General features: G+C 68.6%; 44 protein-coding genes, 1 tRNA gene and 2 pseudogenes. 22 read left to right on the top strand and 25 right to left on the bottom strand.

The window, feature by feature from the left end; translation table 11 throughout:
• Positions 1-413, top strand: a pseudogene (locus E3O23_RS17985) (hypothetical protein); the annotation flags it as partial.
• Here E3O23_RS17985 and E3O23_RS03180 read toward each other — a convergent pair.
• Together E3O23_RS03180 and E3O23_RS03175 are read right to left on the bottom strand one after the other, a co-directional pair.
• Positions 410-1,333, bottom strand: a complete 924-nt coding sequence (locus E3O23_RS03180; protein WP_134488105.1) for a DMT family transporter — start codon at positions 1,331-1,333, stop codon at positions 410-412. The pseudogene E3O23_RS17985 and the gene E3O23_RS03180 sit on opposite strands and share 4 nt — an antisense overlap.
• Positions 1,334-1,565: 232 nt before the next feature.
• Positions 1,566-2,591 carry a LacI family DNA-binding transcriptional regulator gene (locus E3O23_RS03175; RefSeq protein WP_134488103.1) on the bottom strand — a complete coding sequence of 342 codons (1,026 nt, stop codon included), beginning with the start codon at positions 2,589-2,591 and terminating at the stop codon, positions 1,566-1,568.
• Between the two features lie 274 nt (positions 2,592-2,865).
• Between E3O23_RS03175 and E3O23_RS03170 the strand changes: the two genes are divergently transcribed.
• From E3O23_RS03170 to E3O23_RS03145, 6 genes are all read left to right on the top strand, one after another.
• Positions 2,866-3,903, top strand: a complete 1,038-nt coding sequence (locus E3O23_RS03170; protein WP_134488101.1) for an asparaginase — start codon at positions 2,866-2,868, stop codon at positions 3,901-3,903.
• Between the two features lie 11 nt (positions 3,904-3,914).
• Entirely contained in the window at positions 3,915-4,805 is an 891-nt protein-coding gene (locus E3O23_RS03165) for a polysaccharide deacetylase family protein (protein ID WP_092322877.1), read from the top strand.
• The gene (locus E3O23_RS03160) at positions 4,802-6,208 is read left to right on the top strand and encodes an MFS transporter (RefSeq protein WP_134488099.1); all 1,407 of its coding nucleotides are present in this window, start codon (positions 4,802-4,804) and stop codon (positions 6,206-6,208) included. The genes E3O23_RS03165 and E3O23_RS03160 overlap by 4 nt, the downstream gene beginning before the upstream one ends.
• The gene (locus E3O23_RS03155; protein WP_134488098.1) at positions 6,201-6,965 is read left to right on the top strand and encodes an SDR family NAD(P)-dependent oxidoreductase; all 765 of its coding nucleotides are present in this window, start codon (positions 6,201-6,203) and stop codon (positions 6,963-6,965) included. Before E3O23_RS03160 ends, E3O23_RS03155 begins: the two co-directional genes overlap by 8 nt.
• A 15-nt stretch (positions 6,966-6,980) precedes the next feature.
• Positions 6,981-7,703 (top strand): SDR family NAD(P)-dependent oxidoreductase, encoded by a 723-nt coding sequence (locus tag E3O23_RS03150; protein ID WP_198414496.1) that lies wholly within the window; start codon positions 6,981-6,983, stop codon positions 7,701-7,703.
• A 75-nt stretch (positions 7,704-7,778) separates the two neighbouring features.
• Entirely contained in the window at positions 7,779-8,105 is a 327-nt protein-coding gene (locus E3O23_RS03145; protein WP_134488096.1) for a hypothetical protein, read from the top strand.
• Between the two features lie 84 nt (positions 8,106-8,189).
• Here E3O23_RS03145 and E3O23_RS03140 read toward each other — a convergent pair whose 3' ends face one another.
• Both E3O23_RS03140 and E3O23_RS03135 read right to left on the bottom strand, forming a co-directional pair.
• Positions 8,190-10,790, bottom strand: coding sequence for an outer membrane protein assembly factor BamB family protein (locus E3O23_RS03140; protein ID WP_134488094.1), 2,601 nt, complete (start codon positions 10,788-10,790; stop codon positions 8,190-8,192).
• Entirely contained in the window at positions 10,787-11,800 is a 1,014-nt protein-coding gene (locus E3O23_RS03135) for a HupE/UreJ family protein (RefSeq protein WP_134488092.1), read from the bottom strand. The genes E3O23_RS03140 and E3O23_RS03135 overlap by 4 nt, the downstream gene beginning before the upstream one ends.
• Before the next feature lie 310 nt (positions 11,801-12,110).
• Here E3O23_RS03135 and E3O23_RS03130 point away from each other — a divergent pair, with 310 nt between their 5' ends.
• The 3 genes from E3O23_RS03130 (at position 12,111) to E3O23_RS03120 (ending at position 15,147) form a co-directional block, all read left to right on the top strand.
• On the top strand, positions 12,111-12,896 hold the full coding sequence (locus tag E3O23_RS03130; RefSeq protein ID WP_134488090.1) for a glucosamine-6-phosphate deaminase: 786 nt from the start codon (positions 12,111-12,113) through the stop codon (positions 12,894-12,896).
• Positions 12,897-13,117: 221 nt separating this feature from the next.
• The gene (locus E3O23_RS03125; RefSeq protein WP_134488088.1) at positions 13,118-13,837 is read left to right on the top strand and encodes a hypothetical protein; all 720 of its coding nucleotides are present in this window, start codon (positions 13,118-13,120) and stop codon (positions 13,835-13,837) included.
• Between the two features lie 59 nt (positions 13,838-13,896).
• Positions 13,897-15,147, top strand: coding sequence for a hypothetical protein (locus E3O23_RS03120; protein ID WP_134488086.1), 1,251 nt, complete (start codon positions 13,897-13,899; stop codon positions 15,145-15,147).
• A 143-nt stretch (positions 15,148-15,290) separates the two neighbouring features.
• Here E3O23_RS03120 and E3O23_RS03115 read toward each other — a convergent pair whose 3' ends face one another.
• The 10 genes from E3O23_RS03115 to E3O23_RS03070 form a co-directional block, all read right to left on the bottom strand.
• On the bottom strand, positions 15,291-16,094 hold the full coding sequence (locus E3O23_RS03115) for a sulfite exporter TauE/SafE family protein (protein ID WP_134488084.1): 804 nt from the start codon (positions 16,092-16,094) through the stop codon (positions 15,291-15,293).
• The gene (gene mmsB, locus E3O23_RS03110; RefSeq protein ID WP_134488082.1) at positions 16,091-17,059 is read right to left on the bottom strand and encodes a 3-hydroxyisobutyrate dehydrogenase; all 969 of its coding nucleotides are present in this window, start codon (positions 17,057-17,059) and stop codon (positions 16,091-16,093) included. Before mmsB ends, E3O23_RS03115 begins: the two co-directional genes overlap by 4 nt.
• Positions 17,060-17,186: 127 nt before the next feature.
• On the bottom strand, positions 17,187-17,501 hold the full coding sequence (locus tag E3O23_RS03105) for a hypothetical protein (RefSeq protein ID WP_134488080.1): 315 nt from the start codon (positions 17,499-17,501) through the stop codon (positions 17,187-17,189).
• A 107-nt stretch (positions 17,502-17,608) separates the two neighbouring features.
• Positions 17,609-18,328, bottom strand: a complete 720-nt coding sequence (locus tag E3O23_RS03100; protein ID WP_134488078.1) for a copper homeostasis protein CutC — start codon at positions 18,326-18,328, stop codon at positions 17,609-17,611.
• 17 nt (positions 18,329-18,345) lie between these two features.
• Complete coding sequence (nagA, locus tag E3O23_RS03095; RefSeq protein WP_134488076.1) at positions 18,346-19,497, bottom strand: N-acetylglucosamine-6-phosphate deacetylase; 1,152 nt, start codon at positions 19,495-19,497, stop codon at positions 18,346-18,348.
• Complete coding sequence (locus tag E3O23_RS03090) at positions 19,494-20,279, bottom strand: DeoR/GlpR family DNA-binding transcription regulator (protein ID WP_134488074.1); 786 nt, start codon at positions 20,277-20,279, stop codon at positions 19,494-19,496. Before E3O23_RS03090 ends, nagA begins: the two co-directional genes overlap by 4 nt.
• 16 nt (positions 20,280-20,295) lie before the next feature.
• On the bottom strand, positions 20,296-21,156 hold the full coding sequence (locus E3O23_RS03085) for a class II fructose-bisphosphate aldolase (RefSeq protein WP_134488072.1): 861 nt from the start codon (positions 21,154-21,156) through the stop codon (positions 20,296-20,298).
• Positions 21,153-22,124 (bottom strand): 1-phosphofructokinase family hexose kinase, encoded by a 972-nt coding sequence (locus tag E3O23_RS03080; protein ID WP_134488070.1) that lies wholly within the window; start codon positions 22,122-22,124, stop codon positions 21,153-21,155. Before E3O23_RS03080 ends, E3O23_RS03085 begins: the two co-directional genes overlap by 4 nt.
• The gene (locus E3O23_RS18445) at positions 22,121-23,110 is read right to left on the bottom strand and encodes an ROK family protein (RefSeq protein WP_241983294.1); all 990 of its coding nucleotides are present in this window, start codon (positions 23,108-23,110) and stop codon (positions 22,121-22,123) included. Before E3O23_RS18445 ends, E3O23_RS03080 begins: the two co-directional genes overlap by 4 nt.
• Positions 23,107-23,997, bottom strand: coding sequence for an SIS domain-containing protein (locus E3O23_RS03070; protein ID WP_134488068.1), 891 nt, complete (start codon positions 23,995-23,997; stop codon positions 23,107-23,109). The genes E3O23_RS18445 and E3O23_RS03070 overlap by 4 nt, the downstream gene beginning before the upstream one ends.
• Positions 23,998-24,230: 233 nt before the next feature.
• Here E3O23_RS03070 and E3O23_RS03065 point away from each other — a divergent pair, with 233 nt between their 5' ends.
• From E3O23_RS03065 to E3O23_RS03050, 4 genes are all read left to right on the top strand, one after another.
• The gene (locus E3O23_RS03065) at positions 24,231-25,484 is read left to right on the top strand and encodes an extracellular solute-binding protein (protein ID WP_134488066.1); all 1,254 of its coding nucleotides are present in this window, start codon (positions 24,231-24,233) and stop codon (positions 25,482-25,484) included.
• Between the two features lie 83 nt (positions 25,485-25,567).
• Complete coding sequence (locus E3O23_RS03060; protein WP_134488064.1) at positions 25,568-26,536, top strand: carbohydrate ABC transporter permease; 969 nt, start codon at positions 25,568-25,570, stop codon at positions 26,534-26,536.
• A 2-nt stretch (positions 26,537-26,538) separates the two neighbouring features.
• The gene (locus E3O23_RS03055) at positions 26,539-27,426 is read left to right on the top strand and encodes a carbohydrate ABC transporter permease (RefSeq protein WP_241983293.1); all 888 of its coding nucleotides are present in this window, start codon (positions 26,539-26,541) and stop codon (positions 27,424-27,426) included.
• 43 nt (positions 27,427-27,469) lie between these two features.
• On the top strand, positions 27,470-28,000 hold the full coding sequence (locus E3O23_RS03050; protein ID WP_134488062.1) for a DUF2510 domain-containing protein: 531 nt from the start codon (positions 27,470-27,472) through the stop codon (positions 27,998-28,000).
• Between the two features lie 35 nt (positions 28,001-28,035).
• Here the strand turns inward: E3O23_RS03050 and E3O23_RS03045 are convergent, their stop codons facing one another.
• The 4 genes from E3O23_RS03045 to E3O23_RS03030 form a co-directional block, all read right to left on the bottom strand.
• On the bottom strand, positions 28,036-28,329 hold the full coding sequence (locus E3O23_RS03045) for a hypothetical protein (protein ID WP_134488060.1): 294 nt from the start codon (positions 28,327-28,329) through the stop codon (positions 28,036-28,038).
• A 386-nt stretch (positions 28,330-28,715) separates the two neighbouring features.
• Positions 28,716-29,462, bottom strand: coding sequence for an SGNH/GDSL hydrolase family protein (locus E3O23_RS03040; RefSeq protein ID WP_134488058.1), 747 nt, complete (start codon positions 29,460-29,462; stop codon positions 28,716-28,718).
• 211 nt (positions 29,463-29,673) lie between these two features.
• Entirely contained in the window at positions 29,674-30,576 is a 903-nt protein-coding gene (locus E3O23_RS03035) for an oxygenase MpaB family protein (protein WP_134488056.1), read from the bottom strand.
• A gap of 45 nt (positions 30,577-30,621) precedes the next feature.
• Complete coding sequence (locus E3O23_RS03030; protein WP_134488054.1) at positions 30,622-31,353, bottom strand: SGNH/GDSL hydrolase family protein; 732 nt, start codon at positions 31,351-31,353, stop codon at positions 30,622-30,624.
• 154 nt (positions 31,354-31,507) lie between these two features.
• Between E3O23_RS03030 and E3O23_RS03025 the strand changes: the two genes are divergently transcribed.
• Both E3O23_RS03025 and E3O23_RS03020 read left to right on the top strand, forming a co-directional pair.
• On the top strand, positions 31,508-32,530 hold the full coding sequence (locus E3O23_RS03025; protein ID WP_166790388.1) for an LCP family protein: 1,023 nt from the start codon (positions 31,508-31,510) through the stop codon (positions 32,528-32,530).
• Positions 32,531-32,641: 111 nt separating this feature from the next.
• On the top strand, positions 32,642-33,214 hold the full coding sequence (locus tag E3O23_RS03020; RefSeq protein ID WP_134488050.1) for a hypothetical protein: 573 nt from the start codon (positions 32,642-32,644) through the stop codon (positions 33,212-33,214).
• 85 nt (positions 33,215-33,299) lie between these two features.
• Here the strand turns inward: E3O23_RS03020 and E3O23_RS03015 are convergent, their stop codons facing one another.
• The 3 genes from E3O23_RS03015 to E3O23_RS03005 form a co-directional block, all read right to left on the bottom strand.
• Entirely contained in the window at positions 33,300-33,956 is a 657-nt protein-coding gene (locus E3O23_RS03015; RefSeq protein ID WP_134488048.1) for a response regulator transcription factor, read from the bottom strand.
• A 10-nt stretch (positions 33,957-33,966) separates the two neighbouring features.
• On the bottom strand, positions 33,967-35,559 hold the full coding sequence (locus tag E3O23_RS03010; RefSeq protein WP_134488046.1) for a sensor histidine kinase: 1,593 nt from the start codon (positions 35,557-35,559) through the stop codon (positions 33,967-33,969).
• An 83-nt stretch (positions 35,560-35,642) separates the two neighbouring features.
• On the bottom strand, positions 35,643-36,101 hold the full coding sequence (locus tag E3O23_RS03005) for a VanZ family protein (protein WP_134488044.1): 459 nt from the start codon (positions 36,099-36,101) through the stop codon (positions 35,643-35,645).
• Positions 36,102-36,265: 164 nt separating this feature from the next.
• On the opposite strand from E3O23_RS03005, the gene E3O23_RS03000 reads away from it, so the two are divergent.
• Positions 36,266-37,297, top strand: coding sequence for an LLM class flavin-dependent oxidoreductase (locus E3O23_RS03000; protein WP_134488042.1), 1,032 nt, complete (start codon positions 36,266-36,268; stop codon positions 37,295-37,297).
• Positions 37,298-37,439: 142 nt separating this feature from the next.
• Positions 37,440-38,354 carry a hypothetical protein gene (locus tag E3O23_RS02995; RefSeq protein WP_134488040.1) on the top strand — a complete coding sequence of 305 codons (915 nt, stop codon included), beginning with the start codon at positions 37,440-37,442 and terminating at the stop codon, positions 38,352-38,354.
• A gap of 132 nt (positions 38,355-38,486) precedes the next feature.
• On the opposite strand, the gene E3O23_RS02990 is transcribed toward E3O23_RS02995, so the two are convergent.
• The 3 genes from E3O23_RS02990 to E3O23_RS02980 form a co-directional block, all read right to left on the bottom strand.
• A tRNA-Pro gene (locus E3O23_RS02990) sits at positions 38,487-38,560 on the bottom strand.
• 78 nt (positions 38,561-38,638) lie between these two features.
• Complete coding sequence (locus tag E3O23_RS02985; protein ID WP_134488038.1) at positions 38,639-39,610, bottom strand: metallophosphoesterase; 972 nt, start codon at positions 39,608-39,610, stop codon at positions 38,639-38,641.
• Positions 39,607-42,162, bottom strand: coding sequence for a transglycosylase domain-containing protein (locus E3O23_RS02980; RefSeq protein WP_134488036.1), 2,556 nt, complete (start codon positions 42,160-42,162; stop codon positions 39,607-39,609). The genes E3O23_RS02985 and E3O23_RS02980 overlap by 4 nt, the downstream gene beginning before the upstream one ends.
• A gap of 50 nt (positions 42,163-42,212) precedes the next feature.
• Here E3O23_RS02980 and E3O23_RS17980 point away from each other — a divergent pair, with 50 nt between their 5' ends.
• A complete protein-coding gene (locus E3O23_RS17980) occupies positions 42,213-42,380 on the top strand; it encodes a Sp36 family protein (protein WP_166790387.1) in 168 nt (55 codons plus the stop codon).
• Between the two features lie 2 nt (positions 42,381-42,382).
• Complete coding sequence (locus E3O23_RS02975) at positions 42,383-42,853, top strand: RidA family protein (RefSeq protein WP_134488034.1); 471 nt, start codon at positions 42,383-42,385, stop codon at positions 42,851-42,853.
• 114 nt (positions 42,854-42,967) lie between these two features.
• Here the strand turns inward: E3O23_RS02975 and acs are convergent, their stop codons facing one another.
• Positions 42,968-44,920, bottom strand: a complete 1,953-nt coding sequence (acs, locus tag E3O23_RS02970) for an acetate--CoA ligase (protein ID WP_134488032.1) — start codon at positions 44,918-44,920, stop codon at positions 42,968-42,970.
• Between the two features lie 529 nt (positions 44,921-45,449).
• Between acs and E3O23_RS02965 the strand changes: the two genes are divergently transcribed.
• Together E3O23_RS02965 and E3O23_RS02960 are read left to right on the top strand one after the other, a co-directional pair.
• Entirely contained in the window at positions 45,450-46,547 is a 1,098-nt protein-coding gene (locus E3O23_RS02965; protein ID WP_134488030.1) for a TadA family conjugal transfer-associated ATPase, read from the top strand.
• Positions 46,544-46,775: pseudogene (locus E3O23_RS02960) on the top strand (hypothetical protein); the annotation flags it as partial. The gene E3O23_RS02965 and the pseudogene E3O23_RS02960, both read left to right, overlap by 4 nt.

Genomic DNA, 46,775 nt, shown 5'->3' with positions numbered 1-46,775 from the left:
CGGAGGCTGCTCGTGCGGCGGCCGCGCGTGCCCCCGCGCGAGCGTGGCAGGCGCCGACCGCGGCGGGGCGGCCGCCCGCCGGCACGGCCCGGTTCAACAAGTACGTCTGGACGGCGGGCTGGCAGGCCCAGATCGATGCCTGCAACGGTGCGGTCGACCTCACCGGGCGTTACGGCGTGCGCGTGATCGGCGAGCACTGGAGCTGCGGCGGATCCCGCTTCCCGAGCTCGGGCCTGATCACGCTGTCGGGCGTGCTGTCCGGAACCTACCGGGTGGGCGGGGTCGCCGCGGTGCTCAACGCGAACACGCAGGGCACCGGCAACATCCCGCGGGGGTACGACCTGCTCTACCAAACCTGCATCAACGGCTCGAACAAGACGATGTCGTTCACGGTGCTGACGCGGGTGGGTTAGGGCTCCACCGACCGGCGTTCCGCGGGCGCGGCCGGCGCGTCCCGCGGCGCCGGCGCATCCGGGCGGGCCGGGCGCAGCGAACTCAGCGCGACGCCCGCGAACACGATCAGGCCGCCGAGCAGCTGGGGCACGGTGAGCACCGCGCCCAGGGCGACGGCGATGACCACGGTGAAGACGGTGATCAGGTTGAGGTAGAGGCCGGCGCGGCCCGCCGGCATGCCGTGCGCCCCGATGTTCCACAGCAGGTAGGAGCCGATCGACGGGAAGACCACGATGTACACGAGCGCCCAGGCGATGGGCGCCTCGGCCGGCCAGGACACGCCGCCGGCCACCGCCACCGGCGCCATCAGCACCGCCACCATCACGGCCTGCACGGCCGTCGCGGTGATCGGCGGCACCTTCAGGCCGCGGCCGAAGATCGTGTACAGACTCCAGACCACGATCGCGCCGAGCATGAGCAGGTCGCCCAGGTTGAATTTCAGCGAGAGAACGGATGCCAGCGCCCCGTCGGTGATCACCAGCAGCACCCCGAACAGGCTGACCAGCAGGCCGAGGATGCCGCGCCAGCCCATCCGCTCGTGCAGCAGCAGGGCGGCGAGCACGACCATCACCGCGGGGTTGGCCGCATTGACCAGCGACGCGGACTGCGGCGTCGTGAACTGAAGCGCCCCATAGAGCAGGAGGGTATACCCGGTGAGCCCGAGCGCCGCGAGCAGGAGCAGCCGCGGCCAGTGCCGCAGCACGGCCCGCCAGTCGGGCTTCTCGATCAGCTGGGCGAGCACGAGGAGCGGCACGGAGGCGAGCGTCCAGCGCCACCAGTTGAGGTCGAGGGGTGAGATGGACTGCACGGCGACGGCGCCGACGACGTAATTGCCGGCCCAGAAGAGGGCGGCGAACACGAGGGCGAGGGAAGACTTCACTGGCCTCACGATACAAGGCCGGCGCATCCGTGCCTGGCCGCGGCCGTCGCCCGGCGCCGCGGGGCGGGGGTTTCCCGGTTGGACAGTCGCACCTTGGCCGGTCGACCGAGTGTGTTTGCCGGTTCCGGTCGACTTTGCCTGGTGCGCCGGGCAAACTCGACCGGAACCGGTAACCTCGGCGGCGGAGTCGGCGGCGCTCGCCCGTCTGGCCGGTCGTGTGCTCGAGTTCGCCTTATGCGCTGCTCTCACGCACGCAGAGCGTCGGCTCCAGCCGGATCGACTCAGCCTGCTCGCCATTGAGAACACGAAGAAGCAACTGCACCGCGGAGCGTCCGATCTCGAGCATGGGGGAGTATACCGAAGACAAAGAGATCGGAAGTTGAGCCGCGAGAGAGGTGTCGTTGTATCCGACAACGGCCATGTCCTGGCCAACCTGCAAACCCTGGGAGCGCACAGCGCCCATAGCGCCGATGGCAGCGAAGTCATTGACTGCGAACAACGCGGTGGGTCGACGCGCATCATTCTGAAGTATCTTCTCCGCCGCGATCCTGCCTCCGACTGTATCGAAGCCAGACCACACGACCGCGCTGTCCGGGATATCGCCGCCTAGCTCCCGCCAGCGGCGGACAAAACCCGCCACCCGGTCGACGGCGGTGCTTGCGTAGGGTTCCCCTGCGATCACGGAGACAGTGCGGTGCCCCGAACTCCACAGGTGGTCAGCGACGAGCTCGCCTCCCCGAACATCGTCGCAGGTGGCCGATGGATAACCGGGAACCCGCCGATTCATGAGAACAAACGGAACCCCCCGGTCGGACAGCTCCGCCAGGAGACTGCCGTCGAGATGGGCGTCCCCGAAGATCATGCCATCCACCCGCCGGGCCAACATGATCTCCGTCTTACGGCGCTGCAGTTCCTGGTCATCTCGGGAATTCATGACAAAAGTGGAGTAGTTGGCCTCGGCGGCCGCTTCTTCGATCCCCTCGTACATTATCGCCAGCACCAGGTCGGAGAGCCTGGGGACGATCACTCCCAGAAGGTGCGTGCGTCGGGTTCGCAGGCTCGTCGCTTGCGGGTCCGGCGAATAGCCCATCTCGCGGGCCAGTGCTCGCACGCGCTCGGCCGTCCCCGGAGAGGCTGCGCTCCGCGCGACGTCCGTGCCCGAGTGCAATATGCGGGACACCGTCGAGGAGTGCAGGCCGAGCTCGCTGGCCAGATCCTTCAACGTGACGGCGCGTTCGGGCGGTCTGTTGTCGTTCATCTGGACCCCTTCATCTCGCGCGTGCTCGCATGCGATCGACACCAATGTTCAGCAGCTGCTTGACGTGCCCCTTCAACAGATTCTATAGTTTCCTCTACCGCAACCCAATCGATTGGGTGACATCGGCCACAAGGCCTGCGGAACCCGCTCTTGCAGACACCCGTGTCGTCCACCCGCAGCTCTCCAGATATCCGCGGACTGGCCTGGCGCGATTACCCAATCGATTGCGTTGCCTCACATCGGAGTGAACATGAAAGACCCAGGAGGCGCCCACGTGGTGCTACTGGCAACGGGCGGCACGATATCTTCTCGAGTGCAGCCGGCGTTCGGTGGCGCGACAGTCGCGATTGATCGCGGCGAGCAGATTCTGGGGAGCCTGCGCTCGCAGCCTCCCTATCCGGTGCGGGTCGTCGATCTCTTCCATGAGGGTTCCTACCTTCTGACCTTCGGTGACATGGCCGACATTTGCGCGAAGATCACAGACGCTCTCTCCGATCCCCTGGTCATGGGTGTCGTCGTCACCCACGGCACCGACACCATGGAGGAAACCGCATTCCTCGCGGACCTCACCCATGATGATCCGCGCCCGGTCGTATTCACGGGGGCGCAAAGGCCCGCCGATTCGGCCGAACCGGACGGGCCAGACAACCTTTCCAGAGCGATCGCCCTCGCCGGCTCGGCCGCAGCGCGCGAACGCGGGGTGCTCCTCTGCTTTGCCGGCGAGATCTTCCCAGCCAGAGGTGTCCGGAAGGCCCAGACCTTCGATCTCCACGCGTTCACGAATCCTGACTTCGGGCAGGCCGGATTCATTTCGGCGGCGGGCGACATACAGATGGACGACGTGCTGCCCAGGCTGGACCCGTTGCCTTTGCCGTCCGCCGGCGACGGAGACGACCCGCGCGTTGATCTCGTGGCGGCCTATCCTGGCGCGGATTCCCTGCTGTTGCTGGCGTCCTGCGGCGCTGGCGCGTCGGGCGTGGTGTTGCAGGCGACGGGCAGTGGTAACGCCAACCGGGTGATGTGCCAGGCCATTGCAGATGCCACTGCCGCCGGCGTTGTGATCGTGACGAGCACCCGCGTGCAGGCCGGCCCCGTTCTGCCGGTGTACGGCCACGGTGGGGGCAAGGATCTAGCCACCGCCGGCGCCATCCCGTCAGGGCTGCTCAAGCCATCCCAAGCCCTGGTTCTGCTCGGCCTCCTGCTCCGGCTGGGGATGGATCGCGAACAGATCGCCCAGACGTTCGCCCGGCACGGAGCGCATCCCCAGCCCGGTTCGAAATCCCCACGTACCCAGTCAATACACCAATACTGAAAGGCTGATTCATGAAAAAGGACATACAGGTCGCCTTCGGCGTCGACGTCGATGCCGTCGCCGGAATGCTCGGCTCTTACGGCGGAGAAGACTCGCCCTGTGACATCTCACGCGGACTCTTCAGCGGCGAGGTGGGCGGGCCCAGGCTCCTTCGTCTCTTCGAGAAGTATGAGTTGCCCTCAACCTGGTTTGTCCCCGGGCATTCCATCGAGACCTTCCCTGACCTCACGCGGATGATCGTCGATGCGGGCCATGAGATCGGGGTCCACGGCTACTCCCACGAAAACCCCATCGCCATGTCCCGGGAGCAGGAGACTGCCATCCTGGACCGATCCATCGAGCTGATTGAAAAGGTATCGGGGCGTCGCCCGACCGGCTACGTCGCCCCCTGGTGGGAGTTTTCGCCTGTCACGAACGAGATTTTGCTCGAGCGCGGCATCAAGTACGACCACTCACTCATGCACCGTGATTTCGAGCCGTACTACGTCCGTGTCGGAGACAGCTGGAAGAAGATCGATTACAGCAAGGCGGCGGAAACCTGGATGGAACCGCTGGTTCGCGGCCGCGAAACCGACCTCGTGGAGATTCCAGCCAACTGGTACCTGGATGACCTTCCGCCCATGATGTTCATCAAGGCCGCCCCGAACTCGCACGGCTTCGTCAATCCCCGCGACATTGAACAGATGTGGCGTGACCAGTTCGACTGGGTCTACCGCGAAATGGACCAGGCGGTGTTCACCATGACCATCCACCCGGATGTCTCCGGCCGCCCGCAGGTGCTCCTCATGCTCGAGCGACTCATCGAGCACATCAACTCGCACGACGGCGTGAACTGGCTCACCTTCGACCAGATCGCCGACTCCTTCATCAGCCGCGCACCACGAAAGGGAATCAACTCATGAGCACACAGTCCTCGGCCGTCGATCTGACGGCACCGAAGCTGAACGAGAAGCGCAGGTTCCCCGCCTTCTCGAAGAGGGACACCAACATTGCCACCATCCTGGCTTTGCTGGCCTGGACAATCGCCGTCTTCGACTACGGGCTCTTCGGCACGCTGCTGCCGGCCATGCAGGAATCCTTCGGCTGGACAGCGACGGAATCCTATGCCATCAACACGTGGATCGCTGTTGGCACGGCAATCGTAGCCTTCGGAATCGGACCGGTGATCGACCGTCTGGGCCGCCGGAAGGGCATGATGGTCACGGTCGGGGGCACGGCGATCGTCTCGGGACTGACCGCAATCATTCCCACAGGGATCGCGTTCCTCAGCAGCGGACTCGTCGTACTGATCCGCTCCTTCGGAGGACTGGGATTCTCGGAACAGGCCGTCAACGCGACCTACATGAACGAGATCTACCAGGTCACAGAGGACGCGAAGAAGCGCAAGCGCCCCGGCTTCTACTACTCCTTCATCCAGGGAGGCTGGCCGCTGGGCTTCCTGCTGGCCAGCGCCCTGGCCCTTGCGTTCCTGCCCACGCTGGGCTGGCGAGCACTGTACCTGATGGCAACAGTCCCCGCAGTGATCATCGTTTGGGTCATTGCAAAGAAGCTCAAGGAGACGCCACAGTTTGAACTCCACCACGAACTCACCCGGCTGGAGAAGCACGGGCGCTCAGACGATGCACACGCACTGGCTCGTTCCTACGGCGTTGAGCACTCGTCGGTGGCTCCGCTGAAGCGCATCTGGGAACCTCACCTGCGCCGGAACACGATTGTCTTCTCTCTCGCCTGGATATTCAACTTCTTCGGGATCATGATCTTCAGCATTCTTGGCAGTTCCGTCCTCAAGAACGCCAAGGGTGTGGAGCTGTCCGATGCCTTCTGGATGTTGATCGTCATCAACCTCCTGGCCTACTTCGGATACATCTTCCACGGCTGGCTCGGCGACAAGATCGGGCGCAAGAGGACCATCATCGGAGGCTGGATTTTGTCCGGAATTTCCTTCGCCATCATGCTCAGCCCCCTGGCAGTCAGCCCGGCAATGATCATCCTCACCTACGGCGCCGGTCTGTTCTTCCTCGTCGGCCCCTACGCTGCCATCCAGTACTTCATGGCGGAGTGCTACCCGGTCAGTTGCCGCGCAACCGGAACAACGTTCATCGGCGCCATGAGCCAGCCCGGCATCATCATCGGCGGGGCACTGTTCACCGCCGTCGCCGCCGGAGCAGACACCGGCACCGCGGCCCTCTGGGTGGGCGCGTTGGGAACCCTCTTCTCGGGCTTGCTGATGATCGCGGCCAAGCCACCGGTCGAAGCGCTCCTCGAAAGCCCGCCCGAGGCACTTCCTCAGGTCGCGAATGCCTGAAGCCAAAGTAGCGATCATCACGGGGGCGGCCAGCGGCATCGGCCGCTCCCTAGCGATCCACTATGCGCGGCAGGGCGTAACCACGATCATCGGTACTTTCCCTGCAGATCCCCACGACCCGGAGGAGACCCTGCGCCTCGTCATCGAAGCAGGTGGCCGGGCCGTAATCCACGAGGTGGATGTTCGCAGGACGGAATCGGTGGAAGCGTTCGCCCAAAGGGCGGTGGCGGAATTCGGGCGACTCGATTATGTAGTCGCGAACGCCGGCATCCTCCGCAACTCCGCCCTCGAGGATCTCTCCGACGATCGATGGAATGAGATGCTCGACGTCGACCTCACGGGAGTGCTGCGGACCCTACGCGCCGGGGCCGGAAGAATGCCGGACGGCGGGGCGATGGTCGCCGTCTCTTCGATTGCCGGCGCGGTCTACGGGTGGGAGGGACATGCCCATTACGCCGCAGCGAAAGCAGGGGTACTCGGACTCGTTCGCAGCTTGGCCGTGGAACTCGGCCCGCGCCAGATCCGCGTCAACGCCATCGTTCCCGGACTCATCAAGACGCCCCAATCGCTTGACCCGGTCAACTCGCTCGGCCCCGACGGCCTCCAGCAAGCAGGGAACGACATCCCCTGGGGTCGCGTCGGGGAACCGGAGGAGGTTGCCAGCGTCATCGCATTCCTCACCTCGAACGATGCCCGATACGTGACCGGGCAGTCGCTCACCGTCGACGGCGGACTGACCGTCAAAATGCGTGCCTGAGAACAGGAGGACCTGATGAGCATGCAAAGCGAACCTCACGCGGGGCACGGGCGGGCCGTGGTCGTCACCGGCGGCAGCAGCGGAATCGGCCTGGCAATCGTTGAAGCCTTCAGGGCGAACGGTGACCGGGTGGCCGTCCTGGACCGGGTCGGCGGAGGCGACGTCATCCGGGTAGACGTCTCGGACGAAGACAGCGTACGCCGCGCCTTCGACCTCGCCAGGGAGCGCCTCGGACCAATCCAGATCCTCGTCAACAGCGCCGGGTTGCTTACGGAGTCACCGTTGGAGGAAATGACCCTCGCAATGTGGAGCGAAACGATAGCGGTCGACCTGACCGGTGTCTTCCTCTGCTGCCGGGAGGTGGTGGGGGAGATGCGCAGCCAGAAGTGGGGCCGCATCATCAACATTGCCTCCCAGCTGGCGATAAAAGGGGGGAAGGGGCTCAGCCACTACAGCGCGGCGAAAGCCGGCGTGGTGGGACTGACCAAGGCACTCGCCCTGGAGCTTGCCCCTGACAATGTGCTGGTCAACAGCATCGCACCCGGCCCGATCGAGACCCCGCTGGTCGAAGGCATCTCGGAGAGCTGGAAGGCTGCTAAACGCGCCGAACTGCCCCTGGGGCGATTCGGTGTTCCGGCGGAAGTGGCCCCCACCGCACTGCTGCTTGCCAGCGAACCCGGCGGGAACCTGTACGTGGGCCAGACGCTCGGACCCAACTCCGGCGACGTGATGCCATAAGAAGGGGAACATCATATGTGCGGTGCGTGCGGCAGGAGGACTGTCCAGGACCCAATCCTCGGCAACGTGCGAACGATGCGCCAGCAGATCATCGTGGCCCAGGCCATCAATGCCGTGTGCCGACATGTTCCCGGTGTCCCCCGGGTCACCGCCCTAGTTGACAACTGGCTCATGGCCGGCCCCACTGGTGCGACGAAGCTCTGCGACACGGTCGAGGAACTGTGGACGGCCATCATCGACGGCAGCGTGGACCCAAACGTCCCCGCCCTCTCTGAGGCGCTGAAAGCCTATTCAGCAGACCCCCTCAACACTGGACTCGCGGCACAGGTCACCGAACTGGGGCTGGCGCTGGCCGAGGGACACGCGCATCGTCACCGCGCTGGGCATCCGCCCCCGCCATGACCAACGGGGAGGGCGGCCGCATGGTGGCCATCCCTCCCCGTTGCGGTTGCAGGGGCTCGGGTTACTCGTTCACGCGCCGGTTGATCACTTGCCCGGTACCGACCGCTTGGCCGCCTCACCATCGGGGGTGTAGGCGTACAGGTTGCCGTCGAAGGCGCCGACGACGACGGTGTTGCCGCTGACCGCCGGGCCCGCGGACACCCAGGTGCCGATCTCGTGCTCCCACAATGACTTGCCCGTGTTCGAATCGAGGGCGTAGAAGCTGCCGTTGTTCGATCCGACGAACAGCGTGTCACCGCTGAGGGCAGGCGAGCTGTGGACGCCGGCGCGGTACTGTGCGCCGGGCAGAAGGCGATCCCAGAGCACCGAACCGGTGGCGGCATCCAGGGCGGTGACTGCGCCGCTCGGGAAGCCCATGTAGATCACGTCGCCGGCAATGGTCGGGGCGGCCGGGGTGGCGCCGCCGTTCACCAACAACGGATGCGGGCTCTTGTAGGTCCACAGCGTCGCTCCGGTGACACCGTCGCGGGCGATGATGCCGTTGTTGGAGCCGATGTAGACGCGCCCGTTTGCGGCGGACGGCACGCCGTCCTGCCAGCCGCCGAGCTGGGCGCCCCCGGTCCAGAGTTTCGCGCCGGTGGTCAGGTCGTAGGCGATCACGCGGTCTGCGGTCTGGTTGCCCACGTAGACGCGGCCGTCGGCCACGGCGGGAGTGCCGTCGCTCATGATGGCGCCGCTCATTGCGGATGCCCAGATCCGCTCGCCGGTCTTCACGTCCAGGGCGATGAGCAGGCCAAGGTTGGCCTCGCCGTGCCGCGACTGATACGGGTACAGAACCTTGCCCTCGGCCACGGTGACGCCGTAGTAGCCGTAGGTGCGCTGGTTGTAGCCCTCGGGGGCCGGCTCGGGGTCGTGCTGCCACTTCAGCTTTCCGGTGGCGGCGTCAACGGCGAACAGGGTGCCCCGCAGTGTCGGGACGAACACGAGGCCGTCGGACACGGCGATGCTGCCGTGCACCGAGGACGGAACCGGGTAGCTCCACAGCTTCTTGCCGGTGGCCTGGTCGACGGCGTGCACGGCACTGTTGCCGTCGCCGTTCTCGTCACGCGTGCCGGCGTAGACAATGCCGCCGACAATGACGGGAGATCCGGTGAGGAACGTCCCCTCGGTGCGGTAGGACCACGCCAGGCGCTGCCCGGCCTCGATCTTGTCGGTCGCGACGCCGGTGTGGCCCTGGTCACCGTGGTGCTGGGACCAGTTCGCGCCCGCCTTGGGCAGAATCGCGCTTTCCTTCGTCAGGGTGAATTTCGACGACGTGCTCCAGGATGCCCCGGCAGCGTCGACCGCGCGCACCTCGACGGTGTGTGCGCCGGCGCGAACGTCATCCGGCAGGGCCGAATGCCAGGTGAATTCGCCGCTGGATTTGAGCGGACGCCAATTGCCCTCGTCGACCTTGAAGTGCACCTTGGTCGGCGCGTCCGAGGTGTCGTAGGCATTCACCTGGATTCCGGGGAAGCCGTCCAGCGGAACGGACGAACCGGCGGCCGGGCTGGTGATGGTGAGGTCTTGCTCGGCCCCGTACATCCGGAACGGATTCTTGAAGGTCTCATCCGTCATCTCCACGTATCGAAAACCGCGCGGGGAATTGTCGATCGTGTACGAACTGGAGCTGGTCTGAACGTGTTTGGCCGAGCCGGCGAAGGCGCTGTTCGGCTCGACGTCGTTGGAGTGTTCGTGGCCGACCAGGATGAGTTCGGCGCCGTACTGCTCGAGGATCGCGCCGTACTGGTCATACATCGAGTTCGACCCGAAGGGCACGTTCATCGGCTGATGGGTCAGCACAACCAGGCGCTTGTCCCCGACGTTCTGGGCAAGATCCTGCTTGGCCCACTCCAGCTGTTCCTCGAAGGGTGCCGCACCGTTGTTTTCCAGAACGAGGAAGTGCCGGTCCCCGTAGTCGAAGGAATACCACTCGGGCCCGACATTGCTGCGGTAATTGTTGATGCGCGCGGCGTAGCCGACGCCGGCCGCATACTCGTGGTTGCCGACCGCCGGCCAGACCGGAACGGGGGAGAGGGCCGTGGCCGCCTTGTAGAAGTCGAACTCGGCGGTGGTGGCGTTGTTGGTCAAATCCCCGCTGACCTGGATGAAGGCCAGATCCTCCTTGGTGGAGTTGATCTCCTTCACCTGATCGGCGAGCTGGGCGTTCACATGGGGGTCTGCGACGTTTCCGAAGGTGAAATTGCTGCCCGCGGATTTGGGATCCTTGGTCAGGCCGAAGTCGACGCTTTTGGCCTCGCCGGTGGCGAGTTCACCCAGATCGCGGTAAAAACGCGGGGTCTTGAACTCGTCAGTGCCGACCGAATACCCGGCGGGCTGGGTGATGAAGACGAGGTCGGTCGTTCGCCGCTCGATGGGGGTGTCGAGGCTGTAGCGACCGTCGGCATCCGTCACGACGATCGTGGCGCCATCCGACACGGTGACACCGGGGAGCACTTTTTCCCGGGCGTCGAACACGTCGTTTCCGTTGCCGTCTTCGAAGACGGTTCCCGAGACCACGGCGCTGGGTGGGTCGATCGTCTGCGAGACGGCCGAGCTCAGCGGCGCGGCGACCACGAGCCCGCCCAGGATCGCGGTGACCGCGTAAAGCCAACGGCGGAGCCGTTTGGGTGCCAGGTGTTTCATACGAGGAAGAACCTTTCTAGGAACCAGATGAGTCCGAAGACTGCGACCACGATGGTCGCCCCCCGCACGACCGGCGCCGAGAAACGGCTCCGACGCACGAGCAGGAGTAGGGGGAAGATCACGAGCAGCAGCAGTACCTGGCCCGCTTCGATTCCGATGTTGAAACTGAGCAGCGAGGCCACCAGGTTCCAGCTGACGTCGTCGGTGATTTTCAGGGAACCGGCAAATCCCAGCCCGTGCAGCAGACCGAAGAGGAACACCACCAGGTGTCTTCGGCGCGGGGCGCCCAACAGATTCTCGATGGCCACGAATGTGATCGACAGTGCGATCAGGGGCTCCACGATGGATGCCCCCACCTGCACCCAGCCGAGGAGCGCGGTGATCAGGCTCACGCTGTGGGCCAGGGTGAACATCGACACGATGCCCACGAGGTTGCGCAGGTTCGTCGCGCCGAGCATCACCGCGACGACGAAGAGCACGTGGTCCAGGCCGAACAGGAGGTGCTCGATGCCCATCAGCGCGAATCTGGAACTCGAGACGATGACCGAGTTCTTGCCCATGAGGAGTTCATTGTGGCCGCCGTCCATCACGGTGCGGCCGCTGTCCGCGCCGATCTGGTACTCCACGATGTTTGTGTGCTCGTCGGAGATCGCGTCCACGTCGGAAAAGACGTCGTACGTCAATTGGTACTGGCCCGACTCGCCCGGGCAGGTGTAGGTCAGGTCCATCTGCACGTACGGATTCTCGTCACGGGTCGTCGTGGAGACTCCGTCGAGGTGAGGCTCGCACGCTGCGCCATCCAGATAAATGACGACCCGTTCGTACAGGTATGCCGAAAGGTTCGCCTTTCCGGCCTCCAGCGCCGCCAGGCGAGAGGCATCGTCGACCGCGCCCCGGGCATCCGGCCCCAGGTCGACAGCTTTGGCGAGGATCTCGTATTCGAGGCTGAGCGCGTAGGAGATTTCACGGCCGTCGCCGTGAATTGTCGAGTAGCCGGCGGTGTCACGCACGTGAGCGGAAGCCGGCAACGTTCCCGCGATCAGGAAGAGGAAAACGAGCCCCAGGAGAATGGAAGATCGGGACGCAAGAAGAGCGCGATTCAGGGCGGGAGCGGGCGGGAGGGTGGCGATTTCGCGCTCCTTGCGTGGTCAAGCTGGTTCGGTTCGTTTCAAATGTTCAACAGGCTTAGGTCTATCGGCGTCGGCTTAATGGGTGGCGCTGGTCTGGCAAACGCACCATGAACGGACCCGTTGATGATTGAAAGTGATCCAAACTAGTATTCTGGGGTCATAAGTAATCAAGATCGAAGGCGGATGTCCGATGGCCGAAGTCATTGTTGTTGAGAACGCGGATGCCGCCGGTGAGCTCATCGCCGCCTCGATCCGCGCGCTGATCGAGGCCCGGCCCGACGCTGTCCTCGGCCTGGCCACCGGGTCGACGCCGCTGCCGATCTACCGCTCGCTGGCCCGGTCGTTCGCCGATCGCCCGCTCGATGTTTCACAGGTGCGCGGCTTCTCCCTGGACGAATACGTCGGCCTGGCGGCGGGACATCCGGAAAGCTACCGCTCGGTCATCACCCGCGAAGTCGTCACCCCGCTCGGGCTCACGCCGGGCAACATCCACGTGCCCAGCGGCGACCCGGCCGGCCTGCCCGCCGCCGGCGCAGACTACGAGCGGGCCATCGTGCGGGCCGGGGGAGTGGACCTGCAGATCCTCGGTATCGGCCGCACCGGGCACCTGGGCTTCAACGAGCCCGGCTCGTCGTTCGAATCGCTCACCCGGGTGAAGACCCTGACCCCGCAGACCCGGGCCGACAACGCCCGCTTCTTCGCCTCTGCCGACGAGGTGCCGGTGCACTGCATCACCCAGGGGCTCGGCACGATCCGGCGCGCCCGCCACCTCGTGCTGCTGGCCGTCGGCGAGGGAAAGGCCGCGGCGATCGCCGCCGCCGTCGAGGGGCCGGTCACGGCCAGCCAGCCCGGCTCGGCCATCCAGCTGCACCCGCACGTCACGGTCGTCGTCGACGAGGCGGCGGCGAGCATGCTCGCGAACCTCGACTACTACCGCTACGCCTGGGCGAACAAGCCCGCCTGGCAGGGCATCTAGGCCCGCCTCCCCCTGGCGCGCGCGCCGCGCGCCCCCGCGCATCCGCCCCACCCGTCCTCTCGCCGAACTGTGAGTTTGGCACCTTCGTTGGGCGTGGGAAGGTGCCAAACTCACAGTTCGGCGGATGGGTCAGGGGCGCGTGTGGGGGCGCCCGGGTTCGTCGGGCCACCGGAAGTGTGGTTGTGTATTAGACGACTTGATACAGCGTGAGGCGGGTGAGCATGGCTGAAGGATCGTTCGCCCAGGCGCACTCGAACGTGCTGCGGCTCATCCTTCTCGGCGCGTCCCTGGCCGTCGCCTGGGCCGTCGTGGGTGCGATTGCCGCGCCCAGCTCCGCTTCGGCGGTCGAGCCAGGCTCCGATAACGGATCCCTCGTCGCGCTCGATGTCGTGACGGATGTGTCCCCGGTCGACGAGGTCGCCGTTCCCCTGGCCGACCAGGCCGTGCCCGTCACCGACCTGGCCGCCACGATCGGTGACGTCGGCACCGTCACCGCGCCGCTGCTGAACACGCTGGCGCCCGTCGGCGACCTCCTTGCATTGGTGCCCGTGGTACTGCCCGTCGCCCTGCCCGTCGCCGTGCCCGTCGTCGTCGCTCCCGCCGCCGAAACCGCTCCGGTGCCGGCGGCTGTCGAGCCGGCCCCCGCCGCATCCCGCTCGCTGCCCGGCCACGCGCCCGTCGCCGCGAGCAGCGAAATCGCCGCTGCTGCGCCGCAGGACCTGCCGGTACCGTCCCCGCCGTCCCCCGCCAACCGCGCCGTCGCGCCGGCGACCCCCTCCAAGAGCGCCGGCTCGGGCGGAGCCAACGGCATCCCGACCGCGGCCGCTGAGGCGCTCTTCGATTCGCCAGCCGCGCCCGGGCCGGCCGAACTCGCCATCGCCGGCGTGCACGACGCCCCTCTCTCGCCGTCTCCCGGCGCACTCGACTCACCTCCTGACTGATGGGATCCCTCTGCCGCCCCGCGGCAGACGCGATCAAAGACTCCCCTAGGGAGCACACCATGACATCAATTAGGAGCACCATCACCATGAATTCGTTCACCGCAAAAAGCATCACCTGCGCCGTCCTCGTCGGCAGCATCTCCTTCGCCGGCGTCGGCGCCGCCAACGCATCCGAGGAGCCCGCAGCGGCCCTGAGCTCTGGCATCAGCGCCAGCAGTGCCGCTCTCATCTCGTCGAGCGTCCCGGGCTTCCTCGACGGAGACGTCGCCGCCGGCACCACCGACAGCATCGAGGGCGTTCTCGCCGCTTCCCCCGCCGGAACGCTCGAGGGCGTTCTCGCGGCGGCACCCGCCGGAACCCTCGAGAGCCTGCTCGCGAAGGCTCCGACCGGAACCGTCGAGGCCATCCTCGCGAAGGCTCCGACCGGAACCCTTGAGCGTCTTCTCGCCGCCGCGCCGGCCGAGACCCTCACCGCGCTGCTCAAGAAGGCGCCGGCCGGAACCCTGGAGGCCATCCTCGCGAAGGCTCCGACCGGAACCCTCGAGCGCCTGCTCGCCACGGCACCGACCGGCACCCTCGAGGGTCTCCTCGGCGACGCCCGCACGTCCTCCGCGGCCAGCGAGCTCGGCGGCTCGCTCGAGGGCAGCCTCGGCGGTTCTCTTGAGAGGCTGGAACTCGCATCCGTCGGGTCACTCACGGAGGCCCTGACGGATGCACCGGTCAGCACCCTCAGGGGAGTTCTCGCCGAGGCGCCGCTGGGGACGGTCACGGGCATCCTCGCGGGCGCACCGACCGGCACCTTCGAGAGCATCCTGGGCGCGCTCCCGGTCGGCACCGTCACGGACCTCCTCGCCGATGCGCGCACCGGAACCCTCACGGACATCCTCGCGGCGGCACCCGCCGGAACCGTCGAGAGCCTGATCGCGGCCGCCCCCGTCGGAACCCTTGAGAGCCTCATCGCCGGCGCACCCGTGGGCGCGCTCGAGGGCATCCTTGCCGGCGCACCCGTTGCCACGCTGGAGAGCATTCTCGCCGCGGCACCGGTTGACGCACTCGAGAGCACCCTCGGCGGCACCCTCGAAGGCACCTTCGGCGACACGCTGACGGGCCTGATCGCCACCGCAACGGATGCCGCGGCACAGGCTTCGGCCGACGCCGCGGCCGACGGTTCGGTTGGCGGCGCCGCCGCCGGCGGTTCGGCCGGCGGTTCGGCCGGCGGTTCCGCTGACGGATCGGTCGGCGGTTCCGCCTGGGCCGGCGGCTCGGCCGACACCGAAGCGGCTCCGAAAAAGGGACTCCTCGGCTTCTAGAGGTACCAGCCCTTCTGCATTACTCCTCTGGGCACTCCTCTGATCGGCCGCCCACCCTCCGCGGCGGCCGATCAGTGGGTCAGGGGCGCGAGACGGGGCGCCCGGGAGGCCGGTCAGGCCGGGTCGGGTCAGGTCAGGCCGGGTCAGGTCACGAAGAGGACTACGGCGGCGACGACGGCGACGATCACCAGGATCGTGCGGAGGACGGGCGCGGACAGGCGGCGGCCGATGTGGGAGCCCAGCCAGCCGCCCGTGGCGGCGCCGATGCCGATCAGGATCGCGATCTGCCAGTCCACGGTGCCGCTGGTGATGAAGATGATCGCCGAGACGAGGTTCGCGACCCCGGCCAGCACGTTCTTGGCGCCGTTGGCGCGGTGCATGTCGGTGGACCAGAGGATGCCGAGCAGCGCCAGCAGCACCACGCCCTGCGCCGCGCCGAAGTAGCCGCCGTACACGCCCGTGGCGAGCACCCCGAGCACGAGCCCGAGGGTGAGCGGCCGCGTATCCGTCCTGGTCAGCACCGAGGTCTCGGTCGGCACCGAGCCGGCCGGGGCGGCCGGCGCCTTGCGCCGCACCCACCTGGCCACGCGCGGCTGGATGGCCGAGAGTACCGCGGCCAGCAGCAGCAGGAACGGCACGACGGCGGAGAAGACGTCCCCGGGGAGCACGAGCAGCAGCAGCCCGCCGGAGATGCCGCCGATGGCGGAGAACAGCGCCATCCAGGCGACCGGGCGCCACTGGGAGGCCAGCTCGCGACGGTACCCGTAGGCGCCGGCGACCGACCCGGGGATCAGGCCGACGGTGTTCGACACGTTCGCGGTGATCGGCGGAACACCCAGCGCCAGCAGCACCGGGAAGGTGATCAGCGTGCCGGCGCCGGCCACCACGTTGATGATGCCCGCGGCGACCCCGGCGACCAGGATGATCGCGCTTTCGAGCAGGGTCATGCGCGAGGCGCCGGCGTCGAGGCCGTGGCCGTGGCCGTGGCCGGGGCAGAGTCCGGGGCCGGGGCGGCAGTCGCGCCGAGGGTCCCGTCGACGAGTTTCACGATCGCGGAGCAGTCCCGGGCGCCTTCGCCCGCGTCGATCAGCCGCTGCATCAGCTGCTGCACGTGCTCGCCGATCTCCAGCGGGGTGTTGGTAGCCTTCGCCGCGGCGATGGCCAGGTTGATGTCCTTGTTGGCCAGCTCGGCCGTGAACGTGGGCGCGAAGTCGCGGTTGGCCGCCGACGACGGCACCACACCGGCCACGGGATACCAGGTGCGCAGCGCCCAGCTGTCCCCGGAGGACACCGAGGCGATGTCCCAGAACACCTGCTTGTCGAGCCCGAGCCGGTCGGCGAGCACGGCGCCCTCCGCGGCCCCCGCGAGGTTGATGAACAGCATCAGGTTGTTGCAGATCTTGGCGGCCTGGCCGGTCGTCGCGGCCCCGGTCGGGATGATGTTGGCTGACATCGGCTCGATGAACACGCTTGCAGCGGCCACGGATGCGGCATCGCCGCCGATCATGAACGTGAGCGTTCCGGCCTCCGCGCCACTGATCCCGCCCGACACCGGGGCGTCCACGAACCGGAACCCGGCCTCGGCGGCCGCATCGTGCAGCTTCCGGGCGGAGTCCATGTCGATGGTGGAGGAGTCCACGAGCAGGGTGCCCGGCGCGGCCGAATCGAGCACGCCACCCTCGCCCAGGTACACGGCGAGAGCGTGCTCGCCCCTGGGGAGCATCGTGAACACCACGTCGGCGCCGGCGACGGCATCCGCGATGCTCGTGGCCGGGGTGAGCCCGGATGCCGCGGCGGCAGCGAGCGCGGCGGGGCTGAGGTCGAACCCGCGCACGGCGTGCCCGGCCCGCACGAGGTTTGCGGTCATCGGGCCGCCCATGTTCCCGAGGCCGATCCATCCGATTGTTGCCATGACGCAAGCTCCTTCGCTCGGGCCGTGACACCCAGTCGTTCCCACCGGTCGTTCTGCAGAACGTTTGCGCCCCGGTCAGGGCGCCACGTTGTCCAGCCTAGGTGCGCGGGCGCGCCCAGGGGTCTCGTCAGCGGGACGTGACAGTGGTGAACGATGCGATCGCCGCATCCAAACGGTCGAAGAGGTAGTGCCGGCGCGGCGCCTCGATATTCATGACCTCGAAACTCAAACCGCGCTGCCGGATGTAGCCGAGCACCTTTTTGGGGGACCGCTCGTCTCGGCGCCGGTCGCCCACGCGCCACTCGTGGTCGGACAGATGACGCACCTCGAGGTGTTCTGCCGCGCATGGCTCATGATCGTGATTCGACACTGAATCTCCTTCAGGTTGATCGGTGTGGTGCACCCGGCCGCTGTCCCGGTCGACCCGGTTGCTGCCGAACATGGCTCCAACGGTACGCTCCCGGCTGCGCGGATGCTGCCGGGAGGGGGCCGTTGCCGGTGAATCGCAGGCGCGTGGGAGTGCGCGCCCGGCGCGTCGTGGGCGCCGGGTCAGGGCCGGGTGGCGCCCAGCTCGGCGATGAAGGCGCGCACCAGGGCGGCGTCGGTGACCAGGCCGCCGTCACCGCGCGGGCCGGGGACCTGGGCGCGCAGGTGCACCTCCGTGACCCCGGTGTCCGCGACGAGCCGGGCGACATTCGCCACGCGCACCGAGCCGCCGGCGAGGATGACCGGACCCCCGGGCTCCCTCGCCACCAGCTCGCGCAGAACCGGGGATCCCTCCGTGGCCGTGGCCGTGGCCGCGCCGCCTGAGGTGAGAATGCGCACCACGCCGAGCCCGGTGAGCGCGTCGTGCGCGGCGAACAGGTCGCGGGCCGCGTCGAAGGCCTTGTGGCATGTCACCGGCACCCCCTCCGCCGCGGCGATGAGCTCCCGCATCGCGGGGATGTCGATGTCGCCGGCCGCGGTCAGCACGCCGAAGACCAGCCCGACCGGAACGGGCGCCTGGGCGGCGAGGTCCCGCACGGCGCGAACATCCGCGAGCATCACCGACAGTTCGCTCGCCGAGTGCACGAAGTCGCCGCCCCGCGGCCGAATCATCACCTGCACGCCGAGGGTCGTCACCGACTCGAGCACCCGGGCGATGAGGCCGAAACTGGGCGTTGTCCCGCCCTCGACGAGGTTCGCGCAGAGTTCCACCCGGTCGGCGCCGGCGCTTTCGGCCGCGAGGGTGCCGGCCAGGTCGTCCACGCAGATTTCGACGAGCGTCATCGTGTCGGCACGCCTGATCAGTGCAGCCGGCGGCCGGCCGCGAACACGGCGTCGACCTCGAAGCCGTCGCCCAGCAGCACGGCGTCGGCCGCGTAGCCGGGGGCGAGCCGCCCGAGGTCGTGCGCGCGCCCGATCGCCCGGGCCGGGGTCTCGGTCAGGGCGGTCACCGCGTCCTCAAGGGTGACACCCACCTCGGTCACGGCCCGTCGCAGCGCCACATCGAGGGTGAGCGTGGACCCCGCGATCGAGCCGCCCTGGTCGGCCCGGGCGACGCCGTCGGTGACGGTCACGGCGAGCGTGCCGAGCCGGTACCGGCCGTCGGAGGACCCCGCCGCGGCCATGGCGTCGGTGATCAGCGCGATCCGCCCGGGCGCGCCGGCGAAGGCGAGCCGCACGACCTCGGGATGCACGTGCACCCCGTCGTTGATCACCTCGAGGGTCACCTGCGGCGATCGGGTCGCCGCTGCGACCGGGCCGGGAGCCCGGTGGTGGATGCCGCGCATCCCGTTGAAGGCATGGGTCAGGATCGACGCGCCGCTGTCGAAGGCGGCCATCGCCTCCCTGTAGTCCGCGGCACTGTGCCCGACCGCAACGACGACCCCGGCATCGACGAGGGTGCGGATCGCGGCGGTCGCGCCGGGCAGCTCGGGGGCGAGCGTGACCTGGCGGATGTGCCCGCGCCCGGCCTCGAGCAGCCGGTCGATCGACTGCGGGTCCGGCGCGCGCAGCAGGGCAGGATCGTGCGCGCCCCGGAAGGCGTCGTCGAGGAACGGCCCCTCGAGGTGAGCGCCGAGAACGAGCGGATTCCGCTCGGTCTCGTCGGCGATCACGGCGAGCCTCGACTCGAGGTCGGCCTGGCTCGCCGTCACGAGCGACAAAACGATCCGGGTGGTGCCATGACGGTGGTGCAGGCCGAGCGCGGTCTCAATCGCCTCCGCGCCATCCTCGAACGACGCCCCGCCCCCGCCGTGGCAGTGGATGTCGATGAAGCCGGGGGTGAGCAGGCGGCCGCGGGCATCCGTGGTCGATGCCGGGTCGATGCCGAACGCGCGCCAGGCGGTGCCGGTGCCGACGGCGGCGACGGTGTCGCCCTCGAAGGAGACCCAGGCATCGGCGGTGGTGCTGCCGCCGGAGACCAGACGGGCCGAGTGGATGATGTGGGCGCTCACGCGACGATCACCTCGAGGCCGCGGTCGGTGAACGCGGCGACCTGCTCGGGCGTGATGCCGGCGTCGGTGATCAGCGTGCTGAAGATCCCGAGGTCGCCGAGCGTGGCGAAGACGGTTCGGCCGATCTTGCTGGAGTCGGCGACGATGACGGCCCGGGTGGCCCGGCGCGCCATCAGCGAGTTGACCGCGGCCTCCCGCTCGTCGTGCACGGTCGCCCCGACGGCCGGATCGATGCCGTTGACGCCGATGAAGGCGATATCCATGGTCACCTGCTGCAGCACGACGTCGGAGTACGGCCCGACCAGCTCGTAGGAGCGGGAGTGCACCACGCCGCCGGTGACGACCGTCTTCACCTGCGGGCGCATGGCCATTTGGGCGGCGATGTTCAGGGCGTTGGTGACGATCGTGAGGTTGGGGTTCGGGGAGGCCTCCATGATGTCGGCGCGGGCGCCGAGCACGCTCGCGATCGCCGTGCTCGTCGTGCCCCCGCACAGGCCGACGACGTCGCCGCGGGAGACGAGCGCGCTGGCGGCCAGGGCGATCTGCTGCTTCTCGGGCGCGTGCTGCTCTTTCTTGTACCGGAGGGGGAGGTCATAGGCGACGGTCTGCCCGATCGCGCCGCCCCTGGTGCGGGTGAGCAACTGCTGGGCGGCCAGCGTGTCGAGGTCGCGGCGGGCCGTTGCGGCCGAGACGTCGAGCTGGGTGATGATGTCGTCGACCTCGAGCTGGCCGGATTCGGCGAGCAGGGCCAGCACGGCGTTGAGTCGCTCGGCGCGGTTCATGGGTTCCTGTTCTTCCTCATGGCTTCTGCAAATCTATCGCCGTCGAGAGCGAAAACAGCCGCAGCATCCGGGCCGCCTCACCGGTGAGGGCCGCGCGACCGGCCGCGACGTACTTCCGCGAGTCGACCACGGTCGGATTGGCGCCCAGGTAGTCGCGGATCGCGGCGGTGAAGAAGCCGTTGAGATGGGTCGACACGTTGATCTTCGTCATGCCGGCCGAGATCGCGCCGACGATCTGCTCGTCGGAGACACCGGATGACCCGTGCAACACGAGCGGCACGGCAACGGCGGCATGCAGCCGGGCGATGAGTTCGAGGTCCAGCGCGGCCACGCGGCTGGTCATCGCGTGGGACGACCCGACGGCCACGGCGAGGGCGTCGACATTGGTGGCCCGCACGAAGGCGACGGCCTCGTCCGGATCGGTGCGCACCCCGGGCGCGTGGGCGCCGCCCTTGCCGCCGATCGTGCCCAGCTCGGCTTCCACGTACACGCCGCGCGCGTGGGCGTAGGCGACCACGCGGGCCGTGCTGGCCACATTCTCGTCGTAGTCCAGGTGCGCCCCGTCGTACATGACCGAACCGAAGCCGAGGTCCACGGCCAGGCAGGCGAGCTCTTCGTCCTCGGCGTGATCGAGGTGCACGGCCACGGGCACCGCCGCGGCGCGCGCGATCGCCAGGGTCGCCTCCGCAATCGGCCTCAGCCCGCCGTGGTAGCTCGCGCAGTTCTGCGAGATCTGCAGGATGACGGGGAGAGCGGCCCGTTCGGCCGCGGCCACGAGCGCCTCGGCCGTCTCCAGGTGGATGACGTTGAAGGCGCCGATCCCGGTGCCGCCGGTCGCGGCGGAGCGCATCAGCTCTCGGGTGGGGGTGAGGGTCATCGGGGTCCTTCGATCGGGATGTCGCCGGCTGGGAGTTCGTCGGCTGGGAGTTCGTCAACCTGGATTTCGTCGGCCAGCGCGGCATGGTCGGGGGAGATTTCGCCGGCCAGGGGCATGAGCACGGCCGCGGCCGACCACGCGGTGGCCAGACGGATGATCCGGGCCGGGTCGGTGAGGCCGGTGGCCAGGCAGAACGCGATGGCCGCAACGGCCGCGTCGCCGGCCCCGGTCGGGTTGCCCGGCAGCACGCGGGGCAGCCGCGCTCGCCAGAGCCGGCCGGGCTCGGCGGCCGTGAGCAGGAGCATGCCCTCTTCGCCGAGAGAGAGGAGGACCATCCCGGCGCCGTGCTCGAGCAGCATCCGCGCGCCGCGCACCGGGTCGGGCTCGCCGGTGGCCTCGGCCAGTTCCTGCCGGTTCGGCTTGAGCGCGGTCGCCCCGGCCCGGGCCGAGGCGAGGAGCGCGGGGCCGGACGTGTCGATCACGCTCGGCAGGCCGCGGGCGCTCGCCAGGGCCACGAGGCTCGGGAAGAAGCCGACGTCGGCGCCCGCGGGGAGGCTGCCGGAGCCGACCAGGCAGGTGGCGCCCGGAAGCGCCGCCGCGGTGGCGTCAGCCAGGGCCAGCCATTCGGCCGGGGAGTGGTTCTCGCCGTATTCGTTGAGGATCGTGGTGCGGTTGTGTCCCTCGTCGACGAGGGCGACCGAGCGGCGGGTGGGCGCCAGCACGGGGACGAGCCGATGGGGGAGCCCGCTGGACCGGAGCTCCGCGGCGAACTCCTCGCCCGAGGCGGCGCCGGCCGGGCAGACGGCCAGCACCGGGTGGCCCTGCTGGTGCAGCACCCGGGCGACGTTCAGGCCCTTCCCGCCGGCGCGCACGGCGGCCGCCGGCACGCGATGCGTTTCGCCGGGGGTGAGCGCGGGAAGGCGGTAGGTGAGGTCGAGGGCCGGGTTGGGCGTGACCGTGACGATCACGATGCCTGCCCCGAACGGTCGGCCGCGGCCCGGGCGCGCAGGGCGGCGCCGATGAGTCCGGCGTTCTCGCCGATCAGGGCCGGCAACACCAGGGGCCGGCGGTGGAAGCTGAGCAGGGCGTCGACCCGTTCGCGGAGGGGGACGAACAGGGAGTCGCCGGCCTCGGCGAGCCCGCCGCCGATGACGACGGCCTCCGGGGCCAGGATCGCGGTGACCTGGGCGATGCCGAGCGCGAGCGCGTCGATGGCCTCGTTCCAGATCCTGCGGGCGGCGGGATCGCCGGCCGCGGCCAGCGCCAGCACCTCCCGGGCTCCGACCGGCTCCTGGCCGGTCGCCTCGGCGTAGCGCCGGCTGATGGCGCCGGCCGAGCCTACGGTTTCGAGGCATCCGCGTGCCCCGCAGGCACACCGTGCGCCGCGGGGGTCGACGATCGAGTGCCCGAGCTCGCCGGCGTAACCGCCGGCGACGTGGGCCCGGCCGTTGACGATGAGGGACGCGGCGATGCCCGTGCCGACGATGATCACGACGACCGTGCCGAACCCGCGGGCGGCACCGAGCTGGAATTCGGCTTCGCCGGCGGCGCGCACGTCGTGGGAGAACGACGCGGGCAGGTGCAGCCGATCCTCCAGCAGCCGCCTGAACGGGACGTCGTTCCAGTCCAGGTTCACGGACTCTCGCCCGATTCCCTGGTCGTCGTCGACGACGCCCGGCGCGATCAGGCCGATGCCGGCCGGCCGCACGTGCGGAAAGGTGTGCGCGAACTCGGCCAGGAGCTCCTCGACACGCTCGAGCACGGCCTCGGCGGTCTCGGTGCCGCGGTGCGGCGTGGGCGTGCGGCGCAGACCGAGCATCTGCCCGGACGAGTCGAACAGCGCGGCCTTCATGTCCGTGCCGCCCACGTCGAACGCGGCGACGGCGGTTCCGGGGCCGAGCGGCTGCGGCCGGTCAGCCTGCGGCGGCCGGTCAGGAGAGGTGATCAGAGTCACGAGTCGAGAATGACAGATCGGGTCAGGTTGCGGGGGAGGTCGGGGTTGAGCCCCCTGGCCCTGGCGAGCAGCAGGGCGAGCTTGTGCACCCGCACGAGTTCGGCCATCGGATCGAGCGCGCTGGACACATACCGCGCGCCGGTGTGCGCCACATCCTGCACGAGGCCGGTGGGCGGCGTCCCCAGCATCCAGACCACACGATTCGGGGCCGCGATGCTGATCGGACCGTGGCGGTATTCCATCGCCGGGTAGGACTCGGTCCAGGACTGGGTCGCTTCCCGCATCTTCAGGGCGGCCTCGTGCGCCAGGCCGACGCTCCAGCCGCGGCCGAGGAACGTGTACTGCTCCGCGTTGACCAGAGCGTCGTCCAGGTCGTCGGCGATGGCCAGTTCCGCGTCGGCGATGGCGCCGCTGAGGTCTTCGCCCAGGGCGGACCGCATCAGGGCCAGGGCGGTCGTGGCGAAGCGCGTCTGCACGACCGACTGCTCGTCGGCGAACGGCAGCGCAATGACCTCGTCCACCTCGTCGACGAGCGGCGAGGAGGTGTCGCCGACGATGCCGATGATGGGCGCGGCGCCGCGGTGGGCGCGCACCAGTTCGAGCACTTCGGTCGTCGTTCCGGACCGGGTCAGGGCGATGATGGCGTCGTAGTCGCGGTTGACGAAGGCCTCGGATGCCGCGAACGCGTCGGTCACGCCCTGGCCGCCGGACTCCCGCAGGGCCGCGTAGGACTGGGCCATGAACCAGGAGGTGCCGCAGCCCACGACGGCGACCCGGAGGCCCGGTGCGGGCAGCAACGCCTGCTCGCGCGTCATCCCGGCTGCACGCGCCCAGGTCTCGGGCTGTGAGGCCAGTTCGACGGCCATGTGTTCGGCGGTCGCGGTCATCGGGACTCCTCGAAGATTGCGGAACGATATGATTTGTGATTGGTAATGACTATAAACCTCCACTAATAATCACTAAAAGTCTATTCTTGATTATTAACGACGTGTAACGATCACAAAACATGGATTGATTTGCCCGGCCGAAAGCGACAGGCTATGGCTACTTCTGAATGATAATGACTCTTCAGTTGAATAAACGCTCACTATCAATCACAAACGGTAAGGAACTCACCACGATGAAGAAGTCTCTGCGTATGGGAGGAATCGTCGCCACTGCGGCGCTGGCGGCAGTGTCGCTCGCGGGCTGTGGCTTCGGCGGCGGCACGGCATCCGATGGAGCCGACGGAAAAGCCACCACCCTGAACCTGCTGGTCCCCAGCTACTCCGACAACACCCAGGGCCTGTGGGAAACCGTCATCAAGGACTTCGAAGCGGCCAACAAGGACATCACGGTCGAGCTCGAGGTGCAGTCCTGGGACAACCTCAACGACGTCGTCACCACCAAGGTGCAGGGCAACAAGGCCCCCGACATCATGAACGGCGGCCCCTTCGCCGGATTCGCGGCCGATGAGCTGCTCTACCCGATCGAAGACGTCGTCTCGGCCGACACCCTCGGCGACTTCCAGGAATCGTTCGTCGAGAGCGCGTCGGTGGACGGCGTGCAGTACGGAGCACCGCTGCTCGCGTCGGCGCGCGCCCTGTTCGTCAACGAAGACCTGCTGGCCCAGGCCGGCGTCACGGAGGTTCCCGCAACGTGGGACGAGCTGCTCGCCGCGGCAACGAAGGTCTCCAAGATCGGCGGAGGGGTGGCCGGCTACGGACTCCCGCTCGGCTCTGAAGAGGCCCAGGCCGAGAGCGCAATCTGGTTCTACGGCGCAGGCGGCGGCTTCGGTGACGCGACGGAGATCACCGTCGACACCCCGGAGAACCTCAAGGGCGCAGAGTTCATCCAGAAGCTGGTTGAGGCCGGCGCAACCCAGCCGGATGCCGGCGCGACCGACCGCAGCCCGCTGATGGACGTCTTCGTGCAGGGCAAGATCGGCATGATCATCGGCCTCCCGCCCACCGTGGGCCAGATCGCCGAGGGAAACCCGGAGATGAAGTACTCGGTCAACCCGATCCCGACGATGGACGGCGAGCCGTTCACGCTCGGCGTCGCCGACCACCTGATGGCCTTCAAGAACGACGGCAAGAAGCAGGCCGCGATCACGAAGTTCCTCGACTTCTTCTACTCGGCAGACCAGTATGTTCCCTGGGTCACGGCCGAGAAGTTCCTCCCCACCACGAAGTCGGGCTCCTCTGCCATGGACAGCAACGAGGATCTCCTGCCGTTCCTCGAAATGCTGCCGGACGCGCAGTTCTACCCGAGCACCAACCCGAAGTGGGACGCGACGAACGCGGCCTTCAAGAGCCTGGTCGGCCAGCTCGCCCAGGGTAAGGACGCCCAGGCGGTACTGTCGGAGATCCAGGCCAAGGCCGACGCCGGCTAGCCGGGCCCGCACAACGCACAACGCACAACGCCTGGCATGACGACGAACGAATACCGGTGACTGACGAAATGACCCCTGACGACATGACTCAGAGCATTGACGAACCACCGGTCCCCACGGGGGCGGCCAACGGCCGTCCCCGCGCGGGGGTCGTGCGAGCACGTGCGGCGGCGGGTACCCGCCTCACCGACCTTTTCTCCGCGCTGCCCTGGATCGGGCCGGCGCTCATCCTGATCTTCGGCGTCGTGTTGTTCCCCGCCGTCGTCATGATCTACAACTCCACCCGCGACATCAGCCTGAGCGGCATCGACAAGGGCTCGGTGGGTTTCGAGAACTACGAGACCCTGTTCGCGTTCGCGCCGCTCGGCGGGATCATGGTGCGCACCGTGATCTGGGTCTTCGCCGTCGTGACGATCGCCGTGCTCGCCTCCCTCGCCCTCGCCCAGTTCCTCAACAAGGCGTTCCCCGGCCGCCAGATCGTGCGCATGGCCGTGCTCATCCCGTGGGCCGCGAGCGTCGTGATGACCACCCTCGTCGTGTACTACGGGCTCGAGGGCTACATCGGCATCATCAACAAGTTCCTCGTCGACATCAACCTGATCGACGCGCCCTACGGCTGGACCAAGAACGCGACCAGCGCGTTCGTCTGGTCGATCGGCATCGCAGTCTTCGTCTCCCTCCCGTTCACGACCTATACGATCCTCGCCGGCCTGGCAACGGTGCCGGCCGACGTGCTCGAGGCCGCGAAGATGGACGGGGCCGGACGCATCCGCACCTACGTCGCCATTGTGCTGCCGCAGCTGCGCGGGGCCCTGTCGGTGGCGGTTCTCATCAACATCATCAATGTCTTCAACTCGCTGCCGATCCTGAAGATCATGACGGGGTCGATCCCCGGCTATGACGCGGACACCGTGATGACCATGATCTTCAAGTACATCCAGAACGAGCACAAGATCGACGTCGCCAGCGCGCTCAGCGTGATCGCGTTCCTCATCGTCGTCGTGATCGTCGCGATCTACGTGAAGCTCGTCAAGCCCATGAAGGAGCTGTGATTGTGACCGTCATCGAGCAGGCGCCGATTCGCGCCCGGAGGCGCCGGTTCACGGCCGACCAGGTTCCGCTTCGGACCATGCTGCTCAGGATGCTCGCCGGGGCCGTGGTCCTGGCCATCTTCGTCATCCCGTACCTGATCATGTTCTTCGGCTCGGTGAAGTCCAAGAGCGAGATCCGATCCGTGAACCCCACCTACTTCCCCACCGCGTGGCGCTGGGAGAACTACCTCACCATGTGGTCGACGCCCGAGACGCCGCTCGTGCAGAACCTCGTCTCGACCATCATCATCGCCGTCTTCGCCACGCTGTTGGTGCTGCTGGTGGCCCTCCCGGCCGCGTATTACACGGCCCGGGCCCACTTCCCGGGGCGGATGGTGTTCATGTTCCTGGTCATCGTCACGCAGATGCTGCAGCCGGCCGTGCTCACCTCCGGGCTCTTCCGCCAGTTCAGTTTCTTCGGCATCTCCGACACCTGGCTGGCGATGATCCTGATCAACGCCGCCTTCAACCTCTCCTTCGCCGTCTGGATCATGCACAGCTTCTTCGCCGGGGTGCCGAAGGAGATCGACGAAGCGGCCCAGATCGACGGAGCCGGGCGCCTCGCGGTGCTCTTCAGGATCAACCTGCCGCTCGTCTGGCCCGGCATCGTGACCGCGATCGTGTTCACCTTCGTCGCCTGCTGGAACGAGTTCGCGGCGAGCCTGGTGATCATGTCGACCGCGGGCAACCAGCCCCTGGCCGTGGCGCTGACCAAGTTCGTGGGCCAGTACGAAACCAGCTGGCACTACGTCTTCGGCGTGTCCGTCGTGGCGATCATCCCCGTCGTCGTGCTGTTCATGCTGATCGAGAAGCGACTGATCGGCGGCCTGACCGCGGGCAGCGTCAAGTAGCCGCCGACGTAGACTTGCCGGAGTCGACCTGCAAGGAGCCATCGTGAGCGACGCCTCACCAGACGTCCCCACCCAGCGGGGCTGGTACGCCGATCCCACCGGGCTGCCCCAGAAGCGGTGGTGGGACGGCGAGCAGTGGACAGAACACCTGCACGATCCCGAGCGGAACGCCTACGGGATCGACGAAGGATCGGCGCTGGGGGCACGCGCAGCCGTCTTCAATAACTACCTCTGGGCCATCGCCCTGCTGCCCGTGGTCTCGTTCCTGGCGCTCACCTCGGCCGAAACCGCGTCGCCCCTGCTGGGCTGGGGCATCTCGATCGGCAGCGTCCTCCTGGCCTTCCTCGACCGCCGGCAGCTGCTGCGCGACGGCCTGGACCAGCCGTTCCACTGGGCCTGGGCGATTCTCTCGCCCGGGGCCTACGTCGTGGGACGCTCGGTCACCGTGCGGCGTCGAACCGGCGCCAGCCTCGCGCCGATGTGGGTCTGGGCGGCCATCATGGTCGTCTACGTGCTCACCGTCTTCGGCAAGGTGGACCAGGCCGCGGCGGCGGTGGCGGCCCTTGGCGGCTGAGCCCGCGTCAGTCGCGGCACCAGCACTTTGCGGCGTCAGTCGCGGAGGGCCCTCGAGGTGACCTCGAACTCCTCCACGTCGACGATCTGCATCCGTTGCGCGGCGCTGCTCTCCTCGCGGATGGTGTTCGCCGCCGGACGGCTCGCGGCGGCGGCATCCGCGGTGTCCCACAGGGTGATCGAGAGCGCCTTGCCGCCCTCGCCGCCGGTCAGGAAGTAGACGCCGCGGGAGCCGGGGATCTCCATCACCCGCTTGACGGAGTCGGCTTCCGTGGCCGGATCGAGGGCGGTGTCGGGACCGGTCTTGTAGGTGGTGACGCGAGCGAACATGGTTTCTCCTCCAGGAATGGGCGCGGGGGTACGCGCATTCCCAGTAAGGACCGCCCGCCAGCGGCGCACAAGGTCGGGGCGCCTCGCGGGGCACCTGTTCCCGAAGTCGGCGACCGTGGCCTGGCCTGGGTAACTCGACCGCAGGTGTCAATCTCGGCGGGGGAGGCGCCGAGGGTCGCTGTTTCTACCGAGAATCCCCGTTGCAACGGCGATTCTCGGCAGAATCGGCGACTCTCGCCGAGTTCCGGCCCCCTCGAAGCCCGTGCGGGTGCGGGTGCGGTGCGCGCCGAGTTTGCCTGTTGCGGTCGAGTTTGCCTGGTGCGCGGGGGCAACTCGACCACAAGTGTCAATCTCGGCGGTTTCGCGCGCGGGCGGAGAGGCGCCGGTCAGCCGACGCTGATCCGGGCGAGGAGCAGCTCCGCGATCGCGCGGTAGCCGCGGTCGTTCGGGTGGAAGTTGTCGCTGGTGCCGCCGAAGACGTCCCGGCCGGCCGGGCCGCGGTTGGCCTCCACGGGATAGAGCCCGTACAGGCTGACGAATGTGCCGCCGCGCTCGCCGCACTCGTCCTCGATGACCTCGTTGTAGACATCCGAGCCGTCGGCGCCGCCCTCGCTGCCCCAGGTGCCGACGCAGAGCAGCGGCACGCCCGGCGACTCGTGACGGATGCGGTCCAGCAACGCACCGTAGACGGTCTCGAACCGGGGGAGCGGCGTCTTCTCGACCACGTCGTTCGTGCCGAGCTCGATGATCGCCAGGTCGAGGTTGGTCGGTGCGTCCAGGATGCCGGACACCACGCCCGTGTCGGCGCCCGCCCTGTTCGCCCGAAGTTCGGTGACCGGACCGCCCGCGGACAGCGCGTCGACCATCAGCGGCCGGTACCCGAGGTCCCGGTCCTCGGCGGAGAGGCCGTAGGTGATCGAATCCCCGGCGAACAGGACCCGCAGCGGCTGGTTCGCCGGTCGGCTGACGTGCACTGTCTCGCTCGTCTGCACCTGAGTGAAGGCGATGGCCGCGACGACAACGATGCCGACGACGCCGGCGATCAGGAGCAGCCGACCGCGAGACGGGCCGCGAAACCGGTCGCGCAACCAGCCGCGGGCAGCAGCGGAGAGACGGGAACCGGCGGGAGGCATCCGACGATTCTAACCAAAACGCGTCGATCGGGCCCTCACGGGGTGTTTTCGACGCCTCGGTCGTCATCGAGCGGGGCCGCAGGCATCTCGGCGGGGATGCGCCGAGGGTCGCCGTTTCTGCCGAGAGGTCCTGTTGCTGCGGCGACTCTCGGCACAAACGGCGATTCTCGCCGATTCTCGGCGACTCCCGGCGGCGGCGTCTGACCCGGGCTCAGGCCGAGGCGACGCCGTCCAGCCGGGCGATTCGCTTCCGCGCGGCATCCTCGGACGTCGACGAGCTGCCGAGGAGCATCCGAACCGCCCCGAGCACGAGCCCGGTCGCCCAGACGACGGGCAGCCTGGACCGCCGGAGCCCGAGCATCCGGCGGTATTCCTCCGGCAGCGACGCGACCGCGCCCGCGAACATCACCCGGTAGGCCGGCATCATCGAGCGCCGCAGCGGCGGGTTGCGGATGAAGCGCACCGCCTCGGCCACGCGCTCGTCGCTCTTGAGTACCCCGGCCTCGGAGAACGCGGCCAGCTGGGCCCGCAGCTCCCGCTCCGAGCGCGGCGTAGCCGGCACGCCCACGAGTTCGCCGGCGGTCGCCCACTCCCGCACGTAGGCGTCCGCTCCGCCCGGGATGTCTCCGCCCCACAGCTGCTCGCAGGCGAGGAACGCGTCGGTGAACACCACGTGCACCCAGGACAGCAGCTCCGGGTCGCCCGCCGAATACGGACGCTCGACGCCCTGCGCGTCACGGTAGGTGCCCGCCACCCGGTCGTGGAAGCGAGCCACCCGCGACGACTCCAACTCGGCCAGTTTCGTGTCGGCAAAGGTCACCGTGACGAGCCACTGGATGGTGCCGCCGAGCCGCCCGAGTGGGTCCTCGCGGTACCGCGACCAGTCGTGCACGCCCGCCATCGCGCCCGGGTGCAGGGTCTGCATGAGCAACGCACGGATGCCGGCGACCATCGTCGCCATCCCGCCGTGCACCGCCCAGGCCGCGGAGTCCGGGCCGAAGTAGCCGGCGTCGTCGCCCTGCTCGATCGGACCGACCCAGTGCGGGCGACCCTCGGCGTTGCCGGAAAAGGTCGTGAGGAGGTGCGATCGCCAGCTGTCCGCAAACCTGCCCATGGATCGAGGGTAATCCGACCAGGCTGGGCGTGGGCCGTATGGTTCCTAGGCCGGACTCTCGCGCTCGCCGGGGCGCTCGACCCCGAGCGGGCCGACCATGCTGTCGGCCAGCAACCCCGCCCAGTGGCGGTAATCCTCCGCGGTGCGGAACCGGTCGGACGGGACGCCCGGCCGCGCCGTCAACGGAACGAACGTCGTGCGGGGCAGCGACCGGCACAGCACCGCCGTGGTCTGGTTGAGGAGCTGCGCGTGGCGTTCGGCGATGGAGCCGAGCGGCCCGTCGAAGACGGGGACGGCTCGAATCGGCTGGACGCCCATCATGAAGACCTGAGTGCTGCGCGAGGAGCCGCGCACGAGCATCCGCAGGAAGGCGGACAGGTCGCGGCGCCAGGCGCGCACCGAGGTGAGGGTCAGCGCGTCGTTGCCGCCGAGGGTGACGACGATGGCGTCGTAGCGGCTCAGATCGTGGTCGCGGAGGTCCGCCACGGCGGATCGGGCGGTCGAATGCGGATTGAAGATGGCGTCGACCTCCACTCCGCGCCTGGTGCGGGCCGACAGCGCCCGGGCGAGTGAGCCCGGCAGCCCGAGATCGTGGCTGAGCACGCCCCAGCCGACCGCCGGACCGCTGCCGAAGACGAGCACTCGGTCGCTGTCAATGCCCGCCGACCGCGCGTGCGGGGCATCCGTCGGCCGTGGCACGTGCCCGAGCCCCGCGCCCGCCCGGGCGGCCCAGGCCCGCATGACCGGCACCAGCGCCCAGCGTATGAACTCCCCCATCGCTTGCCCTCCGACCGTTCCGAGGCCGAGTCCTCATTTTCCGAATCCAGTCTATTGGCCGACCGTCCTGCCGGCGGTAGCTCCGTTTCGCCCCGTGACAGGCCGGGCTATATTAAGGTCACAATTTTCCCGTCCGGTTCCAGGAGGCCATCCGATGGCTGCAGTTGCACCGCGCTCGCGCCGGCGACGGGTCTGGCGGATCGCATCCGTCGCCGTCACCGTGCTGGTCCTCGGCGTGGCCGGGGTGGCCGGCGTCAGCGCCTGGAATCTCAGCCAGACTTTCGATAGCCAGGTCGAGAAGATTCCCGGCGCGTTCCCGACGAACCAGGCGACCCGGCCGCGAGCGCTCGAGGGGGAGGCGGCGAAGGCGCAGAACATCCTGTTCCTCGGCTCGGACACGCGCGGCACGAAGCGGCAGTCGCTGGCAGGGCTCAGCGGCCAGCGGTCCGACACGATCATGGTCGTGCACATCCCGGCCGACCGGCAGAATGTCCAGGTCATGTCGATCATGCGTGACAGCTGGCTGAAGATCCCCGGCCACGGCGAGGCGAAGGTCAACGCGGCCCTGTCCTGGGGCGGCGTCCCGCTCGCCGTCGAGACCATCGAGGGCCTGCTCGGCGTGCGGATCGACCACGTCGCCGTGATCGACTTCGAGGGTTTCAAGGGCGTCACGGATGCCCTCGGCGGCGTCGACCTCACCAACCCGGTCGGCTTCTCCGCCACCCACTTCAAGGCGCGCTACTTCGCTAAGGGGCCCCTGCATCTGGACGGCGCCGAAGCGCTCGCCTTCGTTCGGGAGCGGTACGCCTTCCGGGACGGCGACTTCCAGCGCGTACGCAACCAACAGCTGCTGATCAAGGCCCTCCTGACCAGCATCCTGGCCCGGCAGGCCCTGGTCAGCCCGGGCAAGATCGGCACGCTGGTCAGCGCGGTGACCCCGCACCTCGCCGTGGATGACGGGCTGACCCTGGCCTACATGGCCGCAACCGGCGTGGAGCTGCGCGACATCCGCGCCGACGACGTCACGTTCTTCACCATGCCGACGAGCGGTACCGGCTCCTCGCCGGACGGGCAGTCGATCGTGAACATCGACTGGGGGAAGTTCGAGGCGGTGCGCACGGCATTCCGCACCGACACCGTCGACGCCTACAAGCCGGAGCTGCAAACGATCGGCTGAGACCACGCGCGGCGAATGAGAATTCTCTCATCCGACTCTCCGGGTGAACTCATAACCTGTCGCCAGTGTTGCATCAACGAACCAGCGGGTTCCGGTAACGAGGGGCGCACCATGAAGAAGTCAACGAAGCTGATCATGACCGGGGCAGCGAGCCTGCTCGGAGTCGCCCTGGCCGCCGGCGGCGCGTACGCCACCACCGGATCCCTGGATGTCCCGGGCGAGGTCGTGCCGGTAAGCGGCGTCGGGCCGGCCTCCGAACACGCCAGCGAGAACGGCCTTGAGCACGCGAACCCGAACGCCCACGGGCTGTTCGGCTGGGGCACGGAATCCACCGATGCGCCGGAGGACGAGGCGCCGGGCGCCGAAGACAAGGCCGACAAGGCCGCCAGGGACGCCGCCAAGGATGCCGCCCGGGCAGCCAGGGATGCCGCCAAGGCGGAGAAGCACTCGTCGTCCGTCGAGGACGACGCCGACGACGCCGGCGAGAACGAGTCGGAATCCGACTCCTCGGACCACGTTGAGGCCGTCGAACCTGGCGACGCGGTCGAGGTCGAGGTCGAAGACGACTCCGACGAGGCCGACCACTCCGACGACGCGGATCACTCCGACGACTCAGAGGACTCAGGCGACTCGCACGACTCCGGTGGTTCGGAGTCGGACAAGTCGGGCGAGTCCGACCACTAACCCCCACACACTCTGTCGGCGCCCCCCTGCCGGCAGTACCCAGAGCCGGGGAGCGTCCATCGGGTTGGACGCTCCCCGGCTTCTTCTATTTCAGGCGGTAGCCCATGCCGCGGACGGTCTCGATCCGGTCGGCGCCGATCTTCGCGCGCAGGTACCGCACGTACACCTCGACCACGTTCGAGCCGGGGTCGTAGTCCAGGCCCCAGACGCGGCTGAGGAGCTGTTCCCGGCTGAGCACCTGGTCGGGGTGCCGGATGAACTCCTCGGCCAGGCCGAATTCTCGCGCCGAGAGGTCGACGGCGGTGCCGGCCACCCGGATCCGCCGGGTCCGGAGGTCGAGTTCGAGGTCGCCCGTCGTCAGCGTCCCGGGGTCTTCCGGGCGGGCATCCGTCAACCGCAGCCGCACGCGGGCCAGCAGTTCGTCGAAGCGGAAGGGCTTGGACATGTAGTCGTTGGCGCCGCCCTCGAGCCCGCGCAGGGTGTCGCCGGCCGAGTCGCGGGCGGTGAGCATGATCACGGCGATCCGGTTGCCCTCCCCGCGGAGGGTCTCGAGGATGTCGAAGCCGTCGAGGCCCGGCAGCCCGACGTCGAGCACCATCAGGTCGTACTGTCCGGTCTCGGCCTCGGCGAGGGCCCTCCGGCCGTCGCCGGCGATCGTCACCTGGAAACCGGCCGCACGCAGCCCTTTCTCGACGAATGACGCGATGCGCGACTCGTCCTCGGCGATGAGAATCCTGGTCACCTGGTGCTCCCTATGCTTCTGCGCCGACGAGGGCGTCGGGGATTGCCGCCTCGGCGACGAGTGGAATGCTGATCGTGAAGACGGATCCCGTGCCGGGGGCGCTCTCCAGCAACACGGAGCCCCCGTGGGCCTCGGCTATCGCCGACACGATCGACAGGCCGAGTCCCGAGCCGGGGACCCGGCGGCTCGATTCGAGCCGGCGGAAGCGCTCGAAGATGCGCTCCTGCTCGTCGGCGGCGATGCCGGGGCCGGAGTCGCGCACGGACAGGTTGAGCCGGGGTCCCGCCGGGGTCTCGGCGACGTCGGAGAGGATGCTGATCGGGGCCCCCGGGGTCGAGTATTTCGCCGCGTTGTCGGCGAGCTGCAACCAGGCCTGGGTGATCCGGCGGGAGTCTATCCGGGCGAACACGGTCGCGGACTCGGCCTGCCAGGTGCGCGTCGGGTCGAGCGCGGAGGCCTTCGCGCCGACGAAGGCGGTTAGCGACTCGATGTCGACCTCGGCCGGTTCGACGAAGTTCGGCGCCGACGACGACGCCAGGAGGGAGATCTCGGAGACGAGCGTGGACATCCGGTCGAGTTCGTCGATGGCGAGGTCCCTGGTCGCCTCGACTTCTCGAGCGTTGGCCGTGTCGAGCAGTTCGAGGTGGCCGCGGATGATCGTGATCGGCGTCTTGAGTTCGTGGCCGATGTCATCCAGCAGCCGGCGCTGGCTGATCGACGACGCCTGGAGGCGGTCGAACATGCCGTTGATGGCCGTGGCCAGTTCGGACACGTCGTCGTGGCCGGTGACCGGCACGCGCTCGGTGAGATCGGCGGCGTTGGTGCTGCCGGCGGCGGCATCCCGCAGCAGCCGGATCGGTCGGAGCAGCCTCCCGGCCACGAACCAGGCGACCAGCCCGACGACGATCAGGGCGGCCAGCGCCACTCGCAGGAAGGTCTGGAAGGAGTCGGCGACCAGGCCGAGTTCCGCGTCGAGATCGAACGCGGCGACGTAGAGGCCCGAGCTCGGGTCGCCGGCGGCGCTGACCGGCACGATCAGGTAACGCAGGGTCCGGTCCGTGCTCTTCGCCGTGCCGATCACGACCTGGCTCGGATCGGCCTCGTCCAGGACCCGCGCGACGAAGGCGGCGTCCTTGTCCAGCCGGAAGGGCAGGTTCGCCGCCGGCACCAGGGCCGGCTTGCCGTCGATCAGGCCGAGGACGCTCTCGTTCGCGGCCGGGATGACCTGCTTCATGGCCACCCGGAGAATGGCATCCACGCTGGCCAGCGGCGTGGGCGCGGCGGCGCTCGTCGCGGCTGCGGTGGTCTCGGTGGCGGTGGTCGCGGCGGTGGCGTCGGTGCGGGCGCCGCCGGCAGCGTCGCTGTCGGTGGTCGCGCCGGAGGCGATGGCCTTCAGGTCGGGGACGGTGCGCAGCAGCCGTGCGTCGATGCCGGCGACCACGCCCTCGCGCTGCACGAGGTACGCCGCGACTCCGGAGGCGGCGAGGCCCAGCGCCGCGACGGCCAGGATCGAAACCACGATCCGCGACCGCACCGACAACGTGCGGTGCCGCCCGGTGCGCTGATCGCCGCCCGGCGGACGACGGACGCGCGCGTTGGCCATTCCCCCAGTATCCGCCGCGGCACCCCGTCCGCCGGGGATCGACGCTCCGATGGTGGCCAACTCGGGAGATCTGGCGGCCGGCCCTACAGGTGGCGGTTGGCCGGCACGCCGAGGGCGAGCAGTAGCAGCACTGCCGCTATCGCCCCGGCGGTGGCGCCCGCAGTGTTCGCGACGACGTCATTGACCGTCGCGAACCGGGCCGGGAGGAACGCGAGCTGGCCGATCTCGATCGCGCAGCTGGCGGTGAATCCGACGAACAGCCCGAGCCACCAGCGGCGCGCGCCGGCGAGGATCACCACGAAGAGCCCGACCGGGAAGAACAGCGCGATGTTCGCGCCGAATTCGATCGCGTCGTACTGCATCCAGAGCGGCGCCCCGTGCCGCTGGAGCCAGCCGACGAAAGAGCCGAGCAGTTGCTCGGCGTCCCGGTCGACGGGGGCGGGCCAGAACGCGATCAAGGCGAGCACGACCAGGTAGGCGAAGGTCAGGAACAGCGTTGTGCGGTGGAGCGCTGTGCGCTGCATCACGTCGGCACTGCTCACTCAATCACCTCACCCGTCGCAGAGGCCCGCTCCGCTCCGGTGGCGCAGCTGAAACCGCATCACCGTCGATCGCCCCATACTAGTCACGGATCCGATGTGAACGCCGCCCGGCCCATCGGTCGCTGCCGGGAATCAACACGTCGGGCCCGGGGTTGCACCGAGGGATGAAAACTCTACCGATCAACGTGCTCGACCTGGCCAGCCGCCCCGCCAGCGGAACCAACGCGGAGGCCGTGGCCGGCAGCATCCGCCTCGCCCAGGCCGCGGAAAACCTCGGCTACGACCGGTTCTGGGTCGCCGAGCACCACAACATGCCGGCGATCGCCTCGAGCGCGCCGCCGGTGCTGATCGCTGGCATCGCGGCCCGCACCGAACGCATCCGGGTCGGCTCGGGCGGCGTCATGCTGCCCAACCACGCCCCGCTCGTCGTTGCCGAGCAGTTCGGCACCCTGCGCGCCCTGTACGGCGACCGGATCGACCTCGGGATCGGCCGGGCTCCCGGCACGGATGGCGCCACCGCGATGGCCCTGCGGCGCAGCACCGAGGGGCTCGGCGTCGACGACTTCCCGCAGCAGCTCGTGGACCTGATCGGCTTCTTCCACGGTGGGATGGCGGACGCCAACCCGATGCGCAGCATCACCGCCTACCCCGGGCTCGGCGACGCCCCGCAGATGTGGCTCCTCGGCTCCAGCGGCTTCAGCGCCCAGGTCGCCGCAGCGCTTGGGCTGCCGTTCGCCTTCGCCCACCACTTCGCCGGCGACAACACGGAGGCGGCGCTCGCCATCTACCGCGAGCGGTTCGAGCCCAGCCGGTTCCTCGACGCGCCGTACACGATGATCGCCGTCGGCCTCGTCAGCGACGACGACCCCGAGGTGGTGCGCCGGGAGTCGCTGCCAGGGCTGCTCACCTTCCTCCGGATGCGGCAGGGCCAGAAGCCCGAGCCCGTGTCGATCGCGGAGGCCCTGGCCTACGAGTTCTCGACGCTGGAGCGGGACTTCATCGAGGCCCGGAACCGGCGCCAGGCGGTCGGCACCCCGGCCGAGGTGGACGCCAAACTGACCGCGCTGCTCGATTCGACCGGCGCGGACGAGCTGATGCTCAGCTCGCAGGCCTCGACGATCGAGGGCCGCATCCGCTCGCTCGAAATCGTGGCGGGCCTGCGCGCCGCGGCGCCCGCGCCGGCCCTCGCCCGGTAGCTCTGTTTTTTCCTCGCGAGGGGTCGCAAATCGACCTTCCCCGGCCCAACGAAGGTCGATATGCGACCCCTCACGCGCCGGCCGGCGCCGATGCTGTGGATAACCCCGACCACGGCGGAGCCGGATGCGGCACTCTGGGCGCGTGGCCTCCCGACTTCCGCTCCCGGCCGAGTTCCGCGACGGCTCCTTCACCACCCGAACGGCGGCCGATCACGGCATCGGCGAGGGTCGGCTGCGCGGTCCGGACCTCGCCCGGCCGTTCCACAGCATCCGCTCGCCGGCCGCCCCGGTCTCGGTGAGCGAGCGGGCCGAGGCGCTCCAACTGCGGATGCCGGACGCCGCGTTCTTCTGCACGGTCACGGCCGCGCTGATCATGGGCATCCCGCTCCCGCCGAGGCTGGCCCTGGCGCCGCAGCTCCACGTCGGCATGCCGGCGCCGATGCGCGCCTGCCGGGCCGTGGGATCCATCGGTCACAAGCTTCAACTCGACATCGATGACGTGGGCGAGTGGCTCGGACTGCGGCTCACGACGGCCGCGCGCACGTGGTGCGACCTCGCAGCGGTCCTCGATGTCGAGGACCTCGTCGCCGCGGGGGACTACATCATCCACCACCGGCATCCGCTCGCCGGCCGCGCGGACCTGGCGGCCGCCGCCGCGCGCCACCCGGCCCGACGCGGGCGGGCGCGCCTGCTCGAGGCGCTGGGGCTGCTCGACGAACGGGCCGAGTCACCGCCCGAGTCGGTCATCCGGGTGACGATCGTGCGCGCCGGCATCCTCGGCCTGGAGGTGAACCATCCGATCACAGACGCGTTCGGCCGGGTCATCGCCCGGGCCGACCTCTGCTTCCCCGCGCACCGGGTCATCTTCGAGTACCAGGGCGATTACCACCGCAGCGAGCCGGACCGGTGGCGCAAGGACCGCACCAGGGTTGCCCGGCTCCCCGCGGCTGGCTGGCACGTCGTCGAAATCGCCGCCGACGAACTCGCCGACCGACGGATGCTCCTGTGCCTGATCCGGGACACCCTCACGCTGCACCCGCCGGCATCCCTCCGCTGAGGGAGCGCTGAGAGAGCGCTGAGGGGTCGCAAATCGACCTTCCCCGGCCCAACGAAGGTCGATATGCGACCCCTCACGGGGTAGAACGAGAGGAAGGGCCACACGATGTGTGGCCCTTCCTCTGTGCTGCTGTCGGGGTAACAGGATTTGAACCTGCGACCTCGTCGTCCCGAACGACGCGCGCTACCAAGCTGCGCCATACCCCGATGGCCCGTGGGCCTCCACAAGTATAGATCGAAAATCGGGCGCCCGCTGACGGGGCCCGGGAGCCCCGTGGATCGGCCCTACGCGCCGACGAGGGTGAGCAGGGTCGCCTCGGGCGGGCAGGCGAACCGCACGGGGGCGTAGATCGACGTGCCGAGGCCGGCCGACACGTGCAGGTACGACGTGTGCAGGCCGGAGTCCCACAGGCTCAGGCCCTTGACCTGGGCGCGCGGGATGTCGCAGTTCGTGACGAGCGCGCCGAAGCCGGGCACGCAGACCTGGCCGCCGTGGGTGTGCCCGGCGAGGATCAGCTGCGCGCCGTGGTTCACGAAGGAGTTGAGCACCCGCTGGTACGGCGCGTGGGTGACGCCGATCGTGACGGTGGGGCGCGGGTCGGGCGCCTGCTCCGGGTCGGGCCAGGTCTCCTCGGCGAGCGGGTCGTTCGCGCGCAGGTCGTCGATCGCCCGGGTGATGAGGTCGAGCCGGTCCAGGCCGTGGTGCGGGTCGTCGACCCCGAAGAACTCGAGGCGGGTCCCGTTCAACTCGAGCGCGGCAGCCGCGTTGTCGATGTCGGTCCAGCCGAGGTCGGCGAAGACGTCGTGCAGGGTGCCGATGTCGAGCGCGCGCGGCTCCGTCTGGCGGCGGACGGACGGGCCGCCGAAGTACTTGAGCGGGTTGAGGGGGCGCGGGCCGACGTAGTCGTTCGAGCCGTTCACGAAGACCCCGGGGATGCCGCTGAACGGAGCCAGGGCGTACTCGACGCCGCGGATCCCGTCTTCGTGGCCGAGGTTGTCACCCGTGTTGACGATCAGGTCGGGCTTCAGCTCGGCCAGGCCGCGAATCCACTCCTGCTTCTCGGTCTGCCACGGGGCCATGTGCAGGTCGGACAGGTGCAGCACCCGGATCGGGTCGGAGCCCGGCGCGAGCACCGGGACGTCGATCTCGCGCAGCGTGAACCGCTTGCGTTCGACCAGGGCGCCCCAGGCGAACGCGGCCAGGCCGGCCGCGCCTAAGGCGACGGCGGTCGATCCGACGAGGCGCCCCCGGGTCATGGCTTCTTGCCGGGGTCGGCGCCGAGCTTGCCGATGACGATGGTCACCTTGCCGCCCGGTTTCATCCCGGTTCCCGCGCCCGGATCCATCGAGATCACCTTGCCCACCTGCGACGGATCGGTGACATCCTGTTCCTTCTTGTCGACCGCGAAGCCCGCTAGTGCGGCCGTCGCCTCCGCCTCGGTCTTCCCGACGACATCCGGCAGCACCTTGAGCGTGGCGTTGCTCGTGTACACGGTGATGGTGGATCCGCGGCCGGTGCGGGTTCCGCCGGCCGGGTCGGTGCCCGCCACGGTGCCGGCGGGCATTTCGGAGTCGATGACGCCGCCGTCGACGGAGTCGAAGCCTGCGCCGGTGAGGATGGCCTGCGCTTCCTCCATCGACTTGCCGCGCACGTCGGGGACGGTCACCTGGGGCGCCTGGATCGTCTTGAACGACGGTTCGGGGAAGGAGTCTCCGCCGTACTTGGCGTTCGCAACCGACATGATGTCCGGCCACATCTTGTGGCGCGCGTCAGAGACCCTCTCGCCATTGTCGAACCACATTTTCCGCTGGCTGAGCTTCCCGGTGACACTGACCACGCCGACCACCGTGGCCACCTTGGACGAGGCGCCGCTCATCCAGGTGTCCTTGGCGCCGTCGGTGGTTCCGGTCTTGCCGATCATCGGCACGTGCGGGTAGGTGTTGTTATTGGAGGCCTGGCCGGTGCCTCCGGACATCACGCGTTGCATCGCGTAGGTCATCCCCGCTGCGACATCCGGTGTCACGGACTGCGTGCACTTCGACTTCGGAACCGGAATGTCGTCGCCGGTCGGCCCGGTGATCCTGTCGATCACGATCGGGGAGCAGGTCTTGCCCTTGTTCGCGATCCCGGCGAAGGCGACGGCCATCGACAGCGGCGCGATCTCGTTCGTTCCGAGAACCGCACTGGCACCCTTCTCAAGGTCCTTATTGTCGGCGCGGTGCACGCCGAACGACTCGGCGGTGTTTCTGATGCCGCAGAGGTCGAGCTTTTTGGCCATCCCAATGAAGCCCGTATTGATGGAGCCGACCGTTGACTGGAGGGCGCTGTAGTTAGTGCCGGCCTCGTTCGCGTCGTTGCGCGGGTTGAATCCGGGGAAGCTCGTGGGACCGTCGCAGCTGTCCTGGAACGTTCCCCAGTCGGCCTTGCGGCGGGAGTCGGCGCGCTCATTGAGCGTGTGCCCCTCCTTGAGCCATTCGGCGAGGGTGAAGACCTTGTACGTGGATCCGGGCTGGAAACCGAGCGAGCCGCCGTCGGACTTGTCGGTGTTGTAGTTCAGGCCGGAGTAGTTGCGGCCGGTTGCCTGGACGGCCGGGTCCTGGCTGTAATCCTTGTTCTGAGCCATCGCGAGCACGCGGCCGGTGCCGACCTGGACGCTCGACACAACGGCACCGACGTCGCCGCCGCTCCAGACCTTGGGGACGTGCTTGTCCAGTGTGTCGACCGCGGCCTGGTGCAGGTCGAGGTCAAGTGTGGTGTAAACGTCGTATCCGCCGCGTCGGAAGTTGAGCAGCCGCTTCTCCCTGTCCTCGCCGAACGTCGGGTTGTTGAGGAGGGTCTTGGTGACGTAGTCGCAGAAATAAGCCCGGTTGCCCGCCGTCTTGCAGCCCGTGCTCGGCTCGGTGATCTTGGGCTCGATCTTGGTGGCCACGGCCGCGTCGTAGTCCTTCTTCGAGACCTTCTTGTGCTTGAGCATCTCGCCGAGGATGTAGTCCCGGCGTTCCTTGTTGGCCGCGTAGCCGTTGGCGGCGCCGTTGGTCTCGCTATTGGGGCGGTCGAGCTGGAACTTGACCGGGTTGTTCACGATGGCGACCAGGCTCGCGGCCATCGGCAGCGACAGCTTCGCGGCGCTGATGCCGAAGTAGTAGTTGGATGCGGCCTCGATGCCGTAAACCGTTCCGCCGAAGCCCGTGATGTTCAGGTACTGGCGGAGGATGTCGTTCTTCTCGTACTTCTTCTCCACGCCGATCGCAAGGCGCATCTCCTTGAGTTTGCGGTCAGGCGTCGCCTTCGTGGCGGTGCTGTAGCAAGCCTCCTGCTTCTTCTTGTCGTTGATTACCTCGCACTTCTGCACGAGGACGTTCTTGACGTACTGCTGCGTGATGGAGGACCCACCCCCGCCCTGTGCTCCAGCGACGCTCTTCACCGTCGCGCGCAGGGTGCCCTGCAGGTCGACGCCGTTGTGCTGGTAGAAGCGCGGGTCCTCACCGGCGATGGCGGCATCCTTAACGTACTGGCTGATCGAATCCCACTCGACTTCGACCCGGTTCTGGTCGTAGAAGGAGGCAAGCAAGACCGGTTTCTTGTCGGACCCGGTGGCGTAAATGTTGCTCTTCTGGGACAGCTGGTCGATGGCCAGGTAGTCCGGAAGGTTCTCGAAGACGTTGATCGTGTTGGTCGCGGCCATGCCGGAAACGGCGATCGCGGGCGTGATGGCGGCGGTGACCAGAACACCGGCGACAGCACTCATGGCGACAAAACCGATGAAGCCGCCGAGAGCTCCGCTAACCGTTCGTTTTTTGGCAGACATAGACTTGAGCGTAAGGGACAAAACTGAAAAACCGCCTGAATCGGAGACACATGCCAGCCTGGGAGTACCTCACAACGCCGCTGATGATCCACAACACAGCCGCAATCCTCAACAACTGGGGCTCTGATCGCTGGGAGCTCGTGCAGGTCGTCACAGGTCCGGAAGGCGGGCTCGTCGCCTACCTCAAGCGCCCGGTCGCCGGGTCGGAAGGAGCATGACCATGTCGCAGATTGAGGCACGCCTGGCCGAGCTGGGCATCGATCTTCCCTCCGTTGTTCCGCCGGTCGCCGCGTACGTTCCGGCCGTCGTCGCCGGGGCGCTCGTCTTCACCTCCGGCCAGCTGCCGATGGTGTCGGGCGCCATGGCCGCCACCGGCAAGGTCGGCGACGGGCATGGGCTCGTTCCCGCCGCCGACGCCAAGGAGTACGCCCGCATCGCGGCGCTCAACGGCCTGGCCGCGATCAAGGCGGTGATCGGGTCGCTCGACCGGATCACGCAGGTCGTCAAGGTCACCGGATTCGTCGCATCCGACCCGTCATTCACCGGCCAGCCCGGCGTGATCAACGGGGCCTCCGAGGTGCTCGGCGAGATCTTCGGCGAGCTCGGCCGGCACGCCCGGTCGGCCGTCGGCGTCGCCGTGCTGCCGCTGGATGCCCCGGTCGAGGTCGAGCTGGTCGTCGCCTTCGCCTAACCGGTCTCGACAGGCTCGACCACCGGATCGGTGATCGAGCCTGTCGCGGTGATCGAGCTTGTCGCGGTGATCGAGCTTGTCGCGGTGATCGAGCTTGTCGAGATCCCGGCGGGGCTACTTCATCGTGTTGCTGATCGACTGCATCACCATCGTGTCGGCGAGCGTAGTCACGTCGCCGATCTCGCGGCCCTCCGCGACATCCCGCAGCAGGCGTCGCATGATCTTGCCCGAACGCGTCTTCGGCAGCTCCTTCACGATGAAGATGTGCTTCGGACGGGCGATCGCACCGATCTGCTGGGCGACGTGGGCGCGCAGGGTCGCCGCGATGTCCGCGTGCGAGGTGTCGTCGAGGTGGCTGAACTTGATGATCACGAACGCCACGACCGCCTGGCCGGTGACCTCGTCCGAGGCGCCCACGACGGCGGCCTCCGCCGTCATCGGATGCGCGACCAGCGACGACTCGATCTCCGCCGTTGACAGCCGGTGGCCCGACACGTTCATCACGTCGTCGACCCGGCCGAGCAGCCAGATGTCGCCCTCCTCGTCGAGGCGGGCGCCGTCGCCGGCGAAGTAGAGCGCCTTGTTGCCGAACTTGTCCCAGTAGGTCTCCTTGAAGCGCTCCGGGTCGCCCCAGATTCCGCGGAGCATCCCCGGCCAGGGTTCGGTCACGACGAGCAGGCCGCCGTTGCCGTGGCCGACGTGCTTGCCGTCGTCGTCGAGCACGTCGATCGAGACACCCGGGATCGGCACCTGCGCCGCGCCGGGTTTGGTGGTCGTGAGCCCCGGGAGCGCGGAAATCATGATCCCGCCGGTCTCGGTCTGCCACCAGGTGTCCACGACCGGGGCCTTGTTGCCGCCGATGACCTCGCGGTACCACATCCACGCCTCCGGGTTGATCGGCTCACCGACCGACCCGAGCACCCGCAGGCTGGACAGGTCGAACTTCTGCGGGATCTGGCGACCCAGCTTCATAAACGTGCGGATGGCCGTGGGCGCCGTGTACAGGATGGTCACCTTGTACTTCTCGATGAGCTCCCACCAGCGGCCGGGGTGCGGCGTGTCCGGCGTGCCCTCGTAGAGAACCTGGGTGGCGCCGTTGGCGAGCGGGCCGTAGGTCACGTAGCTGTGGCCGGTGATCCAGCCGATGTCGGCCGTGCACCAGTAGACGTCCGTCTCGGGGCGCAGGTCGAACACGTTCTTGTGCGTGAACGCGGCCTGGGTGAGGTAGCCGCCGGTCGTGTGCAGGATGCCCTTGGGCTTGCCGGTCGTGCCCGAGGTGTACAGGATGAACAACGGGTTCTCGGCGGCGAACGGCTGCGCCTCGTGCTCGGCGTCGACCGAGGCCAGCTCCTCGTGCCACCACAGGTCGCGTTCGTTCCAGTCCACGTCCTGCCCGGTGCGCTTGACCACGAGCACGTTGCGCACGTAGGACTCGCCGCTGGAGAGGGCTTCGTCGACGGCCGGCTTGAGCGCGGACACCTTGCCCTTGCGGTAGCCGCCGTCTGCGGTGATGACGAGCACGGCATCCGCGTCGTCGATGCGCGCGCTGATGCTCTCCGGGCTGAAGCCGCCGAAGATGACCGAGTGCACGGCGCCGACCCGGGCGATCGCCAGCATGGCGACGATGGCCTCCGGGATCATCGGCAGGTACACCGCGACCCGGTCGCCCGCGGTCACGCCGAGTTTGGTCAGCACGTTGGCGGCGCGTTTGACCTCCGCGGTCAGCTCGGCATAGGTGATGGCGCGGGTCTCGCCCGGTTCGCCTTCCCAGTACAGGGCGACGCGGTCGCCGTTGCCGGCCAGCACGTGCCGGTCGAGGCAGTTGTAGGCGACATTCAGTTCGCCGTCCTCGAACCACTTGGCGAACGGCGGGTTGGTCCAGTCGAGGGTCTTGGTGAACGGCTTGTGCCAGTGCAGGAGTTCCCGGGCCTGGTTCGCCCAGAAGCCGAGGCGGTCGGCCGCGGCATCCGTGTACAACTCCGGCGTCGCCACCGACTGCGCGGCGAACTCGGGGGTGGGCGGAAAATGGCGGGTTTCGTTGAGGAGGTGATCGATCTGGACGCTCATGGTTCTGGTGTCGCTCCTTTGCGATGAGGTGACTCAGGCGCGGTGGGGCCCCCGGAAAGTACCTTACCGCGCCGGTAGGGCCCTCGATGGGGGCGACAGCGAGGTCTCCGGAGGCCGTTGACAGGGCTCCTCGGAACCGGTTGAAACGTGTCCTCATTTATGAGGACACAGAGGACTTGCACTTCCCCCCATTTTGCGTAAACTAAGACGCGTCTGAACGAAAGTTCTGAACAGCAACGCGCATGGTTCCCCCCAATCAGCGCGTTGCCGAGGCGGCACCTGTTCCCCCCAATAGGTGCCGCCCCCCTCTTTTTAACGGCCGTCTCGGCGCGCGTCCTGATCAACCGTCATTTTTTCGCCCGCCCTCCCGGCCGACGGACCGGCAGTCTGTCCGCATGGCCCGCCCCGTCGGCTGAACGGGCCCCGAGGAGCCGGCTGCTCGTCCTCCCCAGCCCGGCCGTCGAGCGGCGGCTCACCGCTGCGGGCCCGTTGGCCCGCACCGCGGCGTAACACGGCGTAACTTCGGCGCATGCTTACCCCGTTCGTCGCCGTTCCGTCGTACGCGCCGGCGCCCCGGCAGCCCCTGAAGGGGGAGGCGCCCGACCCGGGTCGCGTAGCTGCTGCGGCCCCGGCTGCGGCCTCTGCGCCGGCCGGTGCTCCGGCCGCGGCGCTGGCCGCTGCTCCGGCCGCGGATGTCTCGGGGCTCGGTCCGCTGGCCGAATACGCGGCATCCGGACCGGTCACCGACCTGTTTGTCAACGGGGAAGCCGGGCTGTGGCTGGACGGCGGCCGGGGCCTCGTCCACGAGCCGGACTGGCACTGCGCCGAACAGCAGCTGCGCGAGCTGGCGGTCCGGCTGATCGCCCTGGGCGGACGCCACCTCGACGAGGCTAGCCCCTGCGTCGATGTGCGCCTCGCCGACGGCATCCGCGTGCACGCGGTGCTGCCGCCGGTCTCGAGCACGGGCACGCTCCTCTCGATCCGGCTTCCCAATGCCGAGCGGCTCGGCCTCGCGGCCCTGGCGGACGCCGGGCTGTTCGGTGTCGGCGAGGCCGCAGCCGCCCGGCTCGCCAGGCTGCGCGGGGCCGTGCGCGACCGGGAGAACCTGCTGATCACCGGCGCCGCCGGAAGCGGCAAGACCACGCTCCTCGCGGCACTGCTCGGTGAGGCGCCCCCCGCAGAACGGATCGTCGTGATCGAGGACGTCGCGGAACTGCGGATAGCGCACCCCCACGTCGTGGCCCTGGAGTCACGGCAGGCGAACCTCGAGGGCGCCGGCCGGATCGGCCTGCGGAGCCTGCTGCGCGAGGCGCTGCGGATGCGGCCGGACCGGCTGGTGCTCGGCGAATGCCGTGGCGAGGAGGTCCGGGAGCTGCTGGCCGCGCTGAACACCGGCCACGACGGTGGCGCCGGCACGTTGCATGCCAACTCCCTGAGGGATGTCCCGGCGCGGCTGGAGGCGCTCGGCGCGCTCGCCGGGATGAGCGCGGAGGCGGTGGCCCGGCAGACGGTCAGCGCCATCGGCCTGGTGCTTCACCTCGAACGCGCCGGCGGCTCGCGGCGGCTGGCCCAGGTCGGACGCTTCACCCTCGATGGGCGTGGCCGACTGGTCCTGGAGCCCGCGTGAGGCGGCGAGGCGACCCACCGATCGACGAGGTCGCGGCGGTGACCCAGCGGCTGGCGGTGCTGCTCACCGCGGGGGTATCCCCGGTGTCCGCCTGGACATACCTCCTGCCGGATGAGCCGGCGGTCGGGCCGGCGGGCGTGGCAACGGGCGTGGCAGCGGGCGACGTCGCTGCGCCCGAGTCGAGTGCCGCCCGGGTCGCGCGTGCCGCCGCCGCGGCGGGCCGTCGCG

The organism is Cryobacterium tagatosivorans (assembly GCF_004402215.1).
Classification (GTDB): domain Bacteria; phylum Actinomycetota; class Actinomycetes; order Actinomycetales; family Microbacteriaceae; genus Cryobacterium; species Cryobacterium tagatosivorans.
This window is presented reverse-complemented; position numbering and strand designations above follow the sequence as displayed.

Excerpts from the sequence above, each read along its gene's own strand:
- E3O23_RS03175 (WP_134488103.1), bottom strand. The coding sequence starts at position 2,591 with ATGAACGACAACAGACCGCCCGAACGCGCCGTCACGTTGAAGGATCTG.
- E3O23_RS03165 (WP_092322877.1), top strand. The coding sequence starts at position 3,915 with ATGAAAAAGGACATACAGGTCGCCTTCGGCGTCGACGTCGATGCCGTC.
- E3O23_RS03160 (WP_134488099.1), top strand. The coding sequence starts at position 4,802 with ATGAGCACACAGTCCTCGGCCGTCGATCTGACGGCACCGAAGCTGAAC.
- E3O23_RS03155 (WP_134488098.1), top strand. The coding sequence starts at position 6,201 with ATGCCTGAAGCCAAAGTAGCGATCATCACGGGGGCGGCCAGCGGCATC.
- E3O23_RS03150 (WP_198414496.1), top strand. The coding sequence starts at position 6,981 with ATGAGCATGCAAAGCGAACCTCACGCGGGGCACGGGCGGGCCGTGGTC.
- E3O23_RS03145 (WP_134488096.1), top strand. The coding sequence starts at position 7,779 with ATGCGCCAGCAGATCATCGTGGCCCAGGCCATCAATGCCGTGTGCCGA.
- E3O23_RS03140 (WP_134488094.1), bottom strand. The coding sequence starts at position 10,790 with ATGAAACACCTGGCACCCAAACGGCTCCGCCGTTGGCTTTACGCGGTC.
- E3O23_RS03130 (WP_134488090.1), top strand. The coding sequence starts at position 12,111 with ATGGCCGAAGTCATTGTTGTTGAGAACGCGGATGCCGCCGGTGAGCTC.
- E3O23_RS03125 (WP_134488088.1), top strand. The coding sequence starts at position 13,118 with ATGGCTGAAGGATCGTTCGCCCAGGCGCACTCGAACGTGCTGCGGCTC.
- E3O23_RS03120 (WP_134488086.1), top strand. The coding sequence starts at position 13,897 with ATGACATCAATTAGGAGCACCATCACCATGAATTCGTTCACCGCAAAA.
- E3O23_RS03115 (WP_134488084.1), bottom strand. The coding sequence starts at position 16,094 with ATGACCCTGCTCGAAAGCGCGATCATCCTGGTCGCCGGGGTCGCCGCG.
- mmsB (WP_134488082.1), bottom strand. The coding sequence starts at position 17,059 with ATGGCAACAATCGGATGGATCGGCCTCGGGAACATGGGCGGCCCGATG.
- E3O23_RS03105 (WP_134488080.1), bottom strand. The coding sequence starts at position 17,501 with ATGTTCGGCAGCAACCGGGTCGACCGGGACAGCGGCCGGGTGCACCAC.
- E3O23_RS03100 (WP_134488078.1), bottom strand. The coding sequence starts at position 18,328 with ATGACGCTCGTCGAAATCTGCGTGGACGACCTGGCCGGCACCCTCGCG.
- E3O23_RS03090 (WP_134488074.1), bottom strand. The coding sequence starts at position 20,279 with ATGAACCGCGCCGAGCGACTCAACGCCGTGCTGGCCCTGCTCGCCGAA.
- E3O23_RS03085 (WP_134488072.1), bottom strand. The coding sequence starts at position 21,156 with ATGACCCTCACCCCCACCCGAGAGCTGATGCGCTCCGCCGCGACCGGC.
- E3O23_RS03070 (WP_134488068.1), bottom strand. The coding sequence starts at position 23,997 with ATGACCGCGACCGCCGAACACATGGCCGTCGAACTGGCCTCACAGCCC.
- E3O23_RS03065 (WP_134488066.1), top strand. The coding sequence starts at position 24,231 with ATGAAGAAGTCTCTGCGTATGGGAGGAATCGTCGCCACTGCGGCGCTG.
- E3O23_RS03060 (WP_134488064.1), top strand. The coding sequence starts at position 25,568 with ATGACTCAGAGCATTGACGAACCACCGGTCCCCACGGGGGCGGCCAAC.
- E3O23_RS03045 (WP_134488060.1), bottom strand. The coding sequence starts at position 28,329 with ATGTTCGCTCGCGTCACCACCTACAAGACCGGTCCCGACACCGCCCTC.
- E3O23_RS03040 (WP_134488058.1), bottom strand. The coding sequence starts at position 29,462 with ATGCCTCCCGCCGGTTCCCGTCTCTCCGCTGCTGCCCGCGGCTGGTTG.
- E3O23_RS03035 (WP_134488056.1), bottom strand. The coding sequence starts at position 30,576 with ATGGGCAGGTTTGCGGACAGCTGGCGATCGCACCTCCTCACGACCTTT.
- E3O23_RS03030 (WP_134488054.1), bottom strand. The coding sequence starts at position 31,353 with ATGGGGGAGTTCATACGCTGGGCGCTGGTGCCGGTCATGCGGGCCTGG.
- E3O23_RS03025 (WP_166790388.1), top strand. The coding sequence starts at position 31,508 with ATGGCTGCAGTTGCACCGCGCTCGCGCCGGCGACGGGTCTGGCGGATC.
- E3O23_RS03020 (WP_134488050.1), top strand. The coding sequence starts at position 32,642 with ATGAAGAAGTCAACGAAGCTGATCATGACCGGGGCAGCGAGCCTGCTC.
- E3O23_RS03010 (WP_134488046.1), bottom strand. The coding sequence starts at position 35,559 with ATGGCCAACGCGCGCGTCCGTCGTCCGCCGGGCGGCGATCAGCGCACC.
- E3O23_RS03000 (WP_134488042.1), top strand. The coding sequence starts at position 36,266 with ATGAAAACTCTACCGATCAACGTGCTCGACCTGGCCAGCCGCCCCGCC.
- E3O23_RS02985 (WP_134488038.1), bottom strand. The coding sequence starts at position 39,610 with ATGACCCGGGGGCGCCTCGTCGGATCGACCGCCGTCGCCTTAGGCGCG.
- E3O23_RS02980 (WP_134488036.1), bottom strand. The coding sequence starts at position 42,162 with ATGTCTGCCAAAAAACGAACGGTTAGCGGAGCTCTCGGCGGCTTCATC.
- E3O23_RS17980 (WP_166790387.1), top strand. The coding sequence starts at position 42,213 with ATGCCAGCCTGGGAGTACCTCACAACGCCGCTGATGATCCACAACACA.
- E3O23_RS02975 (WP_134488034.1), top strand. The coding sequence starts at position 42,383 with ATGTCGCAGATTGAGGCACGCCTGGCCGAGCTGGGCATCGATCTTCCC.
- acs (WP_134488032.1), bottom strand. The coding sequence starts at position 44,920 with ATGAGCGTCCAGATCGATCACCTCCTCAACGAAACCCGCCATTTTCCG.
- E3O23_RS02965 (WP_134488030.1), top strand. The coding sequence starts at position 45,450 with ATGCTTACCCCGTTCGTCGCCGTTCCGTCGTACGCGCCGGCGCCCCGG.